This is a genomic window from Microtetraspora niveoalba, from assembly GCF_001570405.1.
GTDB classification, from domain to species: Bacteria; Actinomycetota; Actinomycetes; order Streptosporangiales; family Streptosporangiaceae; genus Microtetraspora; species Microtetraspora niveoalba.
Map to the genome: position 1 here is coordinate 57165 of NZ_BBYM01000027.1, position 57671 is coordinate 114835.

The 57671-nt window shown below is 72.6% G+C and carries 40 protein-coding genes, 1 other RNA gene and 1 pseudogene (2 of these 42 cut by a window edge); 10 read left to right on the top strand and 32 right to left on the bottom strand.

Features of this window, described 5'->3' with window-relative positions:
- The 3 genes in view from AWQ70_RS25620 to AWQ70_RS25630 are tightly spaced (each overlapping or abutting the next) and all read right to left on the bottom strand, a layout consistent with a single transcriptional unit that may run on beyond the window.
- Positions 1-985: the 5' portion of a thiolase family protein gene (locus tag AWQ70_RS25620; RefSeq protein WP_067180974.1), read on the bottom strand. The gene continues 80 nt to the left of window position 1, outside the view; only the first 985 of its 1065 coding nucleotides appear in the window; it begins with the start codon at positions 983-985; its stop codon lies off the left edge, out of view.
- On the bottom strand, positions 985-1932 hold the full coding sequence (locus AWQ70_RS25625; RefSeq protein WP_067180847.1) for a Zn-ribbon domain-containing OB-fold protein: 948 nt from the start codon (positions 1930-1932) through the stop codon (positions 985-987). Before AWQ70_RS25625 ends, AWQ70_RS25620 begins: the two co-directional genes overlap by 1 nt.
- Positions 1922-3472 carry an acyl-CoA synthetase gene (locus tag AWQ70_RS25630; RefSeq protein WP_067180978.1) on the bottom strand — a complete coding sequence of 517 codons (1551 nt, stop codon included), beginning with the start codon at positions 3470-3472 and terminating at the stop codon, positions 1922-1924. The genes AWQ70_RS25625 and AWQ70_RS25630 overlap by 11 nt, the downstream gene beginning before the upstream one ends.
- Before the next feature lie 291 nt (positions 3473-3763).
- Here AWQ70_RS25630 and AWQ70_RS25635 point away from each other — a divergent pair, with 291 nt between their 5' ends.
- Together AWQ70_RS25635 and AWQ70_RS25640 are read left to right on the top strand one after the other, a co-directional pair.
- Entirely contained in the window at positions 3764-4579 is an 816-nt protein-coding gene (locus AWQ70_RS25635) for a crotonase/enoyl-CoA hydratase family protein (RefSeq protein ID WP_067180850.1), read from the top strand.
- Positions 4580-4691: 112 nt separating this feature from the next.
- Positions 4692-5534: an SGNH/GDSL hydrolase family protein gene (locus AWQ70_RS25640; RefSeq protein WP_067180853.1), complete on the top strand. Its 843-nt coding sequence runs from the start codon at positions 4692-4694 to the stop codon at positions 5532-5534.
- Between the two features lie 40 nt (positions 5535-5574).
- Here the strand turns inward: AWQ70_RS25640 and AWQ70_RS25645 are convergent, their stop codons facing one another.
- The 6 genes from AWQ70_RS25645 to pgfA (AWQ70_RS25670) form a co-directional block, all read right to left on the bottom strand.
- On the bottom strand, positions 5575-7491 hold the full coding sequence (locus AWQ70_RS25645; protein WP_157530377.1) for a hypothetical protein: 1917 nt from the start codon (positions 7489-7491) through the stop codon (positions 5575-5577).
- Between the two features lie 172 nt (positions 7492-7663).
- Positions 7664-8776 (bottom strand): NAD(P)H-dependent flavin oxidoreductase, encoded by a 1113-nt coding sequence (locus tag AWQ70_RS25650; protein ID WP_067180858.1) that lies wholly within the window; start codon positions 8774-8776, stop codon positions 7664-7666.
- A 306-nt stretch (positions 8777-9082) separates the two neighbouring features.
- Complete coding sequence (gene dprE2 / locus AWQ70_RS25655) at positions 9083-9841, bottom strand: decaprenylphospho-beta-D-erythro-pentofuranosid-2-ulose 2-reductase (RefSeq protein WP_067180981.1); 759 nt, start codon at positions 9839-9841, stop codon at positions 9083-9085.
- A gap of 161 nt (positions 9842-10002) precedes the next feature.
- Positions 10003-11421, bottom strand: coding sequence for an FAD-binding oxidoreductase (gene dprE1, locus AWQ70_RS25660; RefSeq protein WP_067180861.1), 1419 nt, complete (start codon positions 11419-11421; stop codon positions 10003-10005).
- Positions 11418-12398, bottom strand: coding sequence for a decaprenyl-phosphate phosphoribosyltransferase (locus tag AWQ70_RS25665; RefSeq protein WP_067180864.1), 981 nt, complete (start codon positions 12396-12398; stop codon positions 11418-11420). The genes dprE1 and AWQ70_RS25665 overlap by 4 nt, the downstream gene beginning before the upstream one ends.
- Positions 12398-13318: a cell envelope lipid trafficking protein PgfA gene (pgfA, locus tag AWQ70_RS25670; RefSeq protein WP_067180867.1), complete on the bottom strand. Its 921-nt coding sequence runs from the start codon at positions 13316-13318 to the stop codon at positions 12398-12400. The genes AWQ70_RS25665 and pgfA (AWQ70_RS25670) overlap by 1 nt, the downstream gene beginning before the upstream one ends.
- 113 nt (positions 13319-13431) lie before the next feature.
- Between pgfA (AWQ70_RS25670) and AWQ70_RS25675 the strand changes: the two genes are divergently transcribed.
- Complete coding sequence (locus AWQ70_RS25675; RefSeq protein WP_245647146.1) at positions 13432-14760, top strand: acyltransferase family protein; 1329 nt, start codon at positions 13432-13434, stop codon at positions 14758-14760.
- Between the two features lie 11 nt (positions 14761-14771).
- Here AWQ70_RS25675 and AWQ70_RS25680 read toward each other — a convergent pair whose 3' ends face one another.
- The 6 genes from AWQ70_RS25680 to AWQ70_RS25705 all read right to left on the bottom strand — a co-directional run bounded on the left by AWQ70_RS25680 (position 14772) and on the right by AWQ70_RS25705 (position 23160).
- On the bottom strand, positions 14772-15260 hold the full coding sequence (locus AWQ70_RS25680; protein WP_067180870.1) for a MarR family winged helix-turn-helix transcriptional regulator: 489 nt from the start codon (positions 15258-15260) through the stop codon (positions 14772-14774).
- A gap of 105 nt (positions 15261-15365) precedes the next feature.
- Positions 15366-17687 carry a penicillin acylase family protein gene (locus AWQ70_RS25685; protein WP_067180873.1) on the bottom strand — a complete coding sequence of 774 codons (2322 nt, stop codon included), beginning with the start codon at positions 17685-17687 and terminating at the stop codon, positions 15366-15368.
- A gap of 7 nt (positions 17688-17694) precedes the next feature.
- Positions 17695-19914 carry an FtsX-like permease family protein gene (locus tag AWQ70_RS25690; protein WP_067180876.1) on the bottom strand — a complete coding sequence of 740 codons (2220 nt, stop codon included), beginning with the start codon at positions 19912-19914 and terminating at the stop codon, positions 17695-17697.
- The gene (locus AWQ70_RS25695) at positions 19911-20603 is read right to left on the bottom strand and encodes an ABC transporter ATP-binding protein (protein WP_067180879.1); all 693 of its coding nucleotides are present in this window, start codon (positions 20601-20603) and stop codon (positions 19911-19913) included. Before AWQ70_RS25695 ends, AWQ70_RS25690 begins: the two co-directional genes overlap by 4 nt.
- The gene (locus AWQ70_RS25700; protein WP_067180987.1) at positions 20600-21127 is read right to left on the bottom strand and encodes a PadR family transcriptional regulator; all 528 of its coding nucleotides are present in this window, start codon (positions 21125-21127) and stop codon (positions 20600-20602) included. The genes AWQ70_RS25695 and AWQ70_RS25700 overlap by 4 nt, the downstream gene beginning before the upstream one ends.
- Before the next feature lie 137 nt (positions 21128-21264).
- Positions 21265-23160, bottom strand: coding sequence for a hypothetical protein (locus AWQ70_RS25705; RefSeq protein WP_067180882.1), 1896 nt, complete (start codon positions 23158-23160; stop codon positions 21265-21267).
- Between the two features lie 113 nt (positions 23161-23273).
- On the opposite strand from AWQ70_RS25705, the gene AWQ70_RS25710 reads away from it, so the two are divergent.
- Positions 23274-24053, top strand: coding sequence for a class I SAM-dependent methyltransferase (locus AWQ70_RS25710; RefSeq protein ID WP_245647147.1), 780 nt, complete (start codon positions 23274-23276; stop codon positions 24051-24053).
- Here the strand turns inward: AWQ70_RS25710 and pgfA (AWQ70_RS25715) are convergent.
- From pgfA (AWQ70_RS25715) to AWQ70_RS25745, 8 genes are all read right to left on the bottom strand, one after another.
- Entirely contained in the window at positions 23994-24986 is a 993-nt protein-coding gene (pgfA, locus tag AWQ70_RS25715) for a cell envelope lipid trafficking protein PgfA (RefSeq protein WP_157530379.1), read from the bottom strand. The genes AWQ70_RS25710 and pgfA (AWQ70_RS25715) overlap by 60 nt on opposite strands.
- A 20-nt stretch (positions 24987-25006) precedes the next feature.
- Complete coding sequence (locus AWQ70_RS25720) at positions 25007-26884, bottom strand: hypothetical protein (protein ID WP_067180891.1); 1878 nt, start codon at positions 26882-26884, stop codon at positions 25007-25009.
- 5 nt (positions 26885-26889) lie between these two features.
- On the bottom strand, positions 26890-31143 hold the full coding sequence (locus AWQ70_RS25725; RefSeq protein ID WP_067180894.1) for an alpha-(1->3)-arabinofuranosyltransferase: 4254 nt from the start codon (positions 31141-31143) through the stop codon (positions 26890-26892).
- Positions 31140-32390: a glycosyltransferase family 4 protein gene (locus AWQ70_RS25730; protein WP_245647148.1), complete on the bottom strand. Its 1251-nt coding sequence runs from the start codon at positions 32388-32390 to the stop codon at positions 31140-31142. Before AWQ70_RS25730 ends, AWQ70_RS25725 begins: the two co-directional genes overlap by 4 nt.
- A 292-nt stretch (positions 32391-32682) precedes the next feature.
- Entirely contained in the window at positions 32683-32814 is a 132-nt protein-coding gene (locus tag AWQ70_RS42105; protein WP_281195720.1) for a hypothetical protein, read from the bottom strand.
- 136 nt (positions 32815-32950) lie between these two features.
- Positions 32951-34729: a hypothetical protein gene (locus AWQ70_RS25735; protein WP_084517807.1), complete on the bottom strand. Its 1779-nt coding sequence runs from the start codon at positions 34727-34729 to the stop codon at positions 32951-32953.
- Between the two features lie 7 nt (positions 34730-34736).
- Positions 34737-36968: an acyl-CoA dehydrogenase family protein gene (locus AWQ70_RS25740; RefSeq protein WP_067180897.1), complete on the bottom strand. Its 2232-nt coding sequence runs from the start codon at positions 36966-36968 to the stop codon at positions 34737-34739.
- Positions 36969-37049: 81 nt separating this feature from the next.
- On the bottom strand, positions 37050-37874 hold the full coding sequence (locus AWQ70_RS25745) for a hypothetical protein (protein WP_067180900.1): 825 nt from the start codon (positions 37872-37874) through the stop codon (positions 37050-37052).
- 90 nt (positions 37875-37964) lie between these two features.
- Here AWQ70_RS25745 and AWQ70_RS25750 point away from each other — a divergent pair, with 90 nt between their 5' ends.
- Both AWQ70_RS25750 and AWQ70_RS25755 read left to right on the top strand, forming a co-directional pair.
- Positions 37965-39068 (top strand): S1C family serine protease, encoded by a 1104-nt coding sequence (locus AWQ70_RS25750; protein ID WP_067180903.1) that lies wholly within the window; start codon positions 37965-37967, stop codon positions 39066-39068.
- Between the two features lie 72 nt (positions 39069-39140).
- Complete coding sequence (locus AWQ70_RS25755; protein ID WP_067180906.1) at positions 39141-40178, top strand: adenosine deaminase; 1038 nt, start codon at positions 39141-39143, stop codon at positions 40176-40178.
- Positions 40179-40393: 215 nt separating this feature from the next.
- On the opposite strand, the gene ssrA is transcribed toward AWQ70_RS25755, so the two are convergent.
- The 5 genes from ssrA to ftsE all read right to left on the bottom strand — a co-directional run bounded on the left by ssrA (position 40394) and on the right by ftsE (position 45177).
- Positions 40394-40779, bottom strand: a transfer-messenger RNA (tmRNA) gene (gene ssrA / locus AWQ70_RS25760).
- A gap of 305 nt (positions 40780-41084) precedes the next feature.
- On the bottom strand, positions 41085-42968 hold the full coding sequence (locus AWQ70_RS25765) for a penicillin-binding transpeptidase domain-containing protein (protein WP_084517809.1): 1884 nt from the start codon (positions 42966-42968) through the stop codon (positions 41085-41087).
- 3 nt (positions 42969-42971) lie between these two features.
- A complete protein-coding gene (smpB, locus tag AWQ70_RS25770; protein WP_067180908.1) occupies positions 42972-43454 on the bottom strand; it encodes an SsrA-binding protein SmpB in 483 nt (160 codons plus the stop codon).
- Between the two features lie 60 nt (positions 43455-43514).
- Positions 43515-44414, bottom strand: coding sequence for a permease-like cell division protein FtsX (gene ftsX / locus AWQ70_RS25775; protein ID WP_067180911.1), 900 nt, complete (start codon positions 44412-44414; stop codon positions 43515-43517).
- Between the two features lie 73 nt (positions 44415-44487).
- Positions 44488-45177 carry a cell division ATP-binding protein FtsE gene (gene ftsE / locus AWQ70_RS25780; protein WP_067129239.1) on the bottom strand — a complete coding sequence of 230 codons (690 nt, stop codon included), beginning with the start codon at positions 45175-45177 and terminating at the stop codon, positions 44488-44490.
- Between the two features lie 180 nt (positions 45178-45357).
- Here ftsE and AWQ70_RS25785 point away from each other — a divergent pair, with 180 nt between their 5' ends.
- On the top strand, positions 45358-45543 hold the full coding sequence (locus tag AWQ70_RS25785; protein ID WP_067180914.1) for an RING finger protein: 186 nt from the start codon (positions 45358-45360) through the stop codon (positions 45541-45543).
- A 467-nt stretch (positions 45544-46010) separates the two neighbouring features.
- Here AWQ70_RS25785 and prfB read toward each other — a convergent pair whose 3' ends face one another.
- A complete protein-coding gene (gene prfB, locus AWQ70_RS25790) occupies positions 46011-47120 on the bottom strand; it encodes a peptide chain release factor 2 (RefSeq protein WP_067180917.1) in 1110 nt (369 codons plus the stop codon).
- Between the two features lie 123 nt (positions 47121-47243).
- Here prfB and AWQ70_RS25795 point away from each other — a divergent pair, with 123 nt between their 5' ends.
- Positions 47244-48302, top strand: a complete 1059-nt coding sequence (locus AWQ70_RS25795; RefSeq protein ID WP_067180919.1) for a DUF8094 domain-containing protein — start codon at positions 47244-47246, stop codon at positions 48300-48302.
- A 21-nt stretch (positions 48303-48323) separates the two neighbouring features.
- On the opposite strand, the gene AWQ70_RS25800 is transcribed toward AWQ70_RS25795, so the two are convergent.
- The gene (locus AWQ70_RS25800; RefSeq protein WP_067180922.1) at positions 48324-53198 is read right to left on the bottom strand and encodes an NAD-glutamate dehydrogenase; all 4875 of its coding nucleotides are present in this window, start codon (positions 53196-53198) and stop codon (positions 48324-48326) included.
- 584 nt (positions 53199-53782) lie between these two features.
- Here AWQ70_RS25800 and AWQ70_RS25805 point away from each other — a divergent pair.
- Positions 53783-55258 (top strand): FAD-binding oxidoreductase, encoded by a 1476-nt coding sequence (locus AWQ70_RS25805; RefSeq protein ID WP_067180924.1) that lies wholly within the window; start codon positions 53783-53785, stop codon positions 55256-55258.
- A 12-nt stretch (positions 55259-55270) separates the two neighbouring features.
- On the opposite strand, the gene AWQ70_RS25810 is transcribed toward AWQ70_RS25805, so the two are convergent.
- Both AWQ70_RS25810 and AWQ70_RS25815 read right to left on the bottom strand, forming a co-directional pair.
- Entirely contained in the window at positions 55271-56068 is a 798-nt protein-coding gene (locus AWQ70_RS25810) for an ABC transporter permease (RefSeq protein WP_067180927.1), read from the bottom strand.
- A gap of 71 nt (positions 56069-56139) precedes the next feature.
- Positions 56140-56784: pseudogene (locus AWQ70_RS25815) on the bottom strand (ABC transporter ATP-binding protein); the annotation flags it as partial.
- A gap of 100 nt (positions 56785-56884) precedes the next feature.
- Between AWQ70_RS25815 and AWQ70_RS25820 the strand changes: the two are divergent.
- Positions 56885-57671, top strand: the 5' portion of a protein-coding gene (locus AWQ70_RS25820) for a sensor histidine kinase (RefSeq protein WP_067180932.1). It continues 428 nt past the right edge of the window; 787 of the gene's 1215 nt are visible here — the first part of the coding sequence; it begins with the start codon at positions 56885-56887; its stop codon lies beyond the right edge, outside the window.

Sequence of the window (57671 nt, forward strand, 5' to 3'; positions counted from 1 at the left end):
AGGTCGCGTGCGCGACGGCGCGGCCGGCCCGGCCGTCGAGGATGCGCCGCGCGGCCTCGCCGAGGCGGATCAGCCCGGCCGCCATGACGGGGTTGGCCGCGAGCGGCCCGCCCGAGGGGTTGATCACCGTGTCCTCGGGAAGTTCGAGCGCCTCGCGCAGGATGAGCTCCTCGTGGCTGAACTGGACGTGCAGCTCGGCCACGTCCACGGGGGCCTTGCCGACGCCCGCGGCGCGGGCCGCGTCCGCCGCCGACGGCGACCGGGACAGGTCGCGGACGCCGAGGTAGTGCGGCTCCGCCCGGTGCGCGATGCCGCCGATGTAGGCGGGGTTCTCGGCCAGTTCCCGAGCCAGGTCCCCGGCGGCCAGCACGACCGCCGCCGCCCCGTCCGTGATCGGCGCGACGTCGTACGGCCGGAGCGGCTGGACCTCGGCGTCCTCTCCCGAGGGGTCGGGCAGGTCCAGTGCGTGCGGGTTGGCCCGGCCGTCGGCGCGGCTGCGCCGTACGATCTCGTCCAGGGCCGCCCGCAGATCCGGCCGGTCGCCTCCGAGCGCGGCGGCCTGCAGGGCGGCGTAGGAAACCTGGTCGAGGCCGAGCGGCGCGAGATAGTACGGGTCGAGCTGGAGCGTCATGATCTCCCGCAGGTCGCCGGTGGACGACTTGCCGAAGCCGTAGACGAGGGCGGAGTCGATGTCGCCGTGCTGGAGCCGCACCCACGCCTCGTACAGCGCGAACGCGGCGTCCATCTCGACGTGGCTCTCGCTGATCGGCGGCCACGCGCCGAGCGCGTCGAGCGCGGAGACGAACGAGAACGGCGCGCCGGCGAGGTAGTCGCACGAGCCCGAGCAGGTGAAGCCGAACCGCGACAGCCCCGTCGCCCGGCGGACCTCGTCGATCACCGGATGCAGCATCTCGGCCTCGGTCAGGCCGGCGTCGTGGCCCGTGTGCGTGGTCTGGGCGAACGCCACGATCGCGACGTCGCGCATCACGCACCACCTCCCGGCGTTCCGGCGGAGAGATCGGCGTCGGGCTCGCCGGTGGGGGCGAACCACCGGATGTCGGCCATGGACATCGTGCGCTCCTCGGGGGGCACCCAGACGGCGCGCACCCGCATCCCCTGCCGCACCTCGTGCGCGGGGATGCCGCCGACCAGGGCGATCATCGGGATGTCGGCGCCGTCGAGCAGGATGTACGCGGAGACGAACGGCACCTCGGGGGCGCGCGGGTCGGGCAGGTTGTTGATGGCGAAGGTCGTGACGGTGCCGGTGTCGGCGACCTCCCGCTCCTCCTCGATGAGCGCGCCGCACGCCGGGCAGGAGGTGCGGTAGGGGACGTAGACCTGGTCGCATCCGGCGCAGCGTCCGCCGAGGAGGACGCCGTCCCCGATCCTCTCCAGGAAGCGGGTGAGCGCCGCGCCGGGGCGCACGCGGTACTCGGTGCGTATCGGCGCCGTGATCATGGTGACCTCGGGGACGAAGCACTCGATGTCGGTGATGGTCCCGGAGGTCCGGTCCCTCCAGCGGGGCCGCACCCGCATTCCGGGCCGCATCGCCTTCGGGCCGCCGGCGTCCACCGCGTGGACGAGCGCGGTGTCCGCGCCGTCCAGCCGGATCGTGGCCCAGGCGAACGGCCGGTCGAGGGGATGGGCCGGGCGCGGCGCGCTCACCCACGCCCACGCCTGGACGGTTCCGGCCGGGCCGACCTCGACGTACTCGCCGGTCACGGCCTCGCCGGTGTCCGGGTCGTACTCCAGAGGAGGCACCAGCACCCGGGCTCCGGCCGTGCGGACGCCGACGATGCGCCGGTCGCGCAGCTCGGTGAGGAAGCGGCCGATGACCGGGCCGGTGCTGCGGGTGTAGCCGCCGGGGAACTCCAGGACGTGCCTGGCCTCCAGCGGGTGAGACGGCGGGTGAGACGGTGGGTCAGATGGCACGGTCCCTGCCCTCCCAGTAGGGGTCGCGGAGCTTGCGCTTGAGCAGCTTGCCGTTCGGCTCGCGCGGCATCTCGTCGATGAAGTCGATGCTCCTGGGCCACTTCATCTTCGCCAGGCGGCCCTTGAGCGAGTCGAGGATCTCGGCGGCCAGCTCGGGTCCGGGTACGGACCCGGGCGCGGGCTCGACGATGGCCTTGATCTGCTCGCCCCACTCGTCGTCCGGGATGCCGAAGACGGCGGCATCGGCGACCTTGGGGTGGACGAGCAGCTCGTTCTCGATCTCGGCGGGGTAGATGTTGGCCCCGCCCGAGATGATCATGTCGGCCTTGCGGTCGCAGAGGAACAGGAAGCCGTCCTCGTCGAGGTAGCCGATGTCGCCGACCGTGAAGTAATCCCGCAGCCGGCCCGCCTCGGTCTTGGCCGGGTCGCCCTTGTACTCGAAGCGGACGCCGGCCATCTTCATGTAGATCGTGCCGGGGGTGCCGGTGGGCACCTCGTCGAGGTTGTCGTCGACGATGAGGATCTCGCTGATCGGCCAGGCCTTGCCCACCGTTCCGGGGTGCTTCTTCCAGTCCTCGGGGGTGGCGATCGTGCCGCCGCCCTCGGTGGCGGCGTAGTACTCGTAGATCACGTCGCCCCACCAGTCGAGCATCTGGAGCTTGACCGGCACCGGGCAGGGGGCGGCGGCGTGGATCATCCAGCGCAGCGAGGACAGGTCGTACTTCCGGCGGGTCTCCTCGGGCAGCGACAGCAGCCGCTTGAAGTGCGTCGGGACCATGTGGGAGTTGGTCACGCGGTGCCTCTCGGACAGCCGCAGCATCTCCTCGGCGTCCCACCGGTCCATGTAGACGAGCGTGTGGCCCATGTGCAGGGCGGTGCCGCCGAACTGCGTGACGGCGGTGTGGTAGCTCGGAGACGTGACCAGGTGGACGTTGGGCCGTCCCGGGGTGATCCCGAAGAACCCGAGCAGGAAGGACAGGAGCTCGGCGGAGTCGTCCGGGTCCAGGCCGCTGAGCGGCCGCCGTACTCCCTTGGGCCGGCCGGTGGTGCCCGAGGTGTAGTGCATGGTCGCCCCGGCGGTGCGGTCCTCGGGGAGGGTGTCCGGGCGGCCGTCGGTCAGGTCGGAGACGGGGCGGAAACCCTCGACCCGGCCGAAGGCGAAGCACCGCTCCGACGCGATGCCGGCCACCTCGGCGCCCCTCGTTCCCTCGGCCGCGTACCGCTCGTGGACGAAGAACGCCCTGGCGTCGCTGTCGGCGACGATGTAGCCGATCTCGGGACCGGTCAGGTGCCAGTTGACGGGGGTGAAGTACCACCCGGCCTGCAGCGCGGCGAGATAGAGCGCCAGGCCGTCCGCGCCGTTGGGCACCAGGCCGCAGATGCCGTCCCCCGGCCGCAGGCCCAGCTCGCGGAGGCCGTGGACCAGGCGGTTCGCCCGGGCGAGCAGGTCTCCCGCCCGGTGCCGCGTGCCGTCGGGGTCCACGGCGGCGATCCAGTCCGGGTCGGCCTGCGCGATCCTCCAGAAACCAAGCGAGCCCATGTCCATCGCTCCCTGTCCGGTGCGTTCGATGCGCCCGACCCGCGAGCCGAGGGCTCTGTCGTGGCGCGGTCTCTCCCCCTGATTTCCCCACAAATGACGCCAGGCTTCGTCGGCCCCTGGCCCGGCCGGGCGGTGTCAAACGAGAATCGGTTCTAGTGCGTTGCGGGCAGACTAACCCGGGCACCGACGCCGATCAAGCGCTTGATTGAGGGATCTGGCGGCGGCGGGCGGGGCCGATCTAGGATCAGGTTCTCCTCGCCTGACCAAGCGCTTGACTAAGCGGAGGTGTCCGTGGAACTCCTGCCGATCAGCACACCGCACTGCCGGGTCGAGAGGGACGGTCCCGTCGTGGTCGTCACGATGGACCGCCCGGAGGCCAAAAACGCGCTCTCGACGGACATGCTGGTCGGCCTGGCCGACGCGTGGGCCTACATCTCGGCCGAGCCGGAGGTGCGCGTGGGCATCCTGACCGGCGCGAACGGCACGTTCTGCGCCGGGGCCGACCTCAAGGCGATGGGCTCGCCCTCCGGCGACGAGCAGGTGCGGCGGCGGGCCGCGGAGATCGGGGACTACCACTGGAAGGGCCTGCTGCGCGACACCGCGTCGCTGCCCACCAAGCCGATCATCTGCGCCGTCGAGGGGTACGCCGTGGCCGGCGGCACCGAGCTGCTCGTCGGGACCGACCTGCGGATCGTCGGCGAGAGCGCCACCCTCGGCCTGTTCGAGGCCCGGCGGGCGCTCTTCCCGATGGGCGGCTGCGCCATCCGGCTCCCGCGCCAGATCCCGTACGCGTTCGCGATGGACATCCTGCTCACCGGCCGCGCGATCAGCGCGTCCGAGGCGCTGGCGATGGGCCTGGTCAACCGGGTCGTCCCGGACGGCACGGCGCTGGAGAGCGCGCGCGAGCTGGCCGCCGAGGTGGCCGCGTGCGGGCCGCTCGCCGTCCAGGCCATCCTGCGGACGTACCGCGCGACCCTGGGGATGGGCGAGGCCGAGGCGCTGGAGGTCTCGGACGCCATCGGATGGCCGGTCATCGGCTCGGAGGACGCCAAGGAGGGCGCCCGCGCCTTCCGGGAGAAGCGCCCGCCGGTTTACCGGGGGAAGTGACAGAACTCCCGCGTCCGCTGTGAATTGGGACTGTTCCGCGTACCGGGGGCACGTTACGATCCCTCCCACCTATACCAAGCGGTAACTTGGTTAACCCCCCAGGAGGACGTCGATGCCCCCGCGTATCGCGATCATGACCCTCGCCGGCGCCGCCCTGCTGGCGCTCGTCCCGGCCGCCCCCGCCCAGGCCGACGACGTGACCTACTACCTCGCCCTCGGCGACTCCCTCGCGGTGGGAGCGCAGCCGCTCGGGCAGGACAACGCGAACGTCCCGACCGACGAGGGCTACGCCGACCAGCTCTACGCCAAGCTCAGCGCGGACGAGCCGACGCTGCGCCTGGTGAAACTCGGCTGCATGGGCGAGACCACCAAGTCCTTCGTCCAGGGCGGCGTCTGCTCGTACGACGGAGCGAAGTCGCAGCTCGCCGCGGCGAAGAGGTTCCTGCGCGAGAACGGCGCCAAGGTCAGGTACGTGACCGTCAGCATCGGCGCGCAGGACGTCTACGGGTGCATCACGCCCGACGGCGGAGCCGACACCGGGTGCATGCTCAAGGGCACCGCGTCGGCCGCCCTCTACATGCCGCAGGTGACCGGCGGCCTGAAGCTCGCCGCGCACCGCTCGGCCCGCCTCATCGGCATGGACTGGTACAACCCGGGCGTGGCCGCCTGGCTGCTCGGCGACGACGGCAAGAGCCAGGCCAAGCAGTCGGTGCTGCTCAACGACACCCTCAACAGCACCATGAAGGTCAACTACGGCGCCTGGGGCTTCAAGGTCGCCAAGGTCAACGCCGACTGGCAGGCCAAGAACTGGACCGAGGACACGCCGTTCGGCTGGCCGCGCAACGTGTGGGAGCTGGTCGCGCGGAGCTGGATCGCGAACGTGCCCGGCGACTGGCTGCCGAAGGGCCACGGGTACGGCAACATCGCCGACACGTTCTACGCCGTCGCCCGCTGACCGGGCGCGCCGGGCTCAGGGGCCGCGATCAGGGGCGCGATCAGGGGGTGGTGCCGGGGACCGGGGTTCCGAGCACCACCCCGGTCACGCACAACTTCACCGACCGGTCCGCCAGGGTGAGCGTCATCGCCTCGCCGACCCCCTTGACGGGGAAGTACGCCCCCGCCGGCCCCGCGCCCAGTGACAACTCCGCCCGCGCCTCCCCGAGCCGGACCGTCGCCGAGGTGGGCCGGTCGGCCTCGTAGGTGAACCCGCCCACCGCGTAGTCCCCGTTCGACCGGACCGGGAGCGTGACCGTGCCCGCCGACCGCGGGAAGCAGCGCGCTCCCCGTTCCGGCACCGCGTACCCGCCGAGGATCCGCGGCGGCACCAGGCCGCGGCCGTCCTCGGCGAGGACCAGCGGCGAGGCGGCGGGCCGCGGGTGCCGCATCCGGTCGCGCAGCGGCTCGGGGGCGAGCGGGCTGAGCACGTGCGAGCTGAGGTTGCCCTCGCCGAAGCCGTAGATCAGCACGTCGGCGGGCAGCGGCTGCGGGTAGACGTCGGCCGTCGCGGGGGTCTTCGCCAGCGTCGCGCCGGCCGCCTCGACGTAGCCGCGCGCCCGCGCCCGCTGCGCCGCGAACTGCGCCGCGTACGCGTCCCCCGAGGCGTACGACGCGACGAGGAACACGCACACCAGCACGGCCGAGACCGCCGGCACGGCGAGGCCGCGCGGCGGCAGCGCCCGGTACGGCCGCGGCTCCTCCGGCAGCGGCAGCGTCGTCAGCCCGGCGCAGAGGGCGAGCACGACGGCGGCGTCGGCGACGTAGCGCGGTTCGAGGGCCTGCGCCTCGAACACGCCGCGCCCGAGCAGCACCGGGACGAGGTCGGCGAGCACCAGGTAGGCGAGCAGGATCGCCCACGCCCGGGCCGCCCGCGCCCGCAGCGCCAGGGTCGCCGCCGCGTACAGCGCGAGCACCGCCCACGCGAGCGCGATGACCGGCCAGGACGGCGCGACGAGCCCGCCGAACCAGGTGCCGGGACCACCGACCGCCGCCGTGGGGAACGTCTCACCCAGCAGCCTCCCGGCGAACAGCGCGGTGTCGCCGGCCGGGGGCAGCCGCACCGGCTGGTCGCCGGTGTCGGCCCGGGAGAGGTACACCACGGCCGCGGGCGCGAGGACCGCGGCGAGCGCGCCCCAGATGGGCAGGTTCCCGCGCAGCGCGGCCCACCACCCCCGCCACCACGGACCGGCGGTGAAGTACGCGGCGGTGAGCAGGAACAGCAGCAGCGGGATGCCGACCGCCGCCTTGAGGAAGAACGAGGCCAGCCCGAGCAGGAACCACCCGGCGACCGCGACGACGTGCCGGATCCGCCGCGTCCGCACGTAGTGGACCTGCGAGGTGAGGGCCAGGCAGATCGCGAGCTGCAACGGCACCAGCTCCAGCCCGGCGGCCCACCACAGCAGCCCGGGGAGCGTCAGCGGCGTGAAGAGGTACAGCGCGAGCGGCACCAGGATCAGCGGGCGCGCCCCGAACAGCACCCGCAGCAGCCGGTACACCGCGAGCGAGGCCGCGGCCTGGAGCGCCAGCAGCGCGCCGCTCGCCAGCTCCCAGCCGTACGCGTCGAGGTGGGTGACGACCCAGGCGAGCGCGAACCCGGCGGGCAGGAGCTTGGGGCCCCACGGCGCGGTGAGGTAGTCCCACCCGAAGCCGCGCTCGGCCGCCCTGGCGACGAAGGCGAAGTCGTCGCCCCAGAAGTAGCCGCGGGTGAACAGCGACCACTTCCAGAGCAGTTGCGCCGCGACGAGCACGAGCGCGGCGGACGGCAGCGCCCATCGGCGCAGGAACGGCACGCTCAGCCAACGCGGCAGCTCGATCTCGAAGCTCCTCGCCCCCGCCCTGCCGGGGTCGGCGGGGGCGCCGGAACCTGCCGGAAGGTCCGCGTCCCCAGGGGTTGTCGCTCCAGCTCTCGGTTGCACCGGCTCCGCTCCTCTGTGAGGTCGGCATCCCCCCGCGACGGCCGAAATCATGCCGGGAGTCACGTTCTACCGCAGATCACCTCAAGGGGATGAGCACGCGGCGATAACGTTTGATCGCGGAGCCGATGTATCCGTTCTCTCGTGATTCATGTCGTGATGCGCCGGTCCGGGATCAGTCCCCGGTGATGCGGCCGAGGCGCTCCATCGCCTCGACGTAGCCCTCGACCAGGTCGAACACGACCTGGCTGGCCGGCTTCACCTGGTTCATGGTGCCGATGATCTGGCCCGCCGGGAACGTGGCCAGCTCGCCCGCGTCCGACCGGCCGATCCGGCGCAGCGCGTCGGAGACCAGCATGAACTGGAGCGGCATCGGCAGGGTGCCGGGCGACTCCTCCGACTCCCAGGCGTCGGTCCACTCGTTCTTGAGCAGCCGGGCGGGCTTGCCGGTCCAGCTCCGCGACCGCACGGTGTCGCGCGAGGTGGCGGTCAGGATCCGGCGCCGGGCCAGCTCGGGCGTGTCGGCCTCCTCGACCGTGAGCCAGATGGAGCCGGTCCACACCCCCTCCGCGCCGAGCGCCATGCCCGCCGCCATCTGGCGGCCGTCGCCGATGCCGCCCGCGGCCAGGACCGGCACGTCCACCGCGTCCACGACCTGGGGGATGAGCACCATCGTGGAGATCTCTCCGGTGTGGCCGCCCGCCTCGGTGCCCTGGGCGACGACGACGTCCACGCCGACCTCGACCTGCTTGACGGCGTGGCGCGGCGTGGAGGCGAGCGCGGCAACCTTGACCCCGCGCGCGTGCGCCTGCTCCACGACGTCGGCCGGGGGCGGGCCGAGCGCGTTGGCGAGCAGCGCGATCGGGTGCCGCAGCGCCACCTCGACCTGCGGCCGGGCCGTCGCGTCGGTCCAGCCGAGCAGCACCTTGCCCGGGTCGTCCCCGGTGAGCGGCGGCACGTCGTGACCGGCCAGCAGGTCCTCGACGAACTTCCGGTGGCCGTCCGGGATCATGCCCTGCAGCCGGGCGACCAGGTCGGCGGGCGAGTCGACGCCGAGGTCGGCCCCCTCGTAGGAGGCGGGCATGACCACGTCCACGCCGTACGGCCGGCCGCCGACGTGCTCGTCGATCCACTTGAGCTCCAGTTCGAGCTCTTCGGGGGTGAAGTAGAGGGCGCCGAGCACTCCCATGCCGCCGGCGCGGCTGACCGCGGCGACGACATCCCGGCAATGACTGAACGCGAAGATCGGGAACTCGATCCCGAACATGTCGGTGACACGTGTCCGCATGGCCTCGACTGTATGTCCGGCTCCTCCGCACTGCAACGTGTTCTAGTGACAACCTTTCCGGCGTTTTCCGGAACGCCTTCCTACTGATCGGTAACCAGGGGCGGACATATCGATAGAACGCGTTCTAATGATCATTTCGTGATATGGCCCCGGGTCTCCTCGCCCGCCCACGCGGATCAGCGCGGGCCGGTCGGCCCGGATCGATCAGCGCTGGCGGGTCGGCGTGAGCCCGTCAGCGCGGCATCCGCCGCCCGTGCGGCCCGAGGACCAGGCACGGCGGGCGCCGCCTCCCTCCGCCCACGCGGATCAGCGCGGCATCCGCCGCCAGACGGCCCGGGGCAGCAGCCGCATGACGGCGAAGGCCGGGCCCAGCCGCGCCGGGACCCACACCACCCGCGCCCGCGACCGGAGCGCCGCGACCACGGCGTCGGCGACCTCGTCCACCCCCACCGACATGGGGGCGGGCGTCATCCCCTCGGTCATCCGCCCGATGACGAACCCCGGCCGGACGACCAGCACCCGCGCGCCCGAGCCGTGCAGGGCGTCCCCCAGCCCCTGCGCGAAGCCGTCCAGGCCCGCCTTGGCCGAGCCGTACACGAAGTTGGCCCGGCGGACCCGCACCCCCGCCACCGACGACAGGACCACCAGCGTGCCGTGGCCCTGCTCGCGCAGCCGGCGCGCCGCGGCGAGCCCGGCCGAGACGTGGCCGCCGAAGTTGACCGCGACGTCCCGGGCCGCCGCCTCCGGGTCGCCGTCGTAGACCGCCTGGCTGCCGAGCACGCCGAAGGCCGGGATCACGACGTCGAGATCCCCCAGCCGGTCCACGGCCGTGTCGATCAGGGCCTGGTGCGTCTCGGGCCGGGAGGCGTCGAAGTCGGCCACGTGGACCTCGGCGCCCAGCTTCCGCAGCCGCGCCAGCTCCTCCTCCGGGACCGTGCCGCCGCGCGCCGCCAGCATCACCCGGCTCGCGCCGTCGCGGACCAGCCGGGTGACGATCGCCAGGCCGATCTCGCTCCGGCCGCCCAGCAGCAGCACCGTGTCCACCGATCCCAGCGCGTTCCTCACGCCCACCCCTCCTCGTACGGCCGGCCTGCCCGGCCACCGGTTCACCGATTTCTCCGGAAATTTCCGTCTATGAGATATCTCCGGGGGACGCCGGGCGCATCAGGGCCCGGAGGGACGCGGCCTCCGGGAGCGGCGACCCGGCCGAGCCCGGACGGCCGACGTCAAAGACGCAGTCTCCTGGCCAGGTCGGACCGGAACAGGCCGTCCGGGTCGGCGGCGTCCCTGATGGCGCGCCACTCCTCCAGCCTGGGGTACCCGGCGGCCACCACCGAGGCCGACGTACGGGAGTCCTTGGCCAGGTAGAGCCGCCCGCCCGCCGCCACGACCCACTCGTCGAACACCCGCAGCAGCCCGGCCAGCCCGGGCACGCCCGCCGGGATGTCCAGCGCCAGCGTCCAGCCGGGCATCGGGAACGACAACATCCCGGGGGTGCCCGCGCCGAACCGCTTCAGCACGGTGAGGAACGACACCACCCGCCGGGTGGACAACGCGCCGACCACCCGGCGCAGGGTGTCCTCCGCCCCGAACGGCACCACGAACTGGTACTGCACCAGCCCGCGCGAGCCGTACATCCGGTTCCAGCCCGCGACCGCGTCCAGCGGGTGGAAGAAGGGGGTGATGCCCTGGATCAGCCCCCTGCGCTCCCTGGGCGCCTTGGCGTACCAGACGGCGTTGAAGGCGCCGACGGTTGCCCGGTTGAGCAGGCCGTCCGGCACCCGGGGCGGCGCGGACAGCCGCTGCCGGGGCGCGAACGCGAGGGGGTCGCCGCGCACGTGGCCGCGTACGTCCTCGCGGGTCGCGTGGTCGCCGCGGGTCAGCACGCTGCGCCCGGTGCGGCCGCCGCGGGCCATCAGGTCGATCCAGGCCACCGTGTAGCGGTAGCGGTCGTCGGTCGCGGTCATCACGTCGAGCGTCTCGTCCAAGTCGCGGGTCCGCTCGACGTCCACCCGCATCCGGGACGTCTCGATCGGGACGCACGCGAACGTGGCCTCGACGATCACCCCGGTCAGGCCCATGCCGCCCACGGTCGCCCAGAAAAGGTCGTCGGACGGGCCGAGCACCCGGGCGCTCCCGTCGGCCGTCACCAGGGTCAGCGAGCGTACGTGCGCGCCGAACGACGAGTCGACGTGGTGGTTCTTGCCGTGGACGTCGGCCGCGATGGCCCCGCCGACGGTGACGTACCGGGTGCCCGGGCTGACCGGCACGAACCAGCCGCGCGGCACCAGGCCGGTCATCAGGTCGTGCAGGCTGGTCCCCGCCGACGCGGTGACCAGGCCCGACTCCGGGTCCAGGGTCCAGGACGGCCGCAGGGCGGCGCAGTCCAGGACCGTGCCGCCCGCGTTCTGCGCCGCGTCGCCGTAAGACCGGCCGAGCCCCCGGGCGACCAGACCGCGCGAGCCGTGTCCCACACGCGCCGGGTCCGCGCCGTTCCCTTTTCGCGCCGGGTCCGCGCCGTTCCCTTTTCGCGCCGGGTCCGCGCCGATCTCCTTGACCAGCGCCGCGACCTCGTCGGCCGAACGCGGGCGCGCGAGCGTGGCGGGGGTCGGGGCGGTGCGTCCCCAACCGGTCAGAAGCGTCATGTCACGTATATCCCGATGGCGAGCAGGAGGAGCAGCAGGACGAGGAAGACCTGCAGCGGCCGGTCCCTCAGGGCCAGTTCCTCAGGTTCCTCCCCAATGCCGCGATCCACAAGTAGCGCGTGTCTCAGGACGACGAGGACGAACGGGACGATGCTCAGCGCGTAGAAGCCGAGCGCCGTCCCCTGGTGCTCCTGCAGCGCCCAGAGGCAGTACGTGACGATCATCGCGCCCGAGGTCATCGAGCGGACACCGGCCAGATAGGACGTCGTGTACACGCTGAGCGTCGACCGGGTGGCCGCGGGTTTCCCGGCGTTCCGGCCTTTCGCGGGGTTTGCAACTTTCACGCCCTTGCGCTCCTGCGCGCGCAGCTCGGCCTCCCGCTTGCCCGCGACCAGCAGCAGCGAGCCCAGCGTGATCACGACCAGGAACCAGCTCGTGACCGGCACCGCCACCGCCACCGCGCCCGCGTACGCCCTGATCACGTGGCAGCCGGCCACCGCGACGAGATCGACCACCGGCTGGTGCTTGAGCCAGACCGTGTAGCAGAACGTCAGCACGAGATAGCCGGCGACGACCGCGCCGAGCCGCCATCCCCCGGCCAGGCCGGTCGCCAGACCGGCGGCCAGCAGCACCACTCCGGCGGCCCGGGCCACCGGGACCGGCACGATCCCCGCCGCGATCGGCCGGAACCGCTTGCGCGGGTGGTTGCGGTCGGCCGCCACGTCGGCGGCGTCGTTGAAGAGGTACGTGGCGCTCGCCGCGAGGCAGAACGCGGCGAACGCGATCAGGGAGCCGCGCAGGCCCGGCCAGGTCGTCAGCACTCCGGCGGCGGCCGGGGCCGCGAACGTGAGCGCGTTCTTCAGCCACTGGCGGGGCCGGCAGGCCCGCACCAGCCCGATCGCGACGGACCCGCGCGCGCGAAAGCCCGCCGGCGGCTGAGCCACCGGCGGGCGGACGGGCGCGCGTCCGCGCCCCATCAGGCGTCGCGGGACGAGGGAACGCGCAGCAGCACGACCCCGCCGAGGATCAGGGCGATGCCCAGGATCAGCGAGACCAGGGGGATCGTGGTCGAGACGAGGGTGATCTGGCTCAGGTTGTCCTTGACCGTGCCGACCAGGTCGGCGACGGACCCGGGCGTCATGACGGCGGTCGCGATGAACGCCGGCTGGCGCTCGACGCCGTCCTTGGTCTTGAGCACCTCGTGGCGCTGCTGCTCCTGCTTCACCGGGGCTCCGGTCCTCGGCTCCACCCAGAACGTGTTCACGCCGTCGTACACGCGGTCGGTCGCGACGTCGCCGGTCTCGGTCATGCCGAGCACCGAGGCCGGGACGTTCAGGGTCTCGGTGACCGTCGGGGGCACCTTCTGCACGAACTTGTAGACCGTGAGGCCGTCGATCGTCTCCTCACCCTCGAACGTCGCGTCGAAGGCCTTGCGCACCGACGAGTTGAAGACCTTGTACGTCTTCTTCTCCACCCCGAACGGGAACAGGTAGATCTGGCCTTCGAGCTGCACCGGCTCGGTGTCCACGTTCGCGCCGCAGCAGTTCACGCCGACGCCGTCGTACTTGTTGAACGCGCTGCGGAACTGCGTCATGGAGATGAACGGCCGCGCGTTGGTGACGTCGTTGGCGACGGTGACCTGGTCCCAGACGACGTGGTCGTCCTTCGCCTCCTTGACGTCGCCGCGCGTGGTGACGGTGATGTCCACCGTCCCGTTGAGCACCTTCAGATCCGGAACGCTGAAGTACTGGGCGTTCTCCGCCGTGAGCCGGGTGATCCCGTACTGGTCGGCGGGGGCCTGGATCAGTTTGCCCGCCGCGTAGAACTTGACCAATGGTGCGAGAACGATGAAGAACGCGCCGGCTGCCAACAGAACCACACCAACTAAGCGGCGCATCGGCTCCTCCTGGGGGGCGAGGGGGTATCGTCTGCCGTTTTGTTCTGAAAACCGGTTCTATTTCGCGATATGTTAGTGCGCAGAGTGATCCACGTCACGAGGGATGCGGAAAAGTGACCGAAACAGGTTCTAGCAACGGCCCGCTCTCCGTCCCTCCCCCGGCCCCCGGCTCCCCCGGGTCCGGGTCCCCGGAACGCGCCGCCGCCGGACCGCAGGCGATCGAGCCGCCCGCCGTCACCGGGCACCAGACGTCGCTGGACGGCCTGCGCGCCGTCGCCGCGTTCGGCGTCCTGCTGTTCCATGTCGCGATCGAGACCGGGGTCGCGCTGCGCGACGGCTTCGCCGGCGGCCTGCTGGCCCGGGGCGAGGTGGGCGTGCCCATCTTCTTCACGCTGTCCGGGCTGCTGCTGTACCGGCCGTGGGCCCAGTCGGTGCTCGCCGGCGGCGCCGAGCCCGACACGCAGACGTACCTGTGGAAGCGGTTCTTCCGCATCATGCCCGCGTACTGGCTGGTCGTCGTGGTCGCCCTGCTGCTGTGGGCGGAGGAGCACCGCACGGACGCCTGGACGTGGACGGAGATGCTGCTGCTCCTGCACAACTACGACATCGACCACTGGTGGTTCGGCCTCGGCCCCCGGGGGCTCGGCCAGATGTGGAGCCTCTCGGTCGAGGTCGCGTTCTATCTCACCCTGCCGATCATGGCCGCGCTGCTCCGCGCGTACGCGACGCGAGGGGGCGTCACCGACGTCGCCCGCCGGGCCAGGCGGCTGCTGGTCGCCCTCGCCGTCGTGGGCGCGCTCTCGTACGTCTACACGATCTTCGAGTTCCATCCGGAGTACCGGCCCTGGATGAACCTGTGGCTGCCGCGCTCGTGGACGTTCTTCGTCCCCGGCATGATGCTCGCGGTGATCGCCGCCTGGGCCCGCCTGGACGACGGCCGGCCGCGCCGCTTCTGCCACGCCGTCACCTCGTCGACCGGGACCCTCTGGCTGGTCGCGGTCCTGGCGTACGTCATCGCCTCGACGCCCGTCACCGGGGCGCGCTTCGTGGGCATCGACGGCCTGTGGACCGGGCTGTTCGAGCAGATCCTCTACACGACCGTGGCCTTCTGCCTGGTCGCGCCGGCCGCGCTCCAGCCCGACCGGCCGAACCTCGTGCGCTCCCTGCTCGGCAACCGTGTGATGAGCTATCTCGGCCGGATCTCCTACGGCGTGTTCCTCTGGCAGTTCGTCGTCCTCTACCTGTGGTACGACTTCACCGGCCAGCAGACGTGGACCGGCGACCTGCTGCTGAACTTCGTCCCGGTGGCCGTGATCACCGGGCTGGTCGCGCATCTGACCTACCGGTTCGTGGAGGAGCCCGCCCGCCGGCTCATCCGGTACGTCGTCACCACCCCGCGACCCGCGGAGCCGAAGGAGCGGGCCCTCGAACCCGCCCCCTGACCGCTGCGGAGCTACTTCTGACGCTCCCGCGCCCTGCGCGCCTGCTGCGGCCCCTCGGCCGGGGTCGCGAGATGGCCGGTGACCAGGCGGTTCAGGGCGCGGACCAGGACCTCGCGCTCGTCGTCGGGCAGGGCGTTCAGGGCGGCGCGGTGCACGCCGTCCACGATCTCCTGGCTGCGCGCGGCGATCGCCGCGCCCGTGTCCGTGACCGCGATGATCCGCGCCCGCCGGTCCGTGCCGGACGGGCGGCGCTCGGCGTACCCGGCCTTCTCCAGCGCGTCCACGGTCACCACCATCGTGGTCTTGTCCATGTCGCCCAGCTCGGCGAGCTGGATCTGGGTGCGCTCCTCCTCCAGCGCGTGGACGAGCACGCAGTGCATGCGCGGCGTCAGCCCGATCTCGGCCAGCGCCGCCGTCATCTGCGAGCGCAGCACGTGGCTGGTGTGGTCCAGCAGGAAGGACAGGTCCGTCTCGGTGCGGGCGGGGGCCATCGCTGTCATGCCGCCAGCCTATCCAAGACGTCCCGGAGCGGATTATCCGCGAAGGGACGGAGTTTCGGCACGTGACCGGGGCCGCTCACCGCCGTCGAGACGACGTCGGATGCCTCACCCGCTCACGGTGGCGGTCCGCAGACGCGGGTCGGCGGCGATCTCGGCTTCGGTGAAGCGCGCGGTGACCCACCGGCCGCGCGAGAACAACACGGTCTGGTCGGTGTGGTGGGGCGAGGCGGGGTTGGCGGAGAGGGAGTAGGTGAGGACGGTGCGGGCGCGGGGGCCGCCGGGGGTGAGCTCGACGGCCATCAGGAAGCTGGATCCGGTGTCCACCTCCGGATAGCGCCCGTCGGCGCCGAGCTCGCCGCGCATGCGCACCCTGTCGAAACAGCCCTCGCCCTCGGTGCAGCCGGGAAGCGGGATCGAGGAGTAGTGCTGCGCCTGGCCCGCGGTGAGCGTCAAGGGGACGCGGTCGGCCTGGAAGAAGAGCACCGCGTCGGCGAGGGCCTGCCGCACCACCGGCTCGTCGTGCTTGAGTCCGCGAGGGGTGGTCAGCGGACGCGCGGGGTCGAACGGCACCCGCCACGGGCTGAAAACAGGCTCTCCCGGCCTGGTGGGACGCCGCAGCCGGGTGAAGAACTCGCGCCAGAGCACGGCCCCCCGGCTGTCCAGGGTGGCGCGCCCGTTCCAGTTCCGCAGCGTCTCGCACGCCTCGCGGACGTTCACCCGCCTGCCGTCGGACGAGGACGGCTCAGGGTGGCTGCGGCACAGCTTCAGCAGGTCCGAACGCATGAGCTCGAAGCTGTGGTTGCGCTTGCCGTACACGGTGGCCTGCAGTGTCTCCAGCGTGAAGCCGGGCGCGCCGAGCCCGTCGGTCCCGGACAGCCGCCGGGCGATCATGTCCAGGCTGACCCTGGGGCGCGGCTCCAGCTCGGTGCGCGCCTCGCCCCACGCGCGCTGGAAGCCGGTGAGCGGCGCCGACGGGTTCGTCATCCAGAAGGTGTTGTTGGAGTTGGCCACGTAGTCGGCGCGGGTCAGCCTGGGCTGGTTGCCCGGCCCGAAGACGCCGGGCACGACGGCGTCGCGATCCTCGCCCCACAGGCACGCGGAGGTCGAGCCGTCCAGGACGTACGCCTCCAGCCCCGGGATGGGCGACGGCTTCTCGCAGCGGCGCGCCTGGGCGTCGGTGACGTTGGGGACGACCGAGCTGTCGGCGAAGTAGGCGGTCCCGCCGGCGTCGGTGGCGAGCGTGTGGACGAACGGCATGCCCTGATGGGCGTCCTGAGCCGCGCGTAGCTGGGTGAGGTCTTTCGCTCTGGCCATCGCCAGCCACTCGTCGGCCGCGCGCAGGTTGGCGGCGTTGGGGTCGGCCAGCGCGTAGGCGACCTCGTCGGTGTGCCCGACGGCGAGCACCGGGCCGTACCGCGAGGTGTAGAGCGTGTGGCCGGTGATCGTGCCGTCCGGCAGGGTGACCTCCACCTCCTGGCGGCCCAGCGGCTCCGCCCGGCCGTCCACCATGTAGCTGGTGCGGTCGCCCGCGAGCTTCAGCCGGTAGACGGTGAAGCGCTGGGCGTGGGAGACGGTGTGGGTCCAGGCCACGCTCGCGTTGTGGCCGATCTGGACGACCGGCGTGCCGTACAGGCTGCCGCCGGAGACGTCGAGCACGCCGGGGATGGTGAGCTGCACCTGGTAGAAGCGGCGGATCCCGTTCCACGGGAAGTGCGGGTCGGCCAGCAACATGCCGTGGCCGTCGCGCGTGGCCTCGCGGCCCAGTGCCCAGCCGTTGCTGCCCGCGGCCGGTTTCCTGGCCGGGCCTTCGGCCTCGGGCTCGCCGGCCCCGGTGACGGCCTCCTTGAGCCGGGAGCTTCCGAGCATGCGGTTGAGGTCGAGCAGGTTGTTCCAGATGTCGGTGGCGGTGATGGGGCCGACCCAGGCCTTGCCGCGGCAGGTGGGGTCGGGCAGGTTCGCCACGCCGGTGTCCGCCAGGTAGCGGTTGTATCCGGCGACGTAGCCGTCGACCATGCGGCGCAGGTCGTCGCTCGGCCCCACCGGCGCGGGCCGGGCCAGCAGCCGCCGCACGACGCCCGAGTCCGCGACGCTCTTGTAGTAGACGTCGCTGGCGAAGTTGGTGACCGGGCTGACCGGGTCGTCGGAATCGGCGGTGGCACCGAAGTACCGGGATCGCTCGCCCCGCAGTGTCACCGCCCACGAGGCCAGCGTGCACAGGTTGTCCTGCGCGAAGGCGTAGCCGTACCCGAATCCGAGGCCGCCGTAGTCCTTGGCGGAGATGTGCGGGATGCCGTACTCGGTGCGCCGGATCGTGGCGGAGTAGCGCGCGTCGTCGGCCGCGGCGGGCGCGTTCGTGCCCGGCAGCACCACGGCGGAGGCGAGCAGGACCGGCGCGATCAGCGCGGCCGGTCGCGATCTGAGCTTCATCGGGCTCCTATTCGAAACGGGCGTTGTCGGGCGAGGTCATGCGCCTCAGCAGGGGCAGGCCCGCCAGGATCACCAGCAGTGAGGCGGCGAGACCGCCGCCGACGGTCGCGAAGTAGACGGGCCCGGGCATCGCCAGGGAGGCGCTCTTCATCGCGAGCTGGTCGATGAACGGCTCGGCCACGCCGAACCCGGCGCCGGCGGCGAGTACGGAGGCCAGGACGAGCGGCAGCGCGGACTCCAGCAGCACCACCCCGGCCAGGGTGCGGGTGGGGGTGCCGGCCAGCCGCAGCAGGGTGAACGGCTGCCTGCGCTCCACCAGCCCGCCGCCGACCGCCACCACGAGGCTGCAGCCGCCGACGATCAGGGTCAGCGCGACCATGGCCAGCGCGACGTTCTCGATCTGGGTGTAGAGCGTCGCTCTGACCTGGGCGACTTCGGCGAAGGTCATCGGGGCGTCGGCGGTGTGCTCCGCCAGCAGCGTGCGGAGCCGCTCCACCTCCGCCGGGTCGGCCGTGCTGATCAGGATCGACTCCAGGTCGAGGCCGGAGGTGGTGGAGACGGGTTCGCCGGCGGGTCCCGCGAGGGGGAGGATCTTGTCGATGGTGAGCGGGTTGTCGACGTTGACCACGCGGTAGAAGGCCCCCGCCACGGCCTGCGCGCCCGCCGGGCACCGCCCGAGCACGGGGAAGCGGGCCAGGCTCGCGCAGTCGACGACGGCCACCGGGGGCGGTGAATCGTCGGCGGGCATCGGAATGCTCGCCTTGTCCGCCCTGGTGTAGATCGGCAGCACGTCCACGCCCGGGTGGTCGCGCAGGCGGGTGAGCAGGTCCGCCTGCGCCTGCTGGGACAACCCCGTGACGCCGGGCCGGGCGAACTGGGCGCGAAGCACGTGGTTCAGCGCACCGTCGGCCACGGCCCGCTGGCCGGAGAGCACCGCGGGCACGAGGCACGCGATCGCCGTGCCGATGAACACCGCCAGCACGAGCCCGCTGACCGCGCGGAAGGCGGCCTTGGGGTCGGCGGCCATCCGCCGCGCGGCCAGCAGCGTCGCCGCGCTCCGGGTCAGCCGGGCGGCCAGGTGTGCGGCCCGCATCGTCAGCCAGGGCCCGGCCAGGACCAGCCCCACCATGATCAGCACAAGCCCCGCGCCGGCCAGCAGGGGATCGGACTCCTTGCCGTTCCGGTACAGCGGGACCGCGAACAGCGCCAGCCCGGCCAGCAGCGGGATCACCCGCCACGCCCTCGGCGGGGGCGACGCGGCCTTCCTGACCGCGCCGAGCGGCGAGATCCGTACGCGGCGCATCGACCACAGCGCGGCGCACGCCGCGACGATCGGCACGCAGACGAGCGCGGCCGCGTACTGCCAGGGGCGCGGGGCGATCAGCTCGGGAAAGAAGCGGGCGCCGGTGATCCGCACCCCGGCCAGCGCGGGCCGCACCACCTGGAAGAGCGCGAGGCCGGCCAGCGCGCCGAGCAGCGCGCCGAGGGCGGCGTCCACCGTGGCGAGCACGTCGACCTGCCGGGAGGTGGCTCCCACCAGCCGGATCGCCGCCAGGCGCGCCTCGCGCCGTGCCGCCGCCAGCCGGGTGGCCGTGCCCACGAGCACCACCAGCGGGACGATCAGCCCGACGGCGGCGACGACGAATCCGAACCGGTAGATGTCGGCGTTGTCGTCGACCGCGCGCTCGGTGGCGAGCGTGTCGACCTGCCGCGCGCCGGGCATCGCGGCGACCTGCCGCGGCGTCATCCCCACGACGATGGCCAGCTCGTCCGGCCCGGACAGCGCGGCCGGGCCGATCGATCCGGCGCGGGTGCCGGGGAAGCGGTCGGCGAGCTGCTCCTTCGGAGCCGAGTCCAGCAGCCTGGCCAGCGCGGGCGAAGCGTAGTACTGGCCGGGGCCGGGCATGCGGGACAGGCCGGGGATGACCGGCGCCCGGGAGCCGAGCGCGGCGACGTCCAGCCTTGTGATCGTCTGGCCCGCGTAGTAGTCCTCGTGGCGGTTCCACAGCGCGCCGTCGGCGGTGGCGTCGAGTGCCCAGCCGTTGGGCGCCGTGCCGCGCGTGCACTCCCAGCACAGGCGGTCGTTGGTGGCCTGGAAGGCGTTGAAGAGCGACAACGTGGCCAGCAGCACCGTGACGCCGACCGCCACCCCGGCGACGATCAGCGCCAGCCTGGCCGCGGCCTCCCTCCCGGCGCGCAGGGACAGCCGCAGGCCCAGCAGGATCATCGGCCGACCCCGCTCGCGTACGGGTCGGTGACCCGCCCGTCCCGTACGACGATCTCGCGGTCGGCGGAGGCGGCCACGCGGGCGTCGTGGGTCACCACGATCACGGTGGTGCCCTCCTCGCGGGCCAGGGCCACCAGCAGCTCCATCACCAGCTCGCCGGTGAGCGAGTCGAGCGCGCCGGTCGGCTCGTCGGCGAAGACGACCCGCGGCCCCGTCACCAGCGCCCTGGCGATGGCCACCCGCTGTGCCTGCCCGCCGGACAGCTCCCCGGTGCGCCGGCCGCCCAGGTCGGCCAGCTCCAGCCGTTCCAACCAGGAGGCGGCCCGCGCGTAGGCGTCCTTGCGCCTGGTACGGCCGAGCAGCAGCGGCAGCGCCACGTTGTCGGCGACGGTCAGCTCCGGCACGAGCTGGCCGAACTGGAAGACGAACCCGAACGCGGTGCGCCGCAGTTCGCTGCGGCGTCCGTCGTCCAGCGTGTCCAGCCGCCGCCCGTCGAACCACACCTCGCCGCTGTCCGGGGTGAAGATCCCGGCCAGGCAGTGCAGCAGCGTCGACTTGCCGGAACCGCTGGGCCCCATGACCGCCAGGACCTCGCCCGCGGTCACCGACAGGCTGGCCTCCCGCAGCGCGGGCGTGTCGCCGTAGGAGCGGCTGATCTCCTCGGCCCGCAGCAGAGCGTTGACGATCACCGGTCGCGCACCGCCTCCGCCAGCGCGCCGAGCCGGGCCTGGGTGATGTCGATCCACCGCAGGTCGGCCTCGAGGCGGAACATGCCGTGATCGGCCAGGAGCGCGTCGACCAGGTTGCCGGTGCGCTTGATCTCGGTCAGCTCGCGCATGCGTCGGAGATGGGTCGCACGCTGGGCGTCGAGGTAGCCCGCCGCGTCGCGCCCCAGCATCAGGGACAGCACGACCTTGGTGAACAGCACCGTGTGCAGGTACGGCTCGGCCGCGACCGGCTCGGCCAGCCACGCCTCGACCTCGCCGCTGCCCAGGGGGGTGATGGCATAGCGCTTGCGGTCGGGCCCGTCTCCCGGTTCGTTCTGCCCGGCGGTGACCTTGCCGTCTCTGGCCAGCCGGCCGAGCGTGGAATAGACCTGCCCGAAGGGCAGGGACTTGCCCCCGCCGAAGAAGGTGTCGTAGTCGCGTTTCAGGTCGTATCCATGGCTCGGCTCCCGTTCCAGCAGGCCGAGCAATGCCAGGGGCACACTCATGATCGTCACTATACTCTGAGGGTATACACGGTGCGCATAACGAATCCGGCTCCGGGCATGGACGGGCCGGCCGCGGACTCCTGCGGCTCTCTCGCGTTCCTCTGGGTGTTCGTCGGGCCCCGGCGGCGCGCGCGGGCTCAGGGAGCGCCGGCGGGGACGGCGGCGCCGAAGGCCACGGCCTTGAGGCAGAACCCGGTGGCCTCCGGGTCGTCGAGGGCCACCCGCAGCCCCGTTCCGGCTCCCGCGTGCGGGAAGTAGACGAGCCGGTTCTGGGCGGTCGGGGGCAGGTCCAGCCGCCGGGACACCGCGCCGAGGGAGACCTCGACGGTCACGGGCCGCGCGCTGGTGTAGGCGAGCGCGCCGACCCCTTCGGGGCCGCCGAACGACTCGACGGGGAAGGCGGCGGCGCCGGCCCGCAGGGCGTAGCACTCGCGCCCCTTGCCGCGGGCGTCGCCGTTCAGGTTCTCGACCATGTCGAAGTATCCGAAGAGGTGGTCGACCGGCACGATCCGCCCCGCGTCGTCCACGACGTACGGGCGCTCGGCGGGGGCGGGGTCGCGCATGCGGGCCCGCAGCGCCTCGCCGGCGAGGGGGGCGAGGACGCGGGAGGTCAGCCGCCGGTCGCCGTTCCACGGCAGGACCACGTGCGGGGGGACCGGCCTGGGGTAGATCTGCGCGTCCTCGGGGAGCCGGGCCAGGGAGTCCCGCACGTTCTCCACGTACGGCCGGATGCGGTCGGCGGCGGTTACGGTGCCGCTGTACGCGTTGACGGACGCCACCGAGGCGACCAGGAACGCGACGGTCAGCAGGGTCGTGGTCAGCGGCGTCACGCCGGGAAGCGGCCTCCGGTAGGTGTCCTCCTCCCCGCGGAGCGGCAGCGCGCTGAGCGCGAGGCAGAGCGCGAAGACGACGACGGCGTCGGCCACGTACCGGGTCTCGGTGCCGACCAACGCCGTGTACCTGCCGCGGGCGAGGACGGTCGGGAGCACGTCGGCGATGACGACGTAGAGCGCGGCGATCGTCCACGCCCGCCACGCGGACCTGCGGTGGAGGCAGGTGAACACGACCAGGCCGGCGAGGGCGAGCCACGCCGTCACGACCATGGCGACCGGCGGGTCCGCGAGCCCTCCGGTGCCGGCCAGGCCGCCCCAGTTCAGCGGGCCGCCGACGACGCCGGCCGGGAAGGTGCGGCCGAGCAGCCAGCCGACGAGGCCCAGGGCGACGTCCGCCTTGGGGATGCCCGCCCCCTCCTCTCCCGCCGTCCCCTGGCGCAGCAGATAGAGCAGGCCGTAGCCGCCGAGCAGCACGGCGTACGCGGCCCAGACCCGGGTCCGGGCGCGCAGCTCCCGGACGATCGCCCGCGCCCAGCCGCCCGCGTTCCCCGCCCCGAAGTACGCGGTGGTGAGGGCGAAGGTGACGAGGGGCAGGAAGGCGCCCTTGGTGGAGAAGGCCATGCCGGCGGCGGCCCAGGCCAGGCCGTGCCAGGCGTGGCGCGGGGTCCCCGAGCGCAGGAACCGCACGTGCGCGGCCAGCGAGAACACCATGGCGACCTGGAGCGGCACGGCGTTGAGCGCGGCCGACCACCAGCTCAGCGCGGGCACGGTCAGCGGCGCGAAGAGGTACAGCGCGAGCGGGACGAGGATGCCGGCCCGGTCGCCGAAGAGGCGGCGCAGGAGGAGCAGCATCCCGCCGGAGGCCGCCGCCTGCAGGGCCAGCATGACGGAGGCGACGAGGAACCAGTTGTAGGGGGCGACCCGGGAGAGCACCCAGACGAGGGCGAGGGCGCCGGGCATGAGGTGCCCCTTGTGGACCCGGGTGAGGTAGTCCCAGGTGAGGCCGTGCTCGTACGCGTCACCGACGAAGAGGAAGTCGTCCTCGATGAAGTAGCCGCGGGCGAGCACGCCCGCCTTGAGCACGAGCGAGATCACGATCAGCGCGAGCGCGGCGACGACGACCGGGCCGAGCCTCAGCGAGGGGATGCGGATCTGGACGACCTCGGGCCGCCCGTCGCGCTCGACGTCCGTCTCGGTCATGGGAGGCCCTTCCGCCGAAATCGCCGTTCGAATTCGCCCCGAAAATCACATCGCATTGGATGCAACACGTTCTATATCGCAACACGTTCTATATACCGTGTAGGCTCCGCCGCGTGGAGACCCATGAGGTGTTCCGTCCCGATCCGTCCGGGGTCGCGCCGTTCCGCGCCGACGTCGCCCGCTCCGTCCGGCTGCTGAGCGCGTTCCGCAAGGAGCAGACCGACCCCGACTTCTTCTACGGCCTGCTCGCCGCGGACACGGTGGCCCAGCTTCGCGGCTACACCCGCCTGGACGGGGCGTTGGTCGTGGACGTCGGCGGCGGCCCGGGATACTTCGCCGACGCCCTGCGCCGGGCCGGCGCGCGCACGGTCTGCGTGGACTGCGACGCGGGCGAGATGCGGGCCAGGGACGGCGCGATGCCGGAGGGCGCGGTGCTCGGCAGCGCCCTGTGCCTGCCGCTGCGGACCGGCTCGGTGGACGTCTGCTTCTCCTCCAACGTGCTGGAACACGTTCCCGATCCGCGCGCGATGGCCGCCGAGATGGTGCGGGTCACCCGCCCGGGAGGGCTCGTCTACCTCTCGTACACGAGCTGGTTCTCGCCGTGGGGCGGGCACGAGACCTCGCCGTGGCACTACCTGGGCGGCCACCGCGCGGCGCGCCGCTACGAGCGCCGGCACGGCAGGCGCCCCAAGAACGTCTACGGCGAGAGCATGTACGCGGTGACGGTGGCGGAGATGCTCGCCTGGGCCCGCCGCGAGCACCGCGAGGGGGACGCCGAGCTGGTCGAGGCGCTCCCGCGTTATCACCCCCGGTGGGCCAGGCACGTGGTCCTCCTACCGGGCGTCCGCGAGGTGGTGACCTGGAACCTGCTCCTCGTCCTGCGCAGGCGCTGACCGGCGCAGCAGCAGGATCCCCGCGCCGGCCAGCGCGGCGCCGAGCGCGACGCCCGCGATCGGGAGGACCGTGCGGATCCACATGGTCCACGACGAGTACGCCCCGGCCTCGGCCAGGTTGCCGGCCAGCTCCTCCGCCGGGGTGAGCAGGTCGGCCCGGAGGGCGACGAGCCGGTCCACGCCGTCGGCGGTGCGGAAGGTGTGGCGGAGCCGCTCCTCGGTCTTGACCGGCACGCCGCTGACCGGTTCCACCCAGATCGTCCGCTCGGTCCGCGCCCAGCGGGTCACCGGCACGTCCCGCCGGCCCGGCAGGCCGAGCAGCCGGCCGGGCAGCGGCGCCGCGACGTCCTCGATCTTCACCGGCGGCGTGCGCTGCGTGTACCGGTAGGTGAGCGTGCCGTTCAGCGTCTGCGTGCCGTCGAACGTGACCGGGAGCGCGCGCCGCGCCTCGACGTCGTAGAACTCGTAGTCGCGCTCCTGCGCGCCGAGGGGCCACCGGAAGGCCAGGCCGGCCTGCCGGGCGGAGGTGTCGCCGTCGACGTACTCGCCGCAGCAGTTCACGATCGCCCCGGTGCGCCGGTCGAAGGCGACCCGCCGCTCGTGGTAGCCGATCCGGTCGCCTTCGAGCGTGGTGAGCGAGGAGAACTCGATCCACACCGCGCGGTCGTCGTCCCCGGCCTTCGCGTCGCCGGTGACCGTCCGGGTCAGCACGATCGGCCCCGTGCGCGTCCGCTGGGTCGCCGGGTCGAAGAACGTCGCGGACTTCGCGTACATGCGGGTGACCGACGACCGGTCCAAGGGGGCGCGGACGACCTGGTCGTACACGTAGCCGCGCAGCAGCGGCACCAGCGTCAGCAGGAAGCCGCCCGCGCCGACCAGCACCAGCGCCAGGGCGCGCCGCGTGGCGGCCGCCCGCACGAAGGGGGCGCTCATGAGCGCCGCGAAGGCCCGGTTCACGGCGCCGGTACGGCTTCGCCGACGGTGACGTCGCCGGTGCAGAAGCCGCTGCCCGCCGGGACGTCGGTCACCAGCACCCGGTCGACGCCGGGAGGGGCGAGGAAGAAGACCTTCCCGAAGCCCTCCCTGAGGCCGAGCGCCGTGCTCCGGTCGCCGATCCACAACGTCACCCGGACCGGCACGCGCGAGGCGTAGCCGAGCCGGACCAGCGTCCCCGCCGGGGAGCCGGGCGGCGAGCCCGCCGCGACCGGCCTCCTGAGCGGCACCTCGACCGCGGCTCCGGACGCCGGCCAGCACCCGTCGGGCGTGGTCGGCACGGTCTTCTCCCCCTTCACCTCGACCGGGACCAGCCGCCCGGCGTCGTCGAAGACGAGCCCGACCGGCGACGCCGGGGGCCGGTACATCTGCACCCGCCGCCCGGGCGTCGCGAGCGGCCCGAGCAGCCGCGACGTCAGCGCGTACGAGCGGTAGGACGGCGGCAGGACGTCGACGGGCGCCGCGCGGTCGTAGACGACGGCGTCGGCGGGCGCGGCGGCCAGCGCCCGCCCGGCCTCGCGCAGGTAGGAGTGGCGCCGCTCGTTGCCGAGGTGGCCGGCGAACACGGCCGTGGACGCGAGGGAGGCGACCGTGAACCCGCCCACCACCAGGCCGCCGAGGCCGTACACGACCTCGCGGGACGGCGGCGGCCTGCGGTACGGCTCGGCCTCGCCCACGATCGGCAGCACGGCGAGGGCGGCGACGAGCGCGAGCAGCGGCACGGCGTCCGCCACGTACCGCGAGTCGGCGCCCGCGAAGGCGCCCATCAGGTAGACGCGGCCGTAGAGCGGCGGCGCGATGTCCGCCACCACGAGGTACGCCAGCAGGAGCGCCCACGCGGCGGCCGCGTGGCGGCGGTACCGGACGGTGACGGCGAACAGGACGGCGGCCACCACGAAGGAGAGCACGACGAGTGTTCCGGGCGGCGACGTCACCGCCCAGTCGGTGCCGGAGAACCACTTCCACGGCCCGCCGAGGACGGTCGGCAGGAACGTGTGCGCGAGCAGCTCCCACACGAACCCGATCGCGTCGTCCGGCGCGGGGATCCGGCCGGACTCGGCGTCGGCGGCCACCGAGCGGAACAGGTAGAGCGCGAGGTAGGCGAGAAGCGTCCCGCCGTACAGGAGCCAGACCCGGGCGTGCCGCCGCAGCGCGGCGCGCGGCCCGCCGAAGTAGACGGCGGTCAGCGCGAAGAGCGTGAGCGGGATCGCGTACGCCTTGAGGAAGAAGGCCAGCCCGAACAACGTCCACCAGGCGGCCGCGGCGGCGTGGCGGGCGCGCCCGGTGCGCAGGTACAGCACGTGGGAGGCGACCGCCATGGGCAGCGCGATCTGCAGCGGCGCGGTGTTGAGCCCGGCCGCCCACCAGGCGAGCGCGGGCACGGTCACCGGGGCGACGAGGAAGACGAGCAGCGGCGCGATGACGGCCGGCCGCGGCCCGAACACCACCCGGAGCATCCGGAAGACGGCGAGGCCCGCGCACGCGTGCAGGGCGAGCACGGCGCCGCTCGCCAGCCCCCAGTCGTACGGCGCGAGACGGCCGGTCACCCACGCGAGCAGGAAGCCGCCGGGCATGAACTGGCCGTAGTGGACCCGGGTGAGGTAGTCCCAGGAGAGCCCGCTCTCCACGGCGCGCGCCATGAACTCGAAGTCGTCCTCCTTGAAGTACGCCTCGGCGACGACGGACGCCTTCCAGGCGGTCTGCAGCAGGACGAGCCCGAGCGCGGTGAGCAGGAGGCCGTGGCGGCGGAGGAGGTCACGCGCGCCGCGGAGGAAGGAGACGAGTTCGGGCGAGAGCGTGATCCGGATCTTCGCCGTTCCCTCGACGGGCGTGATCACGTTTGTCACGGTACTCCCGAAAGGCTGGGATCACGAGTGCCGATCGCGACCGGAGGCGGCGGAGCGGGCGGCGCGGGAGCCGGGACGGCGGCCGGGACGCCGGGGATGTTCCCGAACAGGCCGGCGAGCAGCGGCAGGCAGAGGAGCTGGGGCACCAGATCGGTGAGCGGGCGGCCCCACGCGGCGTTCTCCACGCCGAGCAGGTACGTCCCCACCGCCAGGCTGAGCCCGGCGAGGACGAACGACGCGGGCCCGAGACGCGGCGAGGCGAGCGCACGCAGCACGTGGAACAGGACACCGCGCCTGGCATGCGCGGCGGCCGAGACCCGGCGGAACCACACGCCCGCGGCGAACAGCGCGGTCAGCACGGCGAGCCCGGCCACGCCGCCCGTCCAGAAGCCGTACGCGGCGGCCACCGGCCAGAGCCACCGCGCCGGGACGGCCCTCGGCACGCAGGAGGGTGGGACGAGACCTCCCAGCGGGCCGCGGCGGCGGGCGGGCACGAGGGCGAGCGCGACCACGAGGAGGGCGAGGACGCCGCCCGCCAGCAGCCCGGCGCGGTACACGGCGTCCGGCTCGTAGCGCATGGTGACGGTCCCCGACGTGCCCTGGGGAAGGATCCACGCCTGCCGCCAGCCGTCGAGCCGGACCGCGGCCAGCTCGCGGTCTCCGGCGTAGGCGTGCCAGCCCTCGTTGAAGTTCTCGTTGACGACCAGGTAGCTCTTCCGGTCCGCCTCGACCCGGACCCGGCGCTCCCAGCCGGTCCACTCCCGCTCCTCGGCGGCCCGCATCACGGTGGCGGTCCCGCCGGACGCCCCGGTCGCGGCCTCCGGGGCGCGCACGACCGCCGACCGGATCCGGTACGGGTCGTCGGCGGACGCGGTCAGCCGGGTCTCCCCCGGGAGCACGTTCACTCGCTCGCACGAGGCGTACGTCAGCGCCCGGCCGGCCAGGACGTCGGCCAGCGTTCCGCCGACGATCTCGGTGTTCACCGGCACGTCGTTGACCCGCAGCGTCGGGCCGAAGCCGCACGGCAGCCGCAGCGGGAACCCGCCCAGCCCGCCGAGGGGGCGCACGCCGGGGATCGTGATGTCGACGACCTCCAGCGAGCGCGAGCTGGGCGCGCTGAACTCGACGGTCAGCTCGCGCGTTCTGAGCGCAGGGAAGGTGACCCAGCCGTCCCGCCCCACCCAGCCCTCGCGGACGCCGCCGTCCTTCGCCCGCAACGTCACCCGTACGGGAGGGGCCCCGAGATGGGAGTCGGGGAAGACGACCTTGATCCGGGACAGCGTCATGGCGCGGGCCAGCCGGACGTCCAGCGACGGCCTGCGGTCGAACGGGTACGCGTACCAGACCGTCTTGGGGTCGCCGTCGAAGGCCGACCTGGCGAGCGCCGCCGGGTGGCCGGTGAACGTCGAGGTCGTCGTGACGGTGAGCGGGTCGCCCGGGAGCGAGGCGAGCTTCTCGATCGCCGAGCGGTCGGTGAGCACGGCCTGGCCGGTGACGACCCGGTCCCCCGAGCCCTGCGAGACGTAGGAGCGGTCGAAGCCGTACCCGTCCTCGCCCAGCACCTCCAGCCGCCCCGCGCACGCCCACACGTACGAGCCGCGCATGCAGGCGGGCACGTCCCCGCTCCGGGTGAACGACACGGCGGCCTCGCCCGACCGGTCGCCGGGCACCTCGGGGACGACGATCGTGCGGCCCGGCGTGACCCCGGGGACGGATAGCTCGCGGACGCCGACCCGGCTGCCGAGGGTCGTCTTCGGCGGATAGGCCAGCTTGGTGACCCGGACCCGGACCCGGCTCGTCTCGCCCGGGGGGACGGCGAGCCGCTGGTCGTCCTCCGTCGCGCGTACCGTCTGGCGCAGCGTGCCCGCGTCGGTCTCCACCTCGATCTCCGAGGGCGGCGGCCCGATCGGGGCCTGCTCGAGCGCGATCGTCACATACTGCAGGCGGGTCGGCCCGGGGAGGCGCACCTCCAGCCACTCGCCGACCGCGCCCTTCCATCCGGTCGAACGCCAGCTCGTACGCCGGTCGCCGTCGAGCGCCGCGTAGGGCTGGTGCCCGGGGTCGCGGGAGTCCGGCATCGCGGTCACGTCCGACTCGGACGAGGAGGCGCGCACGTCCACGACCTCGAACAGCCGGGCCGTCGACTGGAACGTCTCCCACGCCGGGTCGGTCAGGTCGCTGCCCGGGTCGGGGTCGTCGCGGGTGAGGGTGGCGGTGGCGGCCTGCCTGAGGTCGCTGACCGCGACCCCCCTCTTGCGCAGGGTGTCGGTGACGATCGTGTCGGACGGCGGGATCTCCAGCGCGCCGGGGTCGTCCCCGAGGATCACCGGGCGGTCGCCGGAGAGGAGGCCCTGCTCGGCGAGGGTCAGCACGGCCTCCGGCGCGCCGCCCACCCGCAGCGCGCCCTCGACCGGCACGGTCCCGGCGCGCGGCGCGGGATCCTCCACGCGGTAGATCTCCACCGCGTGGTACGGCTGGTCGAGCCAGCCGGAGGCGGTGTCGTTCCGGCCGATCCCGATGCCGGGGCCGAACCGCGCGACCTGGGTGAGGCCGGGTGAGTCCTCGATCGCCTGGTGGACGCGCGCCGGCCAGGCCCCGCCGATCGTGCGCCGGTCGAGGTCGTTCCGTACGACGAGGTGGGAGACGCCGATCCTGCGCAGGGTGGCGGTCAGCCCGGCCGACCCCTGGCCGCTGGAGAAGCGGTCGTCCACGGCCGCGAGCAGCCGGGTGACGCCCGCCGACCCCCACGGCACGATCGTGTGCGTCGCCCAGCGGGCGGTGAGCAGCGGCTGCATGGGCTCGTCGAGGGGGCGGCCCCACAGGTACTCGCCGCGCTTGGACCCGGGCAGGGCGAGCACCATGCCGTCGCCCGCGTTCTCGTCCAGCCAGGTGGTGGCCTGCTTCCAGTAGCCGGGGATCTCCGCGAACGCGCCGGTGGGGGCGAGCCCCTGGGCGGCGACGGGCAGGCAGGTGAGCGCGACCAGCGCGCCGCTCGCCGCGGCGAGCGGGGGCCGCCACCGGGCCCGGGCCAGGGCGAGGAGCCCGGCCAGGCCGAGCGCCATGGGCAGCCGGATCAGGGCGTCGAACTTGTGCAGGTTGCGGAACGGCGCGAGCGCGCCGTCGAGCAGGTCGAGCACCGGCGGGTTGAGCGGCCCGGCGATCGCGCTCGCGTGCCCGGCCACCACGATCGCCACCCCGGCGAGCAGCGAGATCAGGAGGAAGGGACGCTCCGGCAGGTCGCGTCGCAGCAGGCCGGCCAGCCCGAGGCACGTGATCAGCACCGTGACGACGATCAGCCAGGGGCGCAGCGCGTGCTCGTAGGCCGCCGCCATCCACGGCTCGCCGTCCACCGACAGGAACGCGAGCCAGCTCGACGTGCCGCGCAGGGTGTTGGTGAGCGAGGTGACCTGGGTCGTGGCGGCGGCGTTCTCGATGTACGGCAGGAACGAGAAGACGTACCGGCCCATGACCAGCAGCGGGACCAGCCACCAGCAGGAGGCGGCCGCGACCACGCCGAGCCACCAGGCGAGCAGCCGCCGCCGTCGCGGCCCCGGCCTCCGGGTGAGCAGATAGACGAACGGGACGATCAGCACGGCCAGCTCGGCGGCGGCGTTGACGCCCCCGCAGAACAGGAACGCGACCCCCGACAGGGCCGCCGCCCGGCGCGGCCCCAGCTCGCCGCGCGCCCCCTTGACCAGCGGCAGCATGACCCACGGCAACACGGCGCTCGGCAGGAACTCCGAGGAGTTGATGCCGATCAGCGCCTGCGCGTGCGGGGCCAGCGCGTACGCCAGTCCGGCGAGGATCCGCGTGCCGGGCGTGCCGATCCGCAGCGCGCGGGCGAGCTGCACGGTGCCGAGGAAGGCGGCGCACAGCACGAACGACATCCACAGCCGCTGGACGTTCCACGCGGGCATGTCCAGCGCGAGGAACAGCGCGTAGAAGGGCCCCATCGGGAACAGGTAGCCGTACGCCTGGTTCTGCAGGTGGCCGAAGTAGGCGTCGTCCCACAGGTGCAGCGCGCGGCCGAGGAACGCGACCGGGTTGACCGCCATGTCGAGCTTGGTCTCGGCGATGATCTTCTCGGTGGCGGTGTTGAAGGCCACCGCGACGAGGAGCAGGCAGCCGGCGAGCAGCCGCAGCCGGTGCCGGAAGCGCCCGCTGTACGACTCCGCCTCCGGGACGGGCCCGGGGTGGTTCTCGGGGACTTCCGGGGGTGCCACCTGGCGGATCCAGCCGGCAAGGGTCACTGAGCTGCTCCGTGGAGGGGGATGCTCTTGGCGAGCTCGGCGGCGATGAGATCCGCCATGCTAGCTCCGGTTTTGCCCCATGTGAACTCCCTTGCCCAGTTTCGGCAGGCCTCCTGGATCCGGGCACGCCGCTCCGGGTCGGCCAGCTCCTTGAGCGCGTGTTCGACGACGGCGGCCAGGCTGTCGCCCTCGCGTACGAGCCAGCCCGTCACCCCGTCGTTGACGGAGTCGCGCAGCCCGGCCACGTCGTACGCCACGGTGGGCACACCGAGCGCCGCCGCCTCGATCACCGTGAGCCCCCAGCCCTCGAACTCCGAGGCCGTCACATTGAGCACCGCCGCCTTGATGACGGCGTTCTTCTCGGGCTCCGCCAGGTATCCGTGCAGGCGCACCCGGTCGGCCACGCCCCGCTCCTCCGCCCGGTGCGCGAGCCGGTCCAGCTCGGGGCCGCGCCCGACCACGTGCACGGCGAGGCCGGGCCACGCCTCACGCAGATCGGCGGCGAGGTCCACGACCCGGTCGATCCGCTTGTGGCCGACGAGGCGGCCCACGTACACGACGGCGGGCTCCCCCTCCACCGGCATGTCGGCGACGGGCCGGGCGACCGGGCTCCCGTTGGGGATGATCACGATCGGCGCCCGCCAGCGCAGCCGGGCGCGCAGTTCCTCGCGCGACGACTCCGAGACCGTGATCGTGGTCCTGTTCCGGTACACCAGGCGGGCCACCGGTCCCTCGACGAAGCAGCCGACGCGCGCCAGCCACCGGGGGAAGAACGCGTAGAACTGCCGGTCGTGGACGTGGTGGACCAGCGACACGACGGCGGTGCGCCGCGCGACGACCAGGGGCGCGAAGAACGGGATGCCGTTCATCGAGTCGACGACCAGGTCGAACCTGCGCCGCCTGAGCAGCAGCCACAACGGCACCAGCAGGTAGACGAGGTAGCGGTTCCCCATCCGCCGCAGCTCGATGCCGTCCCGCCGCTCGGCCGCCCGCTGCCCCGGCTCGCGGCTGGTGACGAAGTGGACCAGCGCGCCCTCGCCCACCAGGAAGCGGCTGACCTGCCAGGCGTACTCCTCGGCGCCTCCGGCGACGGACTGGAGGGGTTCGCGGAAGTTGAGCACGGCCACCCGCACGCCGCGCAGGGAGGGCTGCGGGGCGCGGGCGGTCCCGAGGAGCTGGGGACGGGCCGCGCCGAGTCGCCCGGGGGCGAACGGGGCGCCGCTCGCGCCCACATCCGGTACGGCCACGATCACTCCTCCCGTTCCTGGTACGGCTTCCTTGTCCGGTGCCGCCGCACGCTGCTTCCTGGTACGGCTCCGCTCTGCTTGCCGCCGCGGCGCCGCCGAGCGCTGCTTCCTCGCGCGGCTCCGCCACGCTCTGCGGAGAAAGTCGAAAAGGCGGGAAATCTACGGGGAAATCTGCGGGGAATTGCGGGACTTTCATGGCCGCCGGAAAAAGGCATGGCGAAACAGAACTCATCGCCCGCCGGAGGCCGGGAACCGGATGATCCGGTGATCTAGTTCAGCGAGATCGAAAAGATCAGCGAGTGCCGTAGTTGTAGAGCGGCTTGTTCGGAGGCTCTGGCGTCGGCGAAGCGACGTTGACGACCGCCACCGAGGCGACGCCGGCGAGCACCGCTCCGACCGCCAGAGCGGCCAGCACCTTCAACATCGTGCCTCTCCCTCCCGGATCCGTACGCAGTGTGCCGAGAGTAGAACGTGATACAGGTCATAAGCCAGAGCGTTAGTCAAACCGTGACAATGCAAGTTACCCTCTGGTACCGGTCAAATTGGCGGGTAATCGCAGCTCACAGCCGCAACAAGAGCAGCTCTCCGGCACGGAGAACCGGCCGCGCGCCCGGAAGCCGAGACAAGAACTCGTTCTCATTAACTTGCGCGATGAGAACGAATCTCACGCCCTCGCGGGTGAGCGCCGAGGTGAGCGGGCCGTGCCCGTCCCGGATCAGGGCGCCGATCCGGCGCGCCGCCGGAGCCTCGGGCGCGACCCTGATCGCTCCCCCGGCCCGTCGCTCGACCACGAGCGTGTCGTCCCACAGGACCGGGCGGGCGAACATCTTGACGGCCGGATCGAGGATCACCCGCCCGCCGTTCCACGCGAACGCGCGGTGCGCCCCCCACGGCAGCGACACCAGCGCGCCCGGGGCGGGGTCGGCGTTCACGAGGGCCTGGACCCGGCGCCACTCGTCCGGATAGTCCACCGCCGCAAGCCGCCCGAAGGCGCCCAGGGCGAACGTGGGCAACACCAGCACGGGAACGGCCGCCGCCGCCGGGCCCACCCGCCCCAGCCGGTCCACCGCGAAGCCGAACCCGAGCGCCTGGCACAACACGAGAGGCGCGATGAAGAGCTGGCCGTCGCGGAACGGGCCGAACCCCGGCCACCACCCGATCAGCCCCCGGAGCACGCCGGGCGCGAACGCGCCCAGGCAGGCCACCCCCAGGCCGACGACCGCCGCCGCCGCCAATCCACGCCCGAACCGCGGCCCATTCACGCGGGCGTCCCGCCGCTCACGCACCCTGGCGATCGCGGTGAACCCGGCGAACCCGATGAACCGGGCGAACCCGGCCAGCGCGACCAGGCTGAGGGCCAGACGCACGGCCGCGACGCTCCATGAGCCCTGCCCCGGCACCTCCGCCTCGGCGTTCCAGACGCCGCCGAGGCTGAGCAGGCTGCCCAGCGTGCCGAACGGGCCGTCCGCCCGCGCCGCGAACGCCTCCACGCCCGCCGGATCGGTCACCGCGTCCGAGCGCAGGGCCGGGACCAGCCACGGCAGGCTGAGCACCGCGACGACCAGCGCGGTCACCGGCACGCGCGCCCGCGCGACACGTGGCGGCCCGGAAAGGGCCGCCACGGGCAGCACGGTGATCGCGGTGACCAGCATGGCCTGGAACCCGCCGACCGCCGCCGGAACGAGCGCCGCCGCCAGCCGTACGGCGTACCACCGGCCGGAGCTCTCACCCCCGGCGGCGCACCCCGCACCGCCCATGGCCCCGCCCTCGGCGGCGCCGTCCGTGGAGGCGCCCCACCCGGCGGCGCGCCACGTCGTGCCCGCCGCCGCGCGGACCGCCCAGGGCAGCCCCGCGAACCCCAGGAGCAGCGCCCACTGGCCGAGCAGCAGCCGCTGCGCGAGATAGGCGTTCCACGCGTAGAAGGCCGCCGCCGCGAGCCGCGCCGCCGTACGCTCTCCCGGCAGCAGGGCCGCCGCCCCCGACGCCGCGAGCACGAAGACGCCGAGCAGCAGCGCCTTCTGCACCATGTCCGCCGGGAGCGCGAGCGACAGCAGCGCCACGACCTGGTCGCTCGGCACCGCACGCGGGAAACCGCCGGCCCCCAGGGCCGGCCCGAAGGCCGGCGGCGGGTCCGGCACGAACACCATGTCGTACCGCAGCACGAACCCCGGCCCCAGCGCGGGCCCGAGCGCGAGCATCCCGAGCAGCAGCCCGAGCGCCGCCGGGGCCAGGCGGGCGAGCCGGCCGCCGACGCCCGCCCGGCCCGGAGGCCGGGGAGAGAGCGGAGGGACGCCCGCCGGCCGGCGAAGGGACAGGGGGACGAGCCGGGGCAGGGACAACCGGACGTTACCTGCCGGGTTCCGGGTCGCGGGGCAGGCCCAGCATCCGCTCGGCGATGATGTTGAGCTGCACCTCGGTCGTGCCTCCGTAGATCGTCATCGCGCGGGTGGCGAGGACGGCCCGGTTCCAGTAGCCGGCGTCGCCGAGCTTCCAGTCGGCCGCGGTCACCGCGGCCGCGCCGAGGAGGCCGACCGCCACCTGCGCCACGTTCTGGGCGTGCGCGGTGGACAGCAGCTTGCGCACCGACGCGTCCGCGCCGGGCTCGGTCCCGGCGAGCTGCTTGAGCGTGACCCGCAGCGACAGCGCGTTGATCGAGTGGCTCTCGCAGACGACGCGGGCGAGTTCCTGCCGCTCCACCGGGGTCAGCTCCCGGCCGAGCCTGCGGCACAGCCCGAGCAGGTCGGGCACCGACGCGCCGGTACCGCCGGAGCCGGACGACAGCGACACCCGCTCGTTGGACAGCGTGTTGCGGGCGACCTTCCAGCCCTCGTTCACCTCGCCCACGACGAGGTCGTCCGGCACGAACACGTCGTCGAGGAAGACCTCGTTGAACAGGTTCTCGCCGGTCATCTCGGTCAGCGGCCGCACGGTCACGCCCGGCGACTTCATGTCCACGATGAAGTACGTGATGCCCTCGTGCTTGGGCTTGGAGGGGTCCGAGCGGGCGATGCAGATCGCCCATTCGGCGAAGTGCGCGACGGAGGTCCAGATCTTCTGGCCGTTGAGCCGCCAGCCGCCCTCGACCTTCTCCGCCTTCATCTGGAGCGAGGCGAGGTCGGAGCCCGCGCCCGGCTCGGAGAAGAGCTGGCACCAGATCATCTCGCCGCTCAGCGTCGGCGGCAGGAAACGCTCCTGCTGCTCCCGCGTGCCGTACGTGACGACGGACGGCACGACCCAGGCGCCGATGATCATCTGCGGCGGCTTGACCTTCGCCGCGCGCAGCTCCTGGTGGATCAGCACCTGCTCCAGCGGCGTGGCGTCGCGCCCCCACGGCTTGGCCAGGTGGGGCAGGACGAGCCCGGCGGCGGCGAGCGCCCGCTTCTGCTCGCTGCCCCGCCCGCCGGGGCCGTCCGGCTCGGTGGACAGCTCCGCGATCCGGGCGATCTCCTCGCGGAGGGCGGCGCGCAGCGGCTCCGCGTCCTCGGGCAGGTCGATCTCCATCTCGCGGGAGACGCCGTCGAGCGCGAGCGAGGCGACGGTCTCGGCCCAGTCGGCCGAGGACCCGAGCAGCGCCCGCACGCTCAGCGCGCGCCGATAGTACAGGTGCGCGTCGTGTTCGAACGTGTAGCCGATGCCGCCGAACGTCTGGATGGCGTCCTTGGCGCACTGCACCGCGGCGTCGGGGGCCGTCACGCCCGCGACGGCGGCGGCGTACGCCAGCTCCTCGCCCGTGGCCCGGGTCGCGTCCCACACCGTGGCCCTGGCCTGCTCCAGCGCGACCAGCATCCGCGAGATCTTGTGCTTGATGCCCTGGAACTGGCCGATCGGGCGGCCGAACTGCACGCGCACCTTGGCGTACTCGGCGGCGGCCGAGACGCACCACGAGGCGACGCCCGCCGCGTCGGCGCCGAGGACGATCGCGGCCAGGTTGAGGACGTCCGGACCCTCCAGCCCGTCGAGGACGCGCTCCTCGGGCACGGCCACTCCATCGACCTCGACCTTGGCCACGCCGCGGGTGAGGTCGAGCGACGGGATCGGGGTGACGGTCGCCCGCGCGGCGTCCAGCGCCACCCACTCCTCGCCGCGGTCGGTCGAGACCGGCAGCACCAGCACGTCGGCGAGGGTCGCGCCGAGCACGGGCTCGGCGACGCCGCTGATCGTCAGCACACCGCCTTCGCGTACGCCGGAGATCGCGCCGGTCAGCGCGACCGCCCCGACCAGCGTGCCGTCGGCGAGGCCGGGCAGCAGCTCCGCGTGGGCCTTGCCGTCGGCCTTCAGGATCGCCGCGCCGGCGAGCACCGTCGAGGCGATGGGGCCGGGGGCCACCCGCTCCGACAACGCCTCGATCGCCACCGCCGCCTCCAGCAGGCCGTACCCGGACCCGCCGTGCTCCTCGGGGATGTGCAGCCCGAGCAGTCCCTGCTCCGCCAGGCCGGACCAGAAGGGAGGACGCTCCTCGACTCCGCCGCCGGCGGCCGCCACCGCACCCCGCACCACGTCGGCGGGGACGGCGCGCTCGGCCCATCGGGTGACCGACTCGCGCAGCGCCTCGTGTTCCTCGCTCAGACCGATCGCCATCTGACCCTCCACGCTCGAACCCGCGTACCGTGAATTTCCCAGAATCATATTCTGGAAGGTTGTTCTCCGGCTATATCCCGGTCACATCGGGCGAAGGGTCCAGACGAGCATGTTCAGGTCCCGGTACAACCCCGGATGGGTGTCGGGCACCGTGGCGAACAGCAGCGCCGGTTTCTTCCCCGCGCCGCTACCCCCACCGTTCGCCGCGCTTTTCGTGCCGCTTGTACCGACCACCGCCACGATCGCCTCCGACGTGTGGCCACGCCCGCCGACCCGGTACGTCACCCGGTAGCCGAGCAGCCATCCGCTCCCCCGTCGCAGCGGTTGCGACGCCGTCCAGGCGAGCGAGGCGCCCTCCGGCTGGAAGCGCAGCGTCCACTTGGCCGCCCGCGCCGCCACCTTCCGGTACTCGGCCCGCGTGGTGAGCGACTGCGGCACCGCGCCCGGCATCGGGCTGGAGACGATCAGCGCCCGCCCCGCCCGCTGCGCGTACGCGAACGGAGCCGGGTCGGCGGCGGCGCGCCACGGCGGCCCGAACCCCGCGTACCCGATGCCCGATCTCTCGTCCACGACGAAGCTCGCCGCCGGGGTGCCCCGCCCGGGGTGGACGACCATGGACAGCGCGGCCGGGACCGGGGGCAGGCGGACCGCCGCCGGGGAGGACGAGGGCGACGCGGAGGCGGCGGGACCGGTCGCGGGCGCGCTCGCCGACCGCCCCTGGTGGAGGGACGCGGGCCCGGCCCCGGGCCGGTCGCCGGAGAACGCCGCGAACACCAGCACGATGGCGACGACCGTCCCGGCGCCCGCGAGCGCGGTGTAGACGAGGCGGGGCCTCCAAGCGGCGGGGGGCGGCTCGGGCGGCACCCGGGGCATGGGGGTCGTGAACGGCTCACCAGCCTCGGCCATGCCCGCAGATTACGCGACGAACGCCCGATCGCGGGGGCATTGTCATGGTCGGCCGGGAATACCTCCGTCCACGGGGGTAGTCGCTCGCGCATGGCACGTTCACGCACCCTCGCCCGCACTGCGGCGTCGATGGCGCTGCTCGCCTGCGCGGCCTGTACAAGCCCGATGGCCGGCCTCACGTCAGGAGGTTCCGTCGCGACCGCGCCACCCGGCCCGTCCAGCCCGGCCCCGGCCGCCTCGCCCACGGCGGCCCCGTCGCCCACGGGCGGCGCGGGAGGGCTGCAGACCACGTACGAGCAGGTCATCAAGAAGGTCCTGCCGTCGATCGTGCAGATCACGACCAGCGAGGGCCTCGGCTCCGGCATCGTGTACGACACGGACGGGCACATCCTGACGAACGCCCACGTCGTGCAGGGGGCGGAGAAGTTCTCCGTCACCCTCGCGACCGGCGGGAAGAAGCGCACCGCCCGCCTGCTGAACGTCTTCCCGGCCGGCGACCTCGCCGTGATCAAGGTGGACAACACGCAGGGGCTGCGCCCCGCGTCCTTCGGCCGCTCGGGGGACCTCAAGGTGGGCCAGATCGTGCTGGCGATGGGGAACCCGCTCGGCTACTCCGGCAGCGTCACCGAGGGCATCGTCTCCGCGCTCGGCCGCACGGTCAGCGGATCGAGCGGCCAGGGCACGCCCACCTCGACGATCCCGAACGCCATCCAGACCTCGGCCGCGATCAACCCGGGCAACAGCGGCGGCGCGCTCGTGGACATGGGCGGCCGGGTCGTCGGCATCCCGAGCCTGGCCGCGGTCGACCCCCAGCTCGGCGCGGCCGCGGGCATCGGCTTCGCCATCCCGAGCGACACGGCCACCGACATCGCGAACCAGATCATCAAGAACGGCAAGGTCGTCAACAGCCACCGGGCCGGGCTCGGCATCCAGGCGGGCACCGCCGTGGACGCGCTGGGCTCGCCGGTCGGCGTGCTCGTCGGCAGGGTCACCAACGGAGGCGCCGCCGAGACGGCCGGGATCAGGCCGGGCGACGTGATCGTCAAGGTCGACGACACCCGGACTCCGGACACCACCGCGCTGTCCGAGGCGCTCGCGCGGCACCAGCCCGGCGACAGCGCGAAGGTCACCCTGCTGTACCCGAGCGGGCGCACCAGCACCGTCACGGTCACCCTGGGCCAGCTTCCCGGTTGATCCTGACATTGTTGTGTGAGAATGGACGTTTCGACTTGGTACGCGGCGGGCGGCCGTTGTTACGGTCGTGCGGTGACCGCTCCTGACCTCACCGGTTTCATCGCCGGACTGCCCAAGGCCGAGTTGCACGTTCACCACGTGGGCTCCGCGTCGCCCCAGATCGTGGCCGAGCTGGCCGCGCGCCACGAGGGCTCGACGCCCGTCCCGGCCGACCCCGGGCTCCTCGCCGACTACTTCGTCTTCCGCGACTTCGCGCACTTCATCGAGGTGTACCTCGCCGTCGTCGACCTGATCAGGGACCCCGAGGACGTGTGGGCGCTCTTCCACGGCGTCGGTCGCGACCTGGCCGCGCAGCGGGTCAGGTACGCCGAGCTCACGGTCACGCCGCACCTGCACGTGTCCCGGGGGTTCGCCGCCGCCGAGTTCTGCGAGGTGATCGAGGACGCCCGCGTCGCGGTCGAGCGCGACTTCGGCACGATCCTGCGCTGGTGCTTCGACATCCCGGGCGAGGACGGCGTCCACGGCGCCGACCAGACTCTGAAGGTGGCCCTGGAGCAGCGGCCGGACGGCCTGGTCAGCTTCGGCCTCGGCGGGCCGGAGATCGGGGTGCCCCGCACCCAGTTCGCGCCGCACTTCGCCGCCGCCCGAGCCGCCGGGCTGCGCTCCGTGCCCCACGCCGGCGAGACGACCGGCGCGGCGACGGTCTGGGAGGCGATCCGCGAGCTGAAGGCCGAGCGCATCGGGCACGGCGTGCACAGCGTCGAGGACCCCGCCCTGCTCGACCACCTCGTCGCCGAGGGCATCACCCTGGAGGTGTGCCCCACGTCGAACGTGCGGACCCGCGCGGTCGAAAGCCTCGCCGAGCACCCGCTCGCCACCCTGGTCAAGGCCGGTGTGCCCGTCACGATCAACTCCGACGACCCGCCCATGTTCGGCACCACCCTGAACGACGAGTACGCGGTGGCGGCGGAGCTGCTCGGGCTCGACCAGGACGGCGTGGCCGACCTGGCCCGCAACGCCGTGCGGGCGTCGTTCCTCACCTTCGAGGGCAAGGCCGCCCTGCTCGCCGAGATCGACGCGTACGTCGCGGACGCCGTGACGGGGGGCTGAGAACGCGCCGAGGGGCGGCCCCGCCGGTGATGTCCACCGACGCGACCGCCCCTCGCGACTCCTGCCCCTGGGTTTCCCGGGCAGCACAAAGACCCGCGGAAGACGGCCAAGGCCATCGACCACGGGTCTCATCCCGGGGGTTCCAGGGGGTCGCCCCCTGGGCAAAACAAAGACCTGCGGAAGACGGCCGGAGGCCGCCGACCGCAGGTCGGGCAAAGTGGAGGTGGCGGGAATCGAACCCGCGTCCTTCAACACCAAGACAGGGCTTCTCCGGGTGCAGCCTGCTGCGATTTTCTCAGCCCCGGCGATCACACAGGCATGTCGCCGACGGGCTCAGTCACTGTTTGATTTCCCGATCGACCCCGTGACCGGGTCTCTCGGTTGAGCCTCCTAGCGATGTCAGGTCCGGGCCGGAGGCGGTCCCGGGCTGACAGAGGTCTCTCGCTGCTTAGGCGGCGAGGGCCAGGGAGCCCTGGCTGACCTCAGTGCGCTTGTTATTGGCACTTATTGGTTTGCGGTCACAGTGTTAACGAGGTTATGTCCGCAGTCCTCGACCCGCTTCCCCTGACTTGCAATGTCGAAGTCGAAACCGGTCACCCCCTGTTGAGTTGTCAACCCGGGCCCCGTGGGGACCGGCATCGCAACCATACATCCCCCAACACCGGGCACGCGAACCCAATTCCCGATCACCGGCGGAGACGATGAAGCCCCCGGAGGCGCGCCATCACGCACGCCCCCGGGGGCCGACCGGCAGGGTCGAGCCGGTCCGGACGGCAGGGCTCCCCCCGAGATGGAGCCCTGGTCTCATCACGGTGACTGAGTCCGCAACCCCCCAAGCGGTGCTCAGTCACTTAGAGAGACGCCTCCGGAGGCCGGAATGGTTGCTCGCCCCCCAGATTTTTTCTCTCAGAGTTTTTTCAGCCCGGCCGAGCGGAAGAACCGGCCCGCGACCGCCGACGCGGCGGAGGCGTCGGTGCTCTCCGCCAGCACGGCGACCGCGATGTCGTCCTGCCAGCCGACGAACCAGGACAGGTCGCGCCGCTGCTTCTTCACGACGTAGCCGATGCCCGCGGCGACGCCGTAGACGGGGTCGCCGGGAGCGGCCGCGGCGCGGGCCGACCCCGAGGTCACCCCGGCGCGCATGAGCGTACGGATCTGCTCGACGACGGTGGGGTCGAGCGGGACGGGGGCGGGCGGCGCGGCCGGGGCCACCTCGGCGGTGGGATCGGGCGACGACGGCGAGGTGACCAGCACCGGGGGACGCCAGGTGCCGGACTTGACGGCGCCGGCGACGAGCGCCATGGTCAGCGGGCTCACCCGCACGGTCTGCCCCGCGATGATCTTCGCGGTGGCGGCGTCGCTCGCCGGGTCGGGCACGGAGCCGCTGAACGAGGCGAGCGGCAGCTCCCACGGGCTGGCGATGCCGTACTTCGCCGCGCTGGCGACGATCGCGTCGCCGCTGACCCTCCGGGCCAGGGAGGCGAGCGCGGTCACGCACCCGTGCGCGAAGTCGGCCGCGAACGTCGGGGTGGTCGCCCCGGTGGCCCCCGCGTACTGGAACCTCGCGCCGGACACGGACCGGTCGGCGCTGCACGGCACCTTCTGCTTGGGGTCGAAGCCGTTCTTGAGCAGCGCGTCCGCGGCGATGATCGAGAAGGCGGTGCCCGCGGGGTACTTCCCGGCCAGGGCGTCCTTCTGCTGGCTCATCCCCTGCGTGGCGACCGCCCGGATCTCGCCGGTGGACGCCTGGACCGCGACGAGCGCGACCCGCGGCGACGCCGCGACGGCGCCGTCGGCGGCGGCCTGCAGGCCGGAGTCGATGGTCGTGCGGACCGAGGTGTTCGCCCGGCCCGGCCACGCCTTGAGCTCCTTGACCTGCTTGCCGGAGGCGTCGAGGATCACGACCCGGGTCTCGGTGGAGCCGGTGAGCTGGTCCTGGTACGCCTTCTGCAGGCCGTCCCGGCCCACCGTGTCACCGGCCCGCTGCGGGCCGCCGAGCTGCTGCTCCGCCTCCGGGGTGATCGCGGCGACGCGGCCGACGATGTCCTTCGGCGACTTGGGCGCGACGGGGATGCTGTCGGTCGTGATGAAGATGCCGCTGATGGCCTTGAGCTTGTCCTTGACCTGGTTGAAGGTCTTGCCGCCGAACGTCGCGAGCGGCACGAACGACTGCGGCGGCGACGACAGGATGCGGCTGAGCAGGCGGTCCTCGGCGAACCCGGTGACCTTGGACAGCTCCTCGCACAGCGCCGTCTTGTCGGCGATCTTGTTCGGGTACACGCCCGCGACGTAGCGGATCGTCTCGTCCTGCAGGGACTCGCCCGCGCTGTCCAGGATCGGCTGCCTGGCCTGGGGCTCCACGTCCACGGCGAACCGCTGTCCGGCGTGCAGCTCGGGGTGGATCACGCTCGGCGACCACTTGATCTTCCACTGGCCGCCGGCCAGGTGGAGCGGCAGCGTGCTGTCGTACTCCCACAGGGGGTTGTTCTCCCCCAGGTCCACCTCGGCGTGGTACTCGGCCTTGGCGGTGTCGCCGTCACGCTTCACGCCCTTGAGGGAGAACCGGAACGACGCGGCGTCGAGCTGGACGCCGACGTCCTCCAGGGCCTTCCGAACGACGGCGGGGTCGCCGTCCGCCCTGCGGGCCGCGCCCGCGTAGTCCCCGCTCTGCCAGCCCACGAGGAAGTCTCGTACGGCGTCGAGCGGGGTCGGCTCCTCGAAACAGGCGGTCAACATGGGCACGGCCAGCCCCAGAGCCAGAGCCGCCCGTACGGCTTTCGCGGCGGACACGGCCTAGCGGCCCCCCCGCCGCCGGACGGCGTTGGACATCGCCCGCGCCATCTCGCGGTCGGCCTGCTTCTCCATCAGGGTCTGCCGCTTGTCGTAGTCCTTCTTACCGCGCGCGATGCCGATCTCGATCTTGGCCTTGCCGTCCTTGAAGTACAGGGCGAGGGGCACCAGCGTCAGGCCGCGCTCCTTGAGGACCTGCTGGATCTTGCCGATCTCCTTGCGGTGCAGCAGCAGCTTGCGGGTCCGCCGCGCGGCGTGGTTGGTCCACGTGCCCTGGCTGTACTCAGGGATGTACACGTTGATCAGCCATGCCTCACCGCCGTCCACGGTGGCGTAGCCGTCGGTGAGATTGGCCTTTCCGGCCCGGAGGGACTTGACCTCCGTGCCGGTGAGGACGAGCCCGGCCTCGTACGTGTCCTCGATGAAGTAGTCGTGCCGGGCACGCTTGTTCTGAGCGATGAGCTTGCGCCCGATCTCACGTGGCATATAGGGAGCCTACCGGCGGCCGGCGCGTCGAACGGCGCGGGAGAGCGCGACCATGCCCCGTCACACCCTCAGGTAGCGGCGCAGGGTCACGAAGGACGCGAGGAGACAGATCACCACGCCCACGACCATGGTCAGCGTGATCACTCCGGCGAGTGTGTTCCAGCTCAGCGGCGCGGACATGTACATCTGGATCTGGTCGAAGATGATGACCTTCGTGACGATCAGCAGGACCGCCGCGAAGACGCCGCCGATCAGGCCGGCGATGACGCCTTCCATGACGAACGGAAGCTGGATGTAGACGTTCGAGGCGCCCACCAGCCGCATGATGCCGGTCTCCCTCCGGCGGTTGTACGCCGAGAGCCGCACCGTGTTGCCGATCAGCAGGGTGGCCGCGATCACCATCAGGATGGCGATCGAGAGGGCCATGTACTTGAGCTTCTCCATGAAGCCGAACGCCGTGTCGAGGATCTGGCGCTGGTTCACGATGTTGGAGACGCCCGCCTGGCCCTTGAGGCTCTGCTCCACCGCGGACGCCTTGTCCGGGTCCTTGAGCTTCACCCGGAAGGACTCGGGCAGGTCCTCCGGCTTGAGCACCGAGAGCAGGATGTTGTTGTTCCCGCCCTCCTTGAAGTTCTGGTACGCCCGGTTCTGGTCCTCGTAGTCGACCTTCTCGACGTCGGGCATGCTCTCGATCGTCTGCTTCAGCTTGGCCTTCTGGTCCGCGGTGATCGCGCCCTTGTTCTTGCAGGCGGGGAACGCGTCGTTCTTCCCGCAGAGGAAGACCGAGAGCTCGACCTTGTTCATCCAGACGTTGGTCAACGACGAGACCTGGGAGTTGATCATCAGCCCGATGCCGAGCAGGCCCATGCCGACCGCGACGGTCACGACGACCGCGATGGTCATCGTGAGGTTTCGGCGGAGGCCGATCCAGACCTCGGAGAAGATGAAATTGGCCCGCATGCTCCCCGTTACTCCAAACTGACTACGCGGCGTCCAGGCGGCGCCTGGCGCCGGCCCGTCCGCCGCTCGTGGGCTAGTACGCCTGGCCGTACACGCCGCGCGACTGGTCCCGGACGATCTTGCCGTCCTCCAGCTCGACCACACGCTTGCGCATGGAGTCGACGATGGCCGCGTCGTGCGTGGCCATCAGCACGGTGGTGCCGGTCCTGTTGATGCGGTCGAGCACCTTCATGATGCCGATGCTCGTCGCCGGGTCGATGTTCCCGGTCGGCTCGTCGGCAAGGAGGATCATAGGACGGTTCACGAACGCGCGGGCCATGGCCACCCGCTGCTGCTCGCCACCCGACAGCTCCTCCGGCATGCGGTGGGCCTTGCCCTCCAGGCCGACGAGTTCGATGACCTCGGGCACGACCTTGCGGATGAAGCGCCTGGGCTTTCCGATGACCTCGAGGGCGAACGCCACGTTCTCGTAGACGTTCTTCTTCGGCAGCAGCCGGAAATCCTGGAAGACGCATCCGATACGGCGCCGCAGGTGCGGCACCTTGAAGTTCGAGAGCTTCGCGAGATCCTTTCCGGCGACATGGATCGCGCCGGAATTGGGCCGCTCCTCCTTGAGGACCAGCCTGAGGAAGGTGGACTTCCCCGATCCCGACGGACCGACGAGGAACACGAACTCGCCCTTGTCGACGTCCACGCTCACGTGGTCGAGGGCGGGCCGGTTCTGGTTCGCGTAGACCTTGCTGACATTATCGAAATGGATCACGGGCGCATCACGGCAAGCCAGTCTAGGGGTTGGGACATCGGGCTCGGGGGGCGCCGGTCTCTTTGCGAAGGATCGACGTTCCGATTGGCCGAAGGCCAGTCTAGGGGGTAACACTGGCATGGAACGTCCATAACGGAAACAAAACGATTAGGGTCTGCCTGGCGGGAAGGAAGAGGTGCCATGAGCTGTGAACATCTGATCTGCGCCGCGTGCGCCGGCCCCGTGGTCGAGGGCCGCTGCCCGGTGTGCCGGGAGGGCCGGGCCAAGGTCCACCACCACGGCTTCTTCGGGCTGCCGCCGGCGGTCATCGCCCTGACGGTGATCCTCGCCCTGGCCCTGCTCGCCCTCAAACACGTCAGCGGCTGAGGGCGTTTATTGACCTCGCTGTGTTCATGGCGCTCGCTTCGCTCGCGCGGGCTCGGGGCGCCCTCAGGCGCTGTCTTCCCTCGTCACTCGGAGTCGCTCGTCCCTCGCTCCCCACTCGCTCCTCAGTCCGGACACCGCCGCGCCCCTCGCGCGATGGCCGGCCACCGTAACGATCGATGGCGCTCGGCGGTTCGGGTGCCTGAAGTTGGCTCGTGCCTCAGTCCGGACACCGCCGCGCCCCTCGCGCGATGGCCGGCCGCCGTAACGATCGATGGCGCTCGGCGGTTCGGGTGCCTGAAGTTGGCTCGTGCCTCAGTCCGGACACCGCCGCGCCCCTCGCGTGATGGCTGGACGCCGTAATGATGGAGGGTGCTCGCGCGGCTCGGGGCGACTGAAGTCGGCTTGTGCGGGGCGCGGGCTCCTCGCCCCTCGCGGCTCGCGAGGGGGAGGAGAGGAGCTCCGGGAGGTTACTGGTTCTCCTGGCGGCGCATCCAGCGGATCTCGCCCTCGATGAACTCGTCGAGGTCGCCGTCCAGGACGGCGCTGGGGTTGCCGGCCTCGACGCCCGTGCGCAGGTCCTTCACGATCTGGTACGGGTGCAGGACGTAGTTCCGGATCTGGGTGCCCCAGGAGGTCGTCGTCTCGCCGCGCAGCTCGTTCATCGCGGCGGCCTCCTCCTGGCGCTTGCGCTCCAGCAGCTTGGCCGACAGGACCGCCATCGCGGTCGCCCGGTTCTGGAGCTGGGACCGCTCGTTCTGGCAGGAGACCACGATGCCGGTCGGCAGGTGGGTGATGCGGACCGCCGAGTCGGTCGTGTTGACGCCCTGCCCGCCCGGGCCCGATGAGCGGTAGACGTCGACGCGGATGTCGTCCTCGTTGATGTCGATATGGTCGGTCTGCTCCACGACGGGCACGACGTCCACGCCCGCGAAGGACGTCTGGCGGCGGCCCTGGTTGTCGAAGGGGCTGATCCGGACCAGGCGGTGCGTGCCGTGCTCGCCGCGCAGCGTGCCGTACGCGTAGGGCGCCTTGACCGTGAACGTGGCCGACTTGATGCCGGCCTCCTCGGCGTACGACGTCTCGTAGACCTCGGTCGGGTAGCCCTTGCGCTCGGCCCAGCGCAGGTACATGCGGAGGAGCATCTGCGCCCAGTCGGCCGCGTCCACGCCGCCGGCCTGCGAGTTGATCGTGACGAGCGCCTCGCGGGAGTCGTACTCGCCGGACAGGAGCGTGCGCACTTCGAGGGCGCCGACGTCCGACTTGAGCGAGGCCAGCTCCTTCTCCGCCTCGGCGAGCGCCTCCTCGTCACCCTCCTCGGCGGCGAGCTCGAACATCACCGGCAGGTCGTCGAGGCGGCTGGCCAGGCCCTCCACCCGGTTGACCTCGCCCTGCAGGTGGGAGAGCTTGCTGGTGACCCGCTGCGCCTTCTCCACGTCGTTCCACAGATCGGGCGCGGCAGCCTGCTCCTCCAGCTCGGCGATCTGCTTGTGCAGAGCGTCGAGGTCGAGCACGTCCTGAATGCCCTTCAGGGTGCCGGTAAGCTCGTTGATCTCTTCGGCTGGATCGATGACTGCCACGTCTGTAAAGGGTACGCGAACACGGGACCCTGTTGAGTACGGCGCCTTGGCTACGATGTGGCCGGGATGTGGCCCCTCATGCGGCCGCTGTGGGCGTGCCGACACGCGAGAGGAGGCCACGGGGTGGACGGAGCCGCGCGCGTGCTCGCGTTCGCCTGCCGTCCGGCGCTCGTGCTCGCCCTCGCCGCCACCGCGGCCTGCGCGGGAGCCGCGCCCGCCCCCTCGCCCAGCCCGGTCGCCGCCACGGCGAGCGCGTCGCCGTCGCCGAGCCGGCCGCCCGCCGCGCCCGCAGTGACGCTCGCGGAGGCCCGTACGGCGCTGGACTCCTATCTCGCGACCGATGACGTGGTCTGGGCCGGCCGGGCACAGCGTTGGATGATCCAGCTCTCCAGGGACGGGCAGCGCCCGATCACCATCGCCCAGTACCACGCCTCCGGCGGGAAGCCGCCCCGTTACACGTGGGGTGAGCGCACGCTGCTGGTGCCCCGGCTTCCGGCCAAGGCGTCCCGCCAGTGGTTCGCCGCGACCGTCGAGCGCCGCGACTCCTCCGGCGAGGTCAGGACGGCCGTGCTCACGTTCGTACGGCAGAACGCGAAGGCGGCGTGGCAGAACAGCTTCGCCACGCTGCTGTACGAGGGCGAGAAGGCGCCACAGGCGGCCCTCGACGAGGACGGCTACGCGATCCCCCTCGACTCCCGCGACCAGAGTGTGGCGATCAGCCCCAACCTGATGGGGCCGCTGCACGCGACGATCGCCGAGGAGGGCAAGGACGGCTTCGCCTCCGGCCTGATCGCGCCCGGCCCGCAGACCACCGGGTACGCCACCGAGATCAAGCAGCGGCGGGAGAAGGCGCGCCAGGCCGACTGCATGAACTTCGACTCGCTGTTCGCCGCCGCCGTGGACTATCCGGTCTTCGCGCTGCGCACGAAGGACGGCGGCGGCCTCATCCTGTACACGCTGCTGCGGACCAGCACGTGGTCGCCGGTGCTGAGCTGCGGGTACGGCCGTCCGCTCGCCGTGCCGAAGGACGCCAAGTGGGACCTGGGCAACCCGGTGGTGCGCAGGGAGCGGCGGATCATCGAGACGCAGCAGTACGCGAGCGCGGTGCCGCCCAAGAGCTCCACCGCGCCCGCGCACGTCATCGGCTACGACGGCCGGGTGACCAAGGCCACGACCCGCTGACCCCGGTCACCCGGCGCGTCCTCACTCGTCGGTGTGCGGCAGGTTGCTCGACGCGACGAGGGTGCGCACCGCGCGCAGCGCCACCGAGAGGGTGGCGAGGTCGAAGTGGTCGCTCTCCCAGATCTCCGACAACGTCTGCCGCGCGCGTCCGACGGCCGCCTCGTTCGCCTCCGACCAGCGGGCCAGCCGCTCCTCGGGCGACAGCCCCGAGTCGCTGTGCAGCAGCACGCCCCTGGTGAGGGTGGCGTGCGCGGCGTACAGGTCGTCACGGAGCGCGGAACGCGCCATCGAGTTCCACCGGTTGTCCCGGGGCAGCGCGATGACCCGCTCCCTGAGCCGGGCGAGCTGCAGCCGGTCGGCGAGGTCGAAGTAGACCTCGGCGACCTCGTTCAGCGGGAGCCCGGTCAGCGAGGCGATCTCGACCACGTCGAACGTGGAGTACGCGGGCACCATCGCGGCGACCCGCTCGGCCAGCTCGTCCGGCACGCCGCGCGCGACGAAGCCGTCCCTGCGCTCCTCGTACGCGACGAGGTCGCGGCCGGTGAGCAGCTTGGGCAGGTGCGGCAGCAGCGCGCTCGCGCCGTCGGCGAAGAACCGGGCGGTGGTCGCGAGGTCGAGCGGCGGCCTGCGGTTGCCGAGCAGCCAGCGGGTGCCGCGCTCGGACAGCTTGCGTCCCTCCAGCAGCATCGCGATCTGGGTCGCGGTGTCGACCTCGTTGTCCAGTGCCTCGACCTGGCGGGTGAGGCTCGGCAGGTCGAAGACCTCGCGGGCCACCAGGTAGGCCCGGACGATGTCCGGGGTGGATGCGCCGGTCTCCTCGCCGAAACGGTAGACGAAGCTCGTCCCGCCGAAGTTGACCACGTCGTTCACGACCCGGGTCGTGATGATCTCCCGCCGGAGCGGGTGCGCGTCCATGGAGCCCTCGAACCGCTCCCGCAGCGCCGACGGGAAGTAGGACACGAGCCACGGGGCGAGGTAGGGGTCGTCGGGCAGGTCGGAGGCGAGCAGTTCGCCGTCCACCACGAGCTTGGTGTAGGCGAGCAGCACCGAGAACTCCGGCTGGGTGAGCCCGAGGCCCGCCTGCCGCCGCTCGGCCAGGACCTTGTCCGAGGGGAGGTTCTCCAGGTCGCGGTTGACGAGCCCGGCCCGCTCCAGCTTCCGCAGGTAGCGGGCGTGGATGTGGAGCATGTCGGACGCCTGGGCGCCGGCCGCCCCGAGCACCACGTTCTGCGCGTAGTTGTCGCGCAGCACCAGCTCGCCGACCTCGCCGGTCATGTCGAGGAACAGCTTGTCGCGCTGCTCGTCGGTCATGTCGCCGTCGCGGACGGCCTGGTCGAGCAGGATCTTGATGTTCACCTCGTGGTCGGAGGTGTCCACGCCGGCCGAGTTGTCGATGAAGTCGGTGTTGATCAGCCCGCCGTTCAGGGCGAACTCGATGCGTCCGAGCTGGGTGAAGCCCAGGTTGCCGCCTTCGCCGACGACCTTGCAGCGCAGGTCGGCGCCGTTGACGCGCAGGCCGTCGTTGGCCTTGTCGCCGACGTCCGCGTGGCTCTCCGACGCGGCCTTGACGTACGTGCCGATGCCGCCGTTCCACAGGAGGTCCACGGGGGACGTGAGGATCGCGCTGATGAGGTCGTTGGGCGCGAGGGCGGTGACGCCCTCGGGGATGCCCAGCGCGGCCCGCATCTGCGGCGACACCGGGATCGACTTGGCGGTGCGCGGCCACACGCCGCCGCCCGCCGAGATCAGCGACGCGTCGTAGTCGGCCCAGGAGCTGCGCGGCAGCGCGAACAGGCGGCGGCGCTCGGCGTGGCCGGTGGCCGCGTCGGGCGCCGGGTCGACGAAGACGTGCCGGTGGTCGAAGGCGGCCACCAGCCGGATGTGCTCCGACAGGAGCATCCCGTTGCCGAAGACGTCGCCGGACATGTCGCCGATGCCGACGACGGTGAAGTCGGTGGTCTGGACGTCCACGCCCAGGCCCCGGAAGTGGTACTTCACCGACTCCCAGGCGCCCCTGGCGGTGATGCCCATGCCCTTGTGGTCGTACCCGACCGAGCCGCCGGAGGCGAAGGCGTCGCCGAGCCAGAAGCCGTACTCCTCGGCCACCTCGTTGGCGATGTCGGAGAACGACGCGGTGCCCTTGTCTGCGGCGACCACGAGGTAGGTGTCGTCGCCGTCGTGCCGGACGACGTCACGCGGCGGGACGACCTCGCCGTTCACCAGGTTGTCGGTGATGTCCAGCAGGCCGGAGATGAACTGGCGGTAGCAGGCGACGCCCTCGGCCAGCACCTCGTCCCTGCCGCCCGCGGGCGGGTGCTTCACGACGAAGCCGCCCTTGGACCCGGTGGGGACGATGACGGTGTTCTTCACCATCTGGGCCTTGACCAGGCCGAGGATCTCGGTGCGGAAGTCCTCCATGCGGTCCGACCAGCGCAGGCCGCCGCGGGCGACCTTCCCGAACCTGAGGTGCACGCCCTCGACACGCGGCGAGTACACGAAGATCTCGTACTTCGGCCGCGGCAGCGGCAGCACGCTGATCGCCTGCGGGTCGAACTTGAGCGAGATGTACGGCTTGCGCCCGCCGCCCTCGGCGGACTGGTAGAAGTTCGTCCGCAGGGTCGCGGCGATCATCTCCAGGTAGGCCCGCAGGATGCGGTCCTCGTCGAGCGACGCGACCTCGTCGAGCGAGGCGAGGACCTCCTCCTGGAGCGCGTCGCACAGCTCCGACCGGACCTCCTCCGAACGGCCGGGCGCGAGCCGCGCCTCGAAGAGCCGCACGAGCAGCCGGGCCAGCCGGACGTTGCCGAGCAGCACCTTCTCGATGTACTCCTGGCTGAACGTGCTGCTCGTCTGGCGCAGGTACTTGGCGTACGCGCGGAGGATCTCGGCCTGCTCCCAGGTGAGGCCCCCGGCCAGCACGAGCGCGTTGAAGCCGTCGTTCTCGACCTCGCCGCGCCACAGGGCGCCGAAGGCGGCGTGGAAGAGCCGCTTGACGTCGTTCCTGTCGACCTCGCCGGAGGGGGTGTAGCGCAGGCCGAAGTCGTAGATCCAGGCGTCCTTGACCGTGTCGCCGTCCCGCCTGATCTCGTACGGGCGCTCGTCGACGACCTCGACGCCCATGCGCTGCAGCAGCGGCAGGGCGTGCGACAGCGAGATGGGCGCGCCGATCCGGTAGATCTTGAACCGCCGCTCCCCCTCGGCCGCGCCGTACGGCTCGTAGAGGTTCATCCCGATGTCGCCGGAGTCGTCGGCGGAGAGCTCCTCCAGCCGCTTCAGGTCGGTGACGGCGGTGCTCGCGGGGAAGTCGGCCTTGTAGCCCTCGGGGAAGGCGTTGGCGTACCGGGCGATCAGGGCGGGGCTCTCCTCCGGGGAGCAGAGCTCGGTGACGGCGGCGGCCAGGTCGTCGTCCCAGGAGCGGGTTGCGGCCGCGATCCGGGCCTCCAGCTCCTCGACGTCGACCGGGACCTCCGCGAGCGACCTGCCGCGCTCGCCCCGGATCACGATGTGGAGGCGGGCCAGCGGCTGCTCACCGATCATCGTGCTGTAGTCGAGCGAGGCGCCGCCGAGCGTCTTGAGCAGGATCTCCTGCATCCGCAGCCGGATCTTGGTGGTGTACCGGTCGCGGGGGAGGTAGATCAGGCAGGAGATGTAGCGGCCGTAGTCGTCCCTGCGCAGGAACAGTTTGACCTGCTTGCGCTCGCGCAGCCGGAGCACGCCGAGCGCGATCGGCAGCAGCTCGTCCACCGGGATCTGGAACAGCTCGGCCCGGGGGTAGGTCTCCAGGATCTCCTTCAGGTCCTGACCGTCGTGGCTGTCGGCGGCCAGCCCGGCCCGGTCGAGCACGTCGGCGAGCTTGCGTCCCAGCACGGGGATCCGCGCGATCGACTCGTTGTACGCCACGTGGGTGAACAGGCCGAGGAAACGGCGCTCGCCGATGACCTCGCCCTGCGGCGAGAAGAGCTTGACGCCGATGTAGTCGAGGTAGGCCGGGCGGTGCACGGTGGCGCGGCTGTTGGCCTTAGTGACGATCAGGAGCTGCTTCTCGCGGGCCTTGGCGCGCACCTTCGGCGGCAGCGCGGCGAAGCTGTCGGAGCCCGCCTTGTCGGCGCGGAGGATGCCGAGGCCGGTGCCGGGGATGGCGCGCAGCGCGTCGCCCTCCTCGGTCTGCTCCAGGCGGTACTCCCGGGAGCCGAGGAACGTGAAGTGGTCGTCGGCGAGCCAGCGCAGCAGCTCGACGCTGTCGGCGACCTCGGCCTGGCTGAGCGGCGGCGGGTCGGCGGCGACGTCCTCCGCCGTGTTGACGGCCAGCGCGCGCATCTTGGGGAAGTCCTCGCCGGCCTGGCGGACGTCCTGCAGGACCCGCTGGAGATCGGCCTCCAGCTCCTTGAGCACGGCGGGGTCGGTCTGCCGGTCGATCTCGATGTGCATCCACGACTCGGGCAGGACCTGGCCGGCGGCCTCCTCCTGGCCGGGGCCGAGCATCGCGCCGGCCATGTCCCGGCGGACGCGCATCTGGGGGTGGACGAGGAGGTGGATGCCGATGTGGTGCCGGTCGAGCTCCATCGTCACCGAGTCGACGAGGAACGACATGTCGTCGGTGACGACCTGGATCACGGAGTGGCCGGGGTCCCAGCCGCACTCCTCCATGGTCGGCGTGTAGGCGCTGACCAGCGCCCTGCCCTGGGGCCGGTGCTCGGCGAGCCGCCGGTGGGCCATGGCCGGGCCGTACACGTCCGCGGGGTCGCGGTCGGCCAGGTCCTCGATGGGGACGTGGCGGTAGTAGTCACGGAGGAAGGCGAGGACGTCCCCGCCCGAGGAGGATTCCGGGGCGGGCGCGCACTTCTCGGCGGCGTCGCGGAGCAGCCTGTCCAGCGCCTCCCCCGGTCCGCGCCCCACCCGTGCCCCGTCAGGTTCCGGCTCCGTCTGGGCCGTTTCCGATCCGCGCGCCGTTCCCGGTCCGCGCCGGCTCCCCGCCGTCTCGAGCGGCATCTCGCTACTCACTCCTTTGTGAGGTTCTGGATATTCGTTGCGGTCCTGGTGGTACTGCCCCATGGCGAGGCGATCGTTCCGCAAAAGGGGGAATGTATGTGGTCGGCACCCGATGTCGGGTTCGCGATGATCTCAGCGGAGGGTCCGGGACCTCGTGATAGGAGGCGGACCGGTCACGCCGGCAGAGGACGGTGCGACCAGCATCCCACAGCGCGGGGTGCAGCCCCCGCGACCCGACCGACGCGTCCCCGACATGTCATCTCCTCAGGTGCCCGTTCGTCTCCCGATCCCCATTGACCCGGAGCTCCACGCCACCCACGATCCCGATACCACCTCAGAACGCCACACACGTCAACTTGACCACCCGGGCCGATCGCCGTACCACGCCGGGGTTCCCGCGCCGCCGAGACGGCGCGGTGACCCGAATGTGACCAAACCATCATCGATCATGGCGCGTCTCACGAGGGAGATCGAACCTCGGGGAGTGAACCATGATCGACCGGCGCGCCTTCCTCCGCGTCTCGGCGCTGGCCGGTACGGCCCTCGCGTCGGGCGCCGCCCTCGCCTCCGGCACGCCCGCCTGGGCCGGCCCCCGGCCCGCGGACTGGACCGCGCTCGCCCGCGGCCTCGGCGGGCGGCTGATCCGCCCCGGCGACGCGTCCTACGACGCGGCGCGTCTGGTGTTCAACACCGCGTTCGACGCGACGCGGCCCGCCGCCGTGGCGTACTGCCGGAGCGCCGCGGACGTGGCGGAGTGCCTCGCCTTCGCCCGCAGGTACGGCGTCGCGGTGACCTCGCGGTCGGGCGGCCACAGCTACGCGGGCTGGTCCACCGGTCCCGGCCTGGTCGTCGACGTGTCGCCGATGAGCACGGTCGGGTACTCCGCCGGGCGGGCCACCGTCGGCGCGGGCGCCCGGCTGGTCGACGTCTACGCCCAGCTCGGGAAGCACGGCGTGAGCATCCCCGCCGGGTCGTGCCCGACCGTCGGCGTCGCCGGGCTGACGCTGGGCGGCGGCATCGGCGTCGTCTCCCGCAAGTACGGCCTGACCTGCGACGTGCTGGAGTCGGCGCGCATCGTGACCGCCGACGGGCGGACCCTCACCTGCTCGGCCACCGAGCACCCCGACCTCTACTGGGCGTCACGGGGAGGCGGCGGCGGCAACTTCGGCGTGGCGACGTCCTTCACCTTCCGGACCCACACCACCCGCGACGTCACCGTCTTCTTCCTGCACTGGCCGTGGAAGAAGGCGGCCGCGGCCGTACGGGCGTGGCAGGCGTGGGCGCCGCACGCGCCGGACGCCATGTGGTCCAACCTGCACCTGAACCACGACCCCTCGCTCGACGTGCAGATCGGCGGCCTGTACGTCGGCGGCCGGGCGGGCTGCGAACGCCTGCTCGCCGACCTCGTCCGCCGGGTGGGGTCGGACCCCTCCAGCCGGTGGATCTCCCCGACCTCGTACGGCCACGCCATGATGATCATGGCCGGATGCTCGACGATGTCGGTCTCGCAGTGCCACCGCCCCGGCTCGTTGCCGGGGCAGACCTCGAACGGGCGGCTGGTGCGCGACGCGTTCTCCGCCAAGTCGCACATGGCGTACGCGCCGCTGTCCGGGGCGGGGATCGGCGCGCTGCTCGGGCAGGTGGCCGCGTCCGGGCGGCACTCGGTGCTGCTCGACGCGCTCGGCGGCGCGGTCGGCAGGATCGCGCCGGGCGCGACCGCCTTCCCGCACCGCCGGGCCCTGTTCAGCGTGCAGTACTACGCCCACCGGGCGGGGGCCGCCGCCTGGACCCGGGCCGCCCACGCGGCGATGCGGCCCCACTTCGGCGACCACGCGTACGTCAACTACATCGACCCGGAGCTGACCGGCTGGCGGCGGCAGTACTACGGGGCCAACGCCGAGCGGCTGGCCCGGGTCAAGGCCGCCTACGACCCGGGCCGCCTGTTCCGCCTCCCCCAGGGCGTCTGACCGTTCCCCGCCTCAGGCGTCGCGACGGCGCAGCAGGACCGCCGCGGCGGCGAGCGGCGCCACGACGTACGCCGCGAGCACGGCCCACGCCCAGCCGGGCGGGAGGAACGCGACCCGCGCCCACGGCCCCGTCGTGATCCCGGTGTCGAAGACGGCCCCGACGAGCTGGGTGGGCAGGTCGGGCAGCATCACCGCGCCGACGCGGACGTTCCACGGACCGGGCAGGTAGCTCACGATGACCGGGATCACGAAGAGCACCGCGACGACGCAGACCACCCCCGCCGCCGTGGAGCGGGTGGCCGCGCCGAGCGCCAGGCCGACCACGGCGAACACCGCGACCGAGAGCCCCAGGCACAGCAGCAGGGGGAGCTCCTCCGGCAGCGGCGACGTGTGGTTGGGGAAGGGGCGATCGCCGATCAGCGCGCGGCTGACGGCGAACGTCCCGAACACCGCCGCCTCTCCGGTGACCAGCCCGGCGGCGCCGACGACGGCGGCCTTGGCGGCCAGCACCCCGATCCGCCCGGGGACGGCAACGAGGGTCGGCCTGATCAGGCCGGTGGCGTACTCGGAGGAGACGGCCAGCACGCCGAGCACGCCCATGCAGAGCTGGGGGACGAACACGAGGTACTGCTCGATGGGGATGCCCTGCCAGCGGGCCCGCACTTCCGGCGGCTGCCGGTCCCAGGCGACCACGGCCGGCCAGGTGAGCAGGGCCGCGAGCAGCACGGCCGACGCGGCCACCGCGACCAGGGCGTACGTCGAGCGCACCGAGCGGAGCTTGAGCCACTCGGCGGAGAGCAGCGCGTTCACCGGGCCGCCTCGCGTGCCGGGCCGCGCGCGGTCAGCCGCAGGTAGACGTCCTCCAGCGACCCGCCGTCCGGCACGAGGTCGCGCATCGGCGAGTCCGCGACCAACCGGCCGCCGTCGATGATCACGAGGTGGTCGGCGGTGAGCTCCATCTCGCTCATCAGATGGCTGGACAGCAGGACGGTGCGGCCCTCGGCGGCGAGCGAGCGCAGCAGCCCGCGGATCCACCGCACGCCCTCGGGGTCCAGGCCGTTGACCGGCTCGTCGAGCATGAGCACGGCGGGGTCGCCGAGCAGCGCGGCGGCGATCCCCAGCCGCTGCCTCATGCCGAGCGAGAACTCCTTCACCCGCTTCCTCGCCGCACCGGCCAGCCCGACCTCCTCCAGCAGTCCGGCCACCCGGCGCGGCCCGATGCCGTTCGTCCGGCCCAGCGCGCGCAGGTGGTCGTACCCGCTGCGGCCGGGGTGGACCGCGCTCGCGTCCAGGAGCGCGCCCACGTGGTGCAGCGGCCCGCGGATCGACGCGTAGCGCCGGCCGTCGACGAGCGCCTCACCGGAGGTGGGCGCGTCGAGGCCGAGGACCACCCGCATCGTGGTCGACTTGCCCGCCCCGTTGGGCCCGAGGAAGCCGGTGACCCGTCCCGGGCGCACCGTGAAGGACAGCCGGTCGACGGCCGTCGTCCGGCCGTACCGCTTGACCAGGTCGCGTATCTCGATCATGGGCTCACGATGGCGCGTGACACCGGTCCCGCACATCGGACCACGGGCTGTCAGTCCTGGGGCTGAGGCGCGGTGGGAGCGGCACGGGTACCGTCGCCGGGTGGACGATTCCCCGCGGGACGCCGGGCACCGGGCGTGGCCGGTCTCCCGGCGCACGCTGGTCGCGCTCGACTGCCTGGTGGCCGCCGTGTACACCGGGGTGCTGCTCACGCAGACGCTCGCCCCCGGCCGGGCGCACGCCCCCGGGGTGCCGCTGTGGGTGGACGCGCTGGTCGCGGCCGTGGTGGGCCTGCCCGGGGCCCTCCGGCGGCTGTGGCCGGTCCCTGTCCTCTGCGCCGTCATGGCGGCGTCGCTCGCGGCGGTGCTCCTCGGTGTCTTGCGTGACCCGTTCCTCGCCGCCTGCTACGCCCTCTACACGATCGCGTCCACCCGCCGCCCCCGGGGCGGGGCCGCCGTACCCGCCCTCGGCGCGGCCACGGCGGCGGGGTTCGTCGGGCTGCTGGCCTTCGGGCTGTCCGTTCCGGCGGTCCCCCCGCGGTGGGCGAACCACCTGGGCCTGGTCCCCGCCGGTTTCGTCGCCATGGCCGGCACGTTCACGGTCGGCCACGCCGTACGGGAGCGGCGGGCGTACGCGGCCCGGTGGGCCGACCAGCTCGCACGGCGGGCCGTGACGGAGGAGCGCCTGCGCATCGCCCGCGAGCTGCACGACATCGTCGCGCACAGCCTGAGCCTGATCACGGTCAAGGCGGGCACGACCCACCACGTCGCGACGCGGGCCGGGGCGCGGCCGGACGACGCGGTCGAGGCGCTGCGCGTGATCGAGGCCGAGGGCAGGGGCGCCCTGACCGAGATGCGGCGGATGCTGGGGGTGCTCCGTTCCGAGACGG

Coding starts and splice junctions, on each gene's coding strand:
- AWQ70_RS25630 (WP_067180978.1), bottom strand. CDS start 3,472: ATGGGCTCGCTTGGTTTCTGGAGGATCGCGCAGGCCGACCCGGACTGG.
- AWQ70_RS25640 (WP_067180853.1), top strand. CDS start 4,692: ATGCCCCCGCGTATCGCGATCATGACCCTCGCCGGCGCCGCCCTGCTG.
- AWQ70_RS25650 (WP_067180858.1), bottom strand. CDS start 8,776: ATGCGGACACGTGTCACCGACATGTTCGGGATCGAGTTCCCGATCTTC.
- dprE1 (WP_067180861.1), bottom strand. CDS start 11,421: ATGACGCTTCTGACCGGTTGGGGACGCACCGCCCCGACCCCCGCCACG.
- AWQ70_RS25665 (WP_067180864.1), bottom strand. CDS start 12,398: ATGGGGCGCGGACGCGCGCCCGTCCGCCCGCCGGTGGCTCAGCCGCCG.
- pgfA (WP_067180867.1), bottom strand. CDS start 13,318: ATGCGCCGCTTAGTTGGTGTGGTTCTGTTGGCAGCCGGCGCGTTCTTC.
- AWQ70_RS25680 (WP_067180870.1), bottom strand. CDS start 15,260: ATGACAGCGATGGCCCCCGCCCGCACCGAGACGGACCTGTCCTTCCTG.
- AWQ70_RS25685 (WP_067180873.1), bottom strand. CDS start 17,687: ATGAAGCTCAGATCGCGACCGGCCGCGCTGATCGCGCCGGTCCTGCTC.
- AWQ70_RS25690 (WP_067180876.1), bottom strand. CDS start 19,914: ATGATCCTGCTGGGCCTGCGGCTGTCCCTGCGCGCCGGGAGGGAGGCC.
- AWQ70_RS25700 (WP_067180987.1), bottom strand. CDS start 21,127: ATGAGTGTGCCCCTGGCATTGCTCGGCCTGCTGGAACGGGAGCCGAGC.
- AWQ70_RS25705 (WP_067180882.1), bottom strand. CDS start 23,160: ATGACCGAGACGGACGTCGAGCGCGACGGGCGGCCCGAGGTCGTCCAG.
- pgfA (WP_157530379.1), bottom strand. CDS start 24,986: ATGAGCGCCCCCTTCGTGCGGGCGGCCGCCACGCGGCGCGCCCTGGCG.
- AWQ70_RS42105 (WP_281195720.1), bottom strand. CDS start 32,814: ATGTTGAAGGTGCTGGCCGCTCTGGCGGTCGGAGCGGTGCTCGCCGGC.
- AWQ70_RS25740 (WP_067180897.1), bottom strand. CDS start 36,968: ATGGCGATCGGTCTGAGCGAGGAACACGAGGCGCTGCGCGAGTCGGTC.
- AWQ70_RS25745 (WP_067180900.1), bottom strand. CDS start 37,874: ATGGCCGAGGCTGGTGAGCCGTTCACGACCCCCATGCCCCGGGTGCCG.
- AWQ70_RS25750 (WP_067180903.1), top strand. CDS start 37,965: ATGGCACGTTCACGCACCCTCGCCCGCACTGCGGCGTCGATGGCGCTG.
- smpB (WP_067180908.1), bottom strand. CDS start 43,454: ATGCCACGTGAGATCGGGCGCAAGCTCATCGCTCAGAACAAGCGTGCC.
- ftsX (WP_067180911.1), bottom strand. CDS start 44,414: ATGCGGGCCAATTTCATCTTCTCCGAGGTCTGGATCGGCCTCCGCCGA.
- AWQ70_RS25785 (WP_067180914.1), top strand. CDS start 45,358: ATGAGCTGTGAACATCTGATCTGCGCCGCGTGCGCCGGCCCCGTGGTC.
- AWQ70_RS25805 (WP_067180924.1), top strand. CDS start 53,783: ATGATCGACCGGCGCGCCTTCCTCCGCGTCTCGGCGCTGGCCGGTACG.